This window comes from uncultured Hymenobacter sp., assembly GCF_964243305.1.
GTDB lineage: Bacteria > Bacteroidota > Bacteroidia > Cytophagales > Hymenobacteraceae > Hymenobacter.
Genome location: NZ_CAXTEF010000005.1, coordinates 90,593 through 147,688, shown reverse-complemented (window position 1 = coordinate 147,688; position 57,096 = coordinate 90,593). Strand labels below are relative to the sequence as shown.

Below are 57,096 nucleotides of genomic sequence, written 5' to 3'. Positions count from 1 at the left end.
CGACGGCACTAAGCTGATGCACCCGCTTGCCGCCCTCATACACGTACTCGACGTAGCGAAACTCCTCGCCGGCGCGGTACAGGCTGGTATTGGGCCAGTAGCGGAGCCAGGGCTTGATGCTGTCGCGGGCGGCCAGCTGCTGGGCCAGCGCGCAGAGGTACTGCATGTCCAGCCGCGTGTGCCGCACGTTAAGCCGCGGGCTGAGCTGAATGCAACTTCCGGCACCCCAGCTCAGCAGCGCGCACCCGGCAAAGAGGCCAAAGGGGGTGCTCCGGCTGGTACCGCGGAGGTAGTAGCGGGCGAGTGATTGTAGCAGTCGGTCGGGCCGGGCCTCCTCCCGAATCAGCCCGCGCTGCCATTTGCGGCATTCCTCGTGCAGCACCGGCGAAGCCAGGTAAACCGCCTCCATGAACTCCTCGTCGGCCAGGACGGCGCTGATATGGGTTGCGCTGAGCTGCCCGACAAAGGGCCGGGCGGGGGCCCGCAGCACAAGCTGACTATGAAATGAATACAGGTGCTGCATAAGCATATACACTGTTTTGGCAGGCGGCGGCAGCCAAGCGGCTTTGCAATAGTAATAGCCGGGCCGCTAACAGCCAGTCAGCATCACTTTTTGTATCAAATGACTATTCTTTTTCAAGCAGAGCTAATATGCAACATAAAAATAACCGGCTGGCGAGCACTGCATTTTTAATAAAGCTGCGGCTATATAAACTGTTTAGGAAGTTGAAAGACGTCCTGTCGAAAAAACGTCCTGCTGCGCCCCGCGAAGCAGGACGTTCTGGAATGTTTCGGCCGACTTCCTAAACAGCTTCTTAATTATAATGCGCCGGTGGTTTCGCCGCCGCAAGTGCTTAACGCTAACGTGAGCTTCCTACCCCCTCGAACCAGGGTGAAGCCGACCTGCCAGAACGCTTTTTTCCTCAAAATCGGGGGTTTGTCCCTCGAATAAAGGCGTTGGTGTATTTACTACGCTACCATGCTCGCCAGGCATTTATGTTTGTCACCGCAAGCAGGCAACAAAGAAGCGCTGGCCCAAGAATGCGTAGTGTAACCTGCTTTTAAACTTATCAATTTTCACTTATTGGCTTTCCACTTATCGGCTTTCCATTTATGCATTTCCCTATTTCACGTCCCAACCAGACACTTGTCAGCGTCACCCGAATGCTACTGCGCCGCACCCGCCTTACCGTGGCCGCGCATACTAATCCTAGCAAAGCTCTTGATTCGCAGCATATTAGAGAGAAAAAAGCCTACGCTTTAATTATCGACCACATTTCGTTTCAGCATCCAGACTCGCTTATCACCGGCCGGGAGATTCGGACCCTGAGCAATATGGCAAATACGGCCGAAATCTGGCTGAAAGGCCCCACTCACGGGTCAGACCTGCGAGTTGGAGATGGCGACATAGTGGCGTTGAGTACGGAAAGCGCCGAACGCTTTTTTTCCGTCGCTAAACCTACTGCCAAAAGCTCAGAGGCCTTTTTTTCCTGAAATAGTATGCGAATGGTTGCCCCCGACAAGAGCTTTCCATAGTACAAAGCCAGGATTTACGACGCCCGGCGACCAACTCCCGCTTGAATAGTGCGCCTATCAGGAGGTTATCCCGCCAACAAAATAAAAAGTCTCTTTAATCAGCATCAGTAAGCTCAGCCAGCCCGGCCTGAGTTATAAATTAATTACCAGCTTGTCGTGCATACTTCGCTATTGTTCTCCCGCATCGCGCTACTGAGTTTTTTGCTAACAGGGTTTATCGTTTTTCCCGGTGCGGCGCAGCGTCAGTTTGCTACTGCCGTCATCTCGTCGGCCAATGCCGCCAACCCCTCCCTTGCTGCTGATGGCACTGTTGCCACGGCCGCCCGGCTCTCGCCCCCGTTGGTGTTGGGCACGGCCTGGGTGCGCGTAGGTTTCCCAGCAATAGTGCCTCGGGGCGGCCGGGCGGGGCTTATCGTTCGGCCAACCGGCGCGTTGGACGCGAGCCTGCTTGAAAACATGAGCATTCGCACGTATAAAAATGCCGTCTTTCAGGAAAGCTACGCGCTCACCAGCTTAGTCAGCCTCAGCGTGCTAAGTCCATCTAGCGCTACGTCGGTTGAATTTGTGGCGGGGGCCGACTTCGACCAGGTCGAGCTACGAGCCACGAGCCTGGTGAATGCCAGCGTTGACTTATTCTTGTTTGAAGCCTACGTCTATGTCAACTCCCTACCCCTACCGGTGGAGCTGATGGCTTTTCAGGGCCACCCGACGGCGGCGGGTGTGGTGCTGACCTGGAAAACGGCCTCGGAGGCCAACAGCTCCCATTTCGTGGTTGAGCGCATGACCAGCTCGCAGCCCGCATTCCAGGCCCTCGGCCAGGTGCGGGCGGCGGGCACCAGCACTCAGCCCCGGCCCTACCAGTTTGTGGATGCGGCCCCTGAGTCGTTTAACTACTACCGCCTGCGGCAGCTCGACCGCGACGGCCACGTGGCGTTCAGCCCGGTGGTGACGGTGAGAGCGGCGCCTACCGCTGCCGCTCATCTCCGGGTGTATCCTAACCCAGCCGCTGAAACCCTGACCGTAGCCGGCCCAGTGGGCGCGCGCCTGGAAGTAGTCGACCAGCTGGGCCGGCGAGTGCCGGGCATCAGCCTGGTGGCGCAGCAGCTGGACGTGCGCGACCTGCCGGACGGCATCTATTTCCTGCGAAACGCGGCGACGGGCCAAAACACGAAATTCGTGAAGGCGGCCGGCGTGCAGCCCTAAAAAACCAGCCGGAGTGGCCGCTGCTCCGGCGGCCAGCCCGGCTGGTTGGCTCGTAGGTTGAACGTGAGCCACGCCGGAGCTATTGCAGGCTCGTGACGCGAAACTCGACCCGGCGGTTGCGCCGGCGGGTGGCCTCCTGCGCGTTGCTGGCAATGGGCTGGCTGCCCCCGAAGCCGACCCCGCTTACGCGCGCTTCGGCGACGCCCTGGCCGAGCAGGTAGGCTCTGACGGCGGCCACGCGCCGCTCGCTCAGGGCCATGTTCTCGGCCGCCGAGCCCACGTTGTCGGTGTGGCCGCGCAGCTCAATCATGAGGCGGGGGTTGGCGCGCAGCAGGCCCACGAGCTGGTCCAGGGCCGCCGCCGACTCGGGCCGCAAATCGGCCTGGCCCCGGTCGAACCGGACCTGCTCCAGCGCCACGGTAGTGCCCACGGCCAGCGGGCGCAGCCGCACGTCGGGCCCGGCGGGGCCGGCGCCCGGCGCGGCCGTCCAGACGCTGTCGGCCGGCAGGTAGCCGGGCCGCTCGGCGTGGTAGGGGTAGGCGCGGCCCGCCTGCCCGGCATACGCAAACCGGCCCTGCGCGCTGAGCGGCACCGCCGTGGCGGCCCCTACCCCCCCCTCCACGCGCAGCTGGGCATCGGGCAGGGGCTGGCCCGTGCGCGCGTCGAGCACCTGCCCGCGCCACACGGCGCCTGCTGCCAAAAGTGGGGCCGGGGGGGGTGATGAGGGCGCCGCCGGAGCGCTGGCCGGGGCGCTGAACAGGTTGCAGCCCGCCAGGTCGGTGTAGGTGCCCTGGCGCACGCGGCGGGCCTGGCGGCGGGCCATGTTCACCTCGTAGAGCGCCTTGGGCCCGGCCAGGTACAGGCGACGGCGGCCGGCGGCGTCGTTTTGCAGCAGCACGTCGCTGTAGCCCCCGCGGGCGGGCAGCCCCGTGAGTTGCACCCGCTCGGGCGCGGGCCGCTGGCTGAGGCGGTCCACCTTGAGCAGCGAGCCATCGGTGCTGTAAACGAAGTAGACCGTGGTGGCATCATCGAGGCAGAAATTGCCGTGGGTGCCGGCGGCCGAGAACCCAATCTCGGGGTAGTAGGGCGCCTGGCGCAGCGGGTCGGCCTCCCACACTACGCTCACCTGGCCGTCGGCGGGGCAGACTTTGACGAGCTTGGCACCATCGGAGGTGCCGAAGTACAGGTCGCCCTGCTCGTCGGTGGCCGCCGAAATCCAGTTGGTTTCCGGGCCCTGGGGCGGCAGCAGCCACGCGGTGTAGCGGCCCGTGCGCGTGGCCGGGTCGTAGCGGTACACCAGCTCCGGCGCGTTGCTGGGCGCGTTGGTTACCGCGTACAGGCAGTTGTCGAAGCCCTTAGCCAGGGCGTAGGACTGAAACGGCAGCACCCGCCGGTGCACCACCGGCCGGGCGCTCAGGTCGGCACCGGTAAACTCGTGCAGGGTGCGGCAGTCGTCTTCCCAGTGGCCCTGGTAGTAGCGCTCGGCGGCAATGCCGTAGAGCTTGCCGTCGCAGCGCGGGCCGGCCGCGGGCCGGGCGGGCGGGGCTGCCAGGGCGCTCCCGCTGCTGGCCGGGGGGCGCCGCCTCGTAGGGGGGTGGTCCGGCCACAGTGGTGGTTTCGGGCCGGCCGGCAGCAGCAGCCACCCTGTCAGCAGCAGTGTTCGGAGAAGCGTCACCGAAGGCAGTAGAAAAAAAGCAGAGGATGCCGCCAAAGGTACGCCGCGGCCCGGAGCGAGCGCAACTGAAGCCAGCAGGAATCTGCGGCCAGCTCCTTGAAAACGGTGCTAATCAGCCCTGGTAGTCCCGGCTCCGGCAACTCCCTACCCCCCCTGCCCCACTGACCGCCCAGTAGCAGCCAGCTACTTCCTGATTTGTAAAAATGACCATTGCTCTTCGCTCAGTCTACTTGCGCAGCCACACCGTAAAGGCGGTGGTGGCGCGGATGGTCGGCGCCAGCTCGAAGGCAAAGCCGTGGGCCAGCAGCACGTCGCGCACGAGCGTGAGGCCAATGCCCTGGCCGTCGCGCTTGGTGCTGAAAAACGGGGTGAACAGGCGCTGGCGCACGGCCGGGGTCAGGCCGGGGCCGTCGTTTTCGATGACCACTGCGGGCGGCTCGGCGGTGGTGCGCACCCACACATTGCCGTTCTGGCCGATAGCTTCGAGGGCGTTCTTGGCCACGTTGAGCAGGGCCTGCTCCAGCTGCGGGGCATCGAAGTCAAGCACGAGCGGGGGGGTAGGAAACTCCAGGTGCCAGCGGATGCCGCGCGCCGCGCTCTGGGGCTGGAGCAGCCGGGCAATGCCGCGCAGCAGCGCGTGCAAATCGGTGGGCCGGGGCGCGGGCGGCGGCAGGCGCACCAGGTGGGCGAAGTTCGCGATGAAGTTGGCCAGCTGCGTGTTGCGGGCGATGCTCACCTCCAGGGCCTGGCTGAAGTCGGGCTGGTCGGCGGGCGTCAGCTGCGGGGCGTAGTGCTGAAAGCTGTGCAGGATGGAGTTGATGGCGCCGATGGAGTTGTTGATTTCGTGCGACATCATCCGAATCAGCTGCTCGTAGGCCTGCTTTTCCTGCCTTATCAGCTCGTGGGTCAGCTCCTCCAGCACCAGGAAGCGGCGCGAAAAGCCCCGGTCGAGGAAGTGGGCGGCGGTGGCGCGGTAGGTGTGCAGGCCCGAGAGGCGCAGCGTGGCGGGCTGGCCGGCGGCGAGGGCGGCCAGCGCCGGGCCCCAGGCGCCGGGCAGCGCGGCGGGCGCCTGGCCCAGCAGCGCGGCGGCCGGCTGCGTCAGAAACCGCGCGGCGGCGGCGTTCACGCTCTCGATTTTGCCCTCAAAATTCAGGAGAAGAATGCCGGCCGGCGAGGCCTGAATGAGGCGCTCGAGCAGCACGCTCTTCTCGTGCTGGCTCACCCGCTCGCGCCGCAGCGCGGTTATCATCTCATTATAAACGCCGATGAGCTGGTCCATCTCGCGCTGGCCCACGGGCACGAACTTGAGCGAGAAATCCTGGGCCCGCATGGCCGCGGTGCCCGCCGCAATGAGCTGAAACGGCCGCACGAAGCCCCGGTAAAGCTGCGCCGTGAGCACGATGCTGATGAGCAAGAGTATTTCCGTCGCCACGAATAATACTGGATTCACCGTCCGCAGCTGCGCGGCCAGGGCAATGAGCACGGCGTGGATGAGGACGACGAAGAGCAGGAATTTAAGGCGGAGCGTCATGGGGCTGGCTGGCAAAAAAGCCGGTCATGCTGAGCTTGTCGAAGCATCTCGCTCGGGGCACTAATCCAAGTAATAGAACAACAATTTAAGTTAGTGCGGCACACGAGATGCTTCGCTGCGCTCTGCATGACGGTCTGACTAGCCAGGCGAATCCGCATACGGAATGCCGTGCTTTTCCAAGCGCCGGTACAGCGCCCCGCGGCTCAGGCCCAGCGCTTTAGCCACGCGGCTGATGTTGCCCTCGTAGTGCAGCAGCGCCTGCCGGATAACCTGGGCTTCCAGCTCGTCCAGGGTCAGGGTGCCAGGGGCGGGCAGCTCGCTGGTGGGGTTGGGCAGGCGAGGGGGGGTAGGGAAAGCGTGGGCCTGAAAGTCCTCGGGGCTCAGCTCGTCGTGGCCGCTAACGAGCACGGCGCGCTCGACCAGGTTTTTCAGCTCGCGGATGTTGCCAGGCAAGGCCTGCTCGCTGAGCCAGTGCCGGGCGCGCACGCCGACCTTGAGGGCCGGGCGCTGGTAGGTGGCGCGCAACTGATTGATGAAGTGCTGGGTGAGCAGGCTGATGTCGGCGGGCCGCTCGCGCAGGGGGGGTAGGCGGACGGCAATCAGGTTGATGCGGTAGAAGAGGTCTTCGCGGAAGCGGCCCTGCTGCACCAGCTCGGCCAGGTGGCGGTTGGTGGCGGCGATGACGCGGATGTCGAGGCGGCGCGGCTTCGAGTCGCCGAGCACTTCGTAGGTGCGGTCTTGCAGCACGCGCAGCAGCTTGACCTGCGAGGCCAGCTCCAGCTCGCCGATTTCATCGAGGAAGATGGTGCCGCCGTTGGCCAGCTCGAAGCGGCCCACGCGGTCGGCTTTGGCGTCGGTGAAGGCGCCGCGGCGGTGGCCGAACATCTCACTCTCAAACAAGGAGCTGGCAATGCCGCCCAGATTTACCTTCACGAACGGCCCGCCCCGCCGGGCGCTGTTGCGGTGAATGGCTTCGGCAATCAGCTCCTTGCCCGTGCCGCTTTCGCCCTCGATGAGCACGGCCGCATCGGTGCCCGCCACCTGCCCCACCTGGCGCAGCACGTGCAGCAGCCGCGCGTCGTGGCCGACGATGTTTTGGAAATTAAACTGCTGGTCGAGCTGCCGGCGCTGCCGGGCGGGCGTCTCCTCGGCGGCCGGCGCGGCGTTTTCGAGGGCGTCGCCGGAGTCGGTTACGGGCGCGGCTTCGTGCAGGGCCAGCACCGTGCGCAGAGTTTGGAGCAGCGCCTCATTGTGCCAGGGCTTGGTGACGAACTCGGCGGCCCCGGCCTTCATGCCGGCCACGGCCAGCGCGATGCTGCCCCAGCCGGTGATGAGCACGACCGGCACCGGCGGGGCCAACTGCTTGATTTCGCGCAGCAAGGTCAGCCCATCCTGCCCGCTGGTGTCGAGCGAGAAGTTCATGTCCAGCAGCACCAGCCGCGGCGGCGTTTCCCCTATCAGCTGCAATGCTTCGGCCGGCGTGGCCACAGCCTGCGCCGCGTAGCCGGCCTGCTTGAGCAGCAGGCGCAGCGAGGTGCGAATGGCGAGGTCGTCGTCGACGATGAGAAACATGCAAGAAATGTAGGGAGGGCTTAGCTAAAGCAGACCGTCATGCTGAGCTTGCGAAGCATCTCGCGTGGGGTAGTAATCCAATCGTTATTTATCAGTGATTAGTGACGAGCGAGATGCTTCACTGCGTTCAGCATGACGTTCTACTTTATAACTGCGGGCAGCAGCGCAAATCAGCGGCTGCTAACGTGGCCGCCGCTGCTGGTGCGTTTCGTGACTTGTGGCGAGCCGGTATAGCGCACGCCGCCGCCGCTCGACGCCTCGGCCGTCAGTGTTTTCTCCACGCCTACCGTGATGATACCGCCGCTCGACGCCTCGGCCTGGCAGGTGGCCGCTTGCAGGCCGCTGCCCTTGAAGATGCCGCCGCTGGCGGCGCGCACATCGAGGCGCTGAATCTGGCCGGTGAGCGTGGCGATGCCGCCGCTGCTCAAATGGGCCTGCACGGCCGGGGCCGTGAGGTCGGCGGTAAGGACGGCGCCGGAGGAGAGGTCGATTTCCAGCTTTTCGGGGGAGTAGGAGCCGGCGACGGCGATAGTAGCGCCGCTGCTGGCGCGCAGGGCCGTGAGCGGGGGCGCCGTCACGTTGACGCGCAGGTGGCGGGCAGTTTTCTGCCGACTGCGCTGCTCTTCTCTGGTCTGCTCGAAGCTTACGCGCAACACGCCGCCGCTGACTTCAGTTTTGATGCGGGCTTGCAGCTCGGGCGTGTCGGCGCTCACTTCCACGCGGGGGGTAGGGCCGGCCGTCAGGTGCAGCTCGATGCCGCTGCTGACTTCCAGGGCGCTGAAGGTGTCCACGGGACGAACTTCAAAAGGAGTTTGGGCCAGGGCCGGGGCCGCCAGGGCCAGCAGCCAAAGCAGCGCGAGGGTTAAGAGGTTTTTCATAAATAGAAGGGGGGTAGGGAAAGGGGAAAGGAAGGGGATTTGGCGAGGCAGATGCGCTGGCCGGGCGCCGGGTTGCCCCGGCTACCGGGCCGGGGCGCAGTTCGTTACAGCGGCTGGCAAAAACGAAACGCTCACTCCTCGCGCAAGGCCACGGCCGGCCGGATGCCCGCCGCCAGCTGGCTCGGATAGAGCGCGCAAATGGTGGAGAGCGCATAAATTAGCCCTATCGCCAGCAGCATGGCCGTCAGGTACACGCCGGCTTTCACATCGAAGACGCCCAGCAGCGGAAACTGCGCCGCCACGAGCAAGCCCAGCGCCAATCCAAACGTGGTCACGACCAGAATCTCGCCCACAATCTGCCCACTGATAGTGCCGGCCGTGGCGCCCATTGCCCGGCGCACCCCGATTTCGGCCCGCCGCTGCTGAATGGTTTGCCAAAGCACGCCGAACAAACCTAGCGCTACGTTGATAATTAGGAACCCGCAGACTAGCACCAGCGCCCCGATGGGCACCAGCGTGCGCTTGAGCTGGGCGGCGCGCTGCTCCGTCAGGGCCGTGATGCCCACGTTCCAGCCCTTGGCAATGGCCAGGATTTCGGTGTTCATCTGTCGTTCCAAGACGGCGCCGGCGCCCGGCCGCACCCGCAGCAGCATGGCCGACGCCTCGCCCCAGGCCGTGTCTTGCGGACTTACCCGCATCAGGATGGCGGGGCGGGTCGCGGCCAGGTCGCCGTCGCCCCGAAACCGCTCGATGACGCCCACCACGCGAAATTCGTCGCCGTGCCGGTCCACGACCTGCCCCAGCGCGGACTGCTGCGGGAAGAGCTGCTCGGCGAGGTCGCGGGTGAGCACGGCCGGCGGAATAGACGCGGCATCGTCGCGCTTATCGAACCAGCGGCCCGCCACCAAGGGCAGTTGAAACACGTCGCGCAAGTCGTCTTCAACAAAAAAGCCGCTGGTCGCCGTCGCGCCCTTGGCCTCTTTGCCGGCGCCCACATCGGTAGAATTCGTGCTACCTGAAAACGGGGTGTTCGAGGAGGTGCGGCCCACGGCTACGACTTCCGGCATGGCCCGCAGGCGTGCCATCACCTGGCGCACCGTGGCCAGGCGGCCGGCCTGGGGCAGGGCGCCGGGGTCGAGGTTCACGCGCCACACCTGCTCGTAGGCGAAGCCCAGCGGCGTGCGATAGTTGCGCTGGTTATAAACCAGCAGACTGCCGACCACGAACAAGACCACGAAAGCCAGAAAAATTTCGGTAATGAGCAGCAGGTTGGCCCGGCGGCGATTCCAAATCAAGGTAAATAAGTGCCGTATCATGCGGGGTTGCTTTCGCCTTTAAGGGCCTTCACGGCCTGGAGTTTCGACATTTTGTAGGCCGGGTACACGCCCGAGAGGATTCCGAAAAACAGGACGACCACCAGTGCCGCCCCGAACACCCGGCCATTAAGCCCGAACTCGGTGTAGGCCACCAAGCCGCTGGTATTAAGCAGGTGCAGCGCGCCCGCGGCCAGCCCCAGGCCCAGCACCCCGCCAAGCAATGTCAGAAAGACGTTCTCAATCAAGAACTGCCGGATAAGCGCGCCGCTCGTGGCCCCAAACGCCTTGCGCACCCCAATCTCGGAGCTGCGGTCGCGGATGCGGCTTACGTTGATATTGACCAGGTTCAGGGCCGGCAGCAGCATAAACAAGAGCAGCAGCCCCGTACCCAGCCGCCGGAACCGCCCTACCCCATCGTCGGGGCCGTACTCGTCCAGCTCTTCGCGCACGGTTGTGGCCAGCAGCGAGCCGGCGTAGAGGCGCACCTCAGTGCACCACTTATATACGTCCGTGGGCAGAGGCGCGCGGGCCACGGCCTGCCCAAATTCCTGCTGAATGGCCGGAATATCCTCGGCGCGCCGGGCCAGCAAAATAGCCATGCACGAGCCCATGTAGTCGGTGCCGTGAATGTCCTCGGAGCTGGTCGTGATGGGCATCCACACCTCGGCGTAAGTGTAATTGCGGGCGGCGGGCACGTCGCGCACCACGCCCACGACGCGGTAGCTGAGGTTGTCGTCGGTGACGAGGGCGCGACCCACCACGCCGCGCGCGGTCCCGAAATAGTTGCGGGCCGTGCTCTCGTTGATGACTACCACGCGGGCCGCGTCGCGCACTTCGGCCAGGGAGTAGGGCCGACCTTCCAAAAACTCAAAATCCAGCACCTGCCAGAATTCGGCGTCGGTGTATTTCTGGTCGAGCTTGAGCTTGGTGTTGCCCACGTAAGTCACCACCGTGCCGTGTCCGGTGCTGATGGACACCTTTTCCGGCGTGCGCAGCGGCCGGATGTAGCGCTCCAGAAAGGCGTAGCTCGGGCTGGAGACATTGCTCGTATTCGGTGCCCAAATAGATAAGGGACTGCTAAAGAGCAGCCGGTCCACGCGCTGCTCCGGCATCTGCGGCCCCACCGTGAAGTCATAGAACGCATACACGACCAGCAGAATCATGAGCGTGAAGCTGATGCCGAACAGGGAGATGAAGGTGAAGAACTTGCGGCGCAGCAAGACCTTCCAGGCGATTTTGAGGTAGGAAAGGAGCATAGGGGGTAGGGAATAATCAATTAAAAATCGTTCGTCATGCTGAGCTTGCGAAGCATCCTATCACCGGCGAACGAGCCTAGGACGATTGAATACTGCATCGTTCAGCGGAGATAAGATGCTTCGCAGGGCTCAGCATGACAGATGAGGGCAGTTACGCCACCTGGCTGCCGTCGAAAAGCCGCACCAGGCGCTGGGTCTTGAGGGCTTGCTGCTCGTCGTGGGTCACCATGACGATGGTCGTGCCTTCCTGCTGATTCAGCCCCAGCAGGAGGCCCATGATTTCCTCGCCCATCACCGAATCGAGGTTGCCGGTCGGCTCGTCGGCGAGGATGATTTCCGGGGCGCCGGCCAGCGCCCGCGCAATGGCCACGCGCTGGCGCTGCCCGCCCGAAAGCTGACTGGGAAAGTGCCCGGTGCGGGCGCTCAGTCCAACTTTATCGAGGGCGGCCAGCGCCCGCTGTCGCCGCTCGCGCCCGCCCAGGCCACGGCGGTAGAGCAGCGGCAGCTCCACGTTGTCGGCCACCGTGAGGTCGTTTATCAGGTGGTAGCTCTGGAAGACGAAGCCAATTTTCAGGTTGCGCAGCCCGGCCAGCTCTTTATCGGAATACGACTGCACGGGCCGCCCATCCACGGCGATGGTGCCGCTGGTCGGCTCATCGAGCAGGCCCATCAGGCTGAGCAAGGTCGATTTGCCGCAGCCGCTGGGCCCCATAATCGAGACGAACTCGCCCCGGTTGATGGTCAGGTTCACCCGGTTCAGGGCCACTGTTTCAATGGTTTTGGTCTGGTACACCTTCTCGATGTCGGTGAGCTGGAGGACGGGCGGGGTTGCGGTAGGCATGGGGGGTAGGGAATTTTAAGAATTGGTATGGGACAAGTGGGCTCAGCGCGTTAATTCGGCTTGAAGCCAGGTCCGGGTAGCTGGGCCAGCGGTTTGCTCTACTACCTCCAAAAAAGCGGCGGTAGTACTTATTTTTCGGGCGGCCGTCGTCGCGAGCAGCGCGTAAAACTTCTCGGTTCCCACCCGCGCGTGCAGGGCCGCCAGCACCACGGTTCCCTTGTTATAGACGACGCGGCGGTACATGGAGCGCTCGTACTTATCGCGGTCGAAGCCCAATATGGCCGGGGTGTTAGCCGTGGTTTGGGCCCGTTTCGCGTATTCCTGCTGGTAGCCGGCCGTGTCCCCGATGGCTTGCAGGTAGAGCAGGCTCGAATAGGTCGCGAAAGCTTCGTTAAGCCAGTCGTTATAATCGTGGAATGAACCGTAGCTCCACCACTTATGGCTGATTTCATGGGCCAGAATCAGCACGTATTCCCGCTCCGCCACATCGAATCCAGGGTAGGTGATGACCGTGGCGTTATCCAGCAGGCCGAAGGCGTCCCGGTTAGTACCGGGCAGGAAAATGGTGAACCGTGCAATGGAATCCTGACGACCGATGGTGCGATTGTAGAAGCCAATAATGGCGGCGGCTTGGTGCAGCAGAGCCGTATCCTGACGCACAAGGGCTGCCCCGGCTTTAACCACGGTGATTAGCGGCGCAGTAGCCGATACTACCTGATGAAACTGCTTGGCTACCAGCGCTGTAATCTCAATATTGCTGGTGCGACCACTAAAAAGCCACCGCCCACGCCGCTGCCGAAGCGCTGGCGTCGTGCTGCGAACCTGGTAGGCAGCAGGCGCCCGCACGGCGAGCGTATACTTTACAATCTCATACTCTTGATTAGAACGGAAGGGCACCCAGTTGGAGTGACCGCTAAGCTCCATCACCTGCGCGGTGGAAGTGCTCTTATCAAGTGTTCCGGCGTAGGTGAGGGTAAGTTGCCGGGCTTTGTGGTTGTGGGGGGCATACTGCACTTCCACCCGCTGCATCGTGTCGGCAAAGAAGGAATAGTAAGTGCGGCTAATGCGCCGCCGCAGCGCCCCAGGGCTGGACAGGCGTTGCAGCGGAAAGTGCCGGTTCAGGTTAAGCTGAATAGTGGAGGTGGTATCAGAAGCGGGCAGGGTGAAGGTGTAGCGGCAAGTGAAAGAGCCTGTAGCAGGCGCGAGCTGTAATTGCACTCGCACGATTGGGGTGGCCTGGAGAAGTGGCGGGCTCCCCAGGAGCATAAGAAGCAGCGCAACAAATCTCATCTGAATAGAAAAAGGATTATGCAGTAGCAGGCGGCTCCCGTGTTGGTAGTCAGGAGGTGGGGTGCTCATTTGGCGGCTAGCGGCACTTGCCGTTCAAAATCATACAGCGTGAGCGCCCGCAGCCGGAAGTAAGCGACCCAGCCGGCGCGCAGGGCGAAGATGTAGCCGCGCCGGGCGCCGTCCTTGGCCACGGAGGCCAGGGTTAAATCAGTCAGGGAGAGGCGGCCCAGCTCGTAGGTGGCGCGGGCAATAGCGTAGCGGCGCTGGGCCAGCGAGTCGGCGCGGCCGGCGCGGCGCAGCTGCTGGGCCAGGGCGGGCAGCTGGCGGGCCTGCGTGAGCACCGTTTGCTCGAAGCTGCGCGCCTCCTGCGTCACGGCGAGCTGGGTTTGGGCGCGGCTTAGCTCGGCGGTTTTGATGATGGCGCGCTGCCGGCCCCAGTCCAGGAGCGGCATACTAAAGGCCAGGCGCAGCTGCTGCTGGTTTTGCAGGTTGAGGTAGGTAGCGCCCAGGTCGGCAGCCTGGTTCACGTAGCCGAGGTTGGCGGTGAGGCTGGCTTGCAGGCCGGTCGTGCCGCGGGCCTGGGCCACGGCGCGCTCGGCTTCGAGCTGCCGGCGCTGGAAAGCCAGCGGCGCGGCGCGGTGCTGCTGGGCCAGGGCTAATGCCTGGGCGGGTGGCACTGCCGGCTGGGGCGCCGGGTCGGGCACGGCCAGGGCCGGCGCTTCGGCGCCGGCGCCGGGTAGGCCGGTGTAGGCTTGCAGGTCCACGGCGGCGTTCTCGGCGTCGAGCTGGGCCTGGGTCTGGGCCTGCTGCGCGTCGAGCAGGTTCAGCTCGAGTTGGAGTAAGTCGCTTTGCGAGAGCCGGCCCAGGCGGTAGCGCGCCTGGCCCACGCGCAGCAGCTCGGCGGTGGCCTGGGCATTCTGACTGGCTACGGCGGCGTTCACTTGTTGCAGCAGTACGTCGAAATACAGCTCCGTGACCTGCCGGGCCACGGTTTCGCGCTCCTCGGCGTACTGGCGCTGGCTTTCCTGGTAGCGCAGCGGCTCGATGCGCCGGGCCCAGCGCAGGGCATTAAACTGGCCCAGCGGCTGGGTGAAGCCCAGCGTGAAGGGCTGGTTATTGTAGCGCCGCAAGTTGCCGTTGAAATCATCGAAGCGCTGCACCACCGAGCCCAGGTACACCTGCCCGCCGGTCAGGCCGAGGTTCTGGCTCAGGGTCAATCCGATGTCCGAGTTATTGATGCGCACGGCCCGGAAATCAGTCGTGCCGTCGGGCTGCACGACGGGCGTAATCACGCGGCTGAAATTGGGCAAGGTGCCCTGCAAAGCCAGCTGCGGGCGGTAGTTGGCCTGGTAGCCGCGCCAGGCCCAGTAGCTGGTTTCGCGGTCGGTGAGCGTCTGCCGGCCGGCGGCGGAGTGGTCGAGGGCCTGGGCAATGACGGCCTGGAGCGTCAGCGGGGGGGTAGGGATTTGCTGCGCGGCGGCGGGCCGCGGCAAGGCTCCCAGCAGCAGCGTTAGTCCGAGAAAGAGGGGGTAGGGATGCATCGTCGCGGGGCCTTAGTCGTGGAGGGTCAGCTCCGGCGTGTCCAGGTGGTCTTTCATGTCCGACACCACCACCTGCTCGCCCGCCCGCAAGCCGCTCAGGATTTGCACGAAATCGAAGTTGCTGTCGCCGAAGCGCACGGTGCGGCGCACGGCCCGCCCGCCGCTCAGCACGAATACGGGCTGCTCTTTGCCACCCTGGTAGAAGGGGCCGTTTCGGAGGCGTAGCACGCCGCGGTGGGCGCGCGTGACCACGAACACGTCGGCCCGCAGGTTGGCGCGCAGGGCCGGATGGTGCGGGTTGTCGAGCTGGGCGTAGAAGGTGACTACCCCCTTGTCGACGGCCGGACTGATGCTGGCCACGGCGCCGCGCACGTCGGTGCCGTTGATGCGCACCACCACCGGGTCGCCGGCGTGCAGGGCCTCGGCGTAGGCATCGGAGATGGTGGCCCGGACCCGGAAGCTGCTCAAATCGGCCACCCGCGCCAGGGCGTCGCCGGCCTGCACGGTGGTGCCCAGGTTTTCATTGACCCAGGTCAGCACGCCGGGCTGCTGGCTGCTGATGTCGGCCTGCCGCAGCTTGCTGGCCAGCTCAGTGATGCTGCGCTGCTGCATCGATACGGTGTAGCCCAGCTCGCGCACGTCGGCGGCGTTGGCCTGCCGCTGGGTTTGAATCTGGCGCGCCAGGCGCTCATTTTCCAGTTGCGCCACGCGCAGGTTCAGCTCGGCCTGGCGCACGGTTTCGGCCGTGCCGCCCCCAATTTCCAGCAGCCGCTGCTCGTCGCGCAGGGCCGATTGCAGGCTGCGCACCTTCACGGCCTGCACGCTCGCCTGGGCCCGCAAATCGGTGAGGTTGCCTTCCAGGCTGAGCTGGATCTGGGAATTCTTGTTCTGGTTGCGGCGCTGCTCATCATCAAGCTTGGCCAGAGCCGAGTTGGCCAGCTCCTTGTCCAGCTCCAGGATGGTCTGGCCGGGCGCCACCCGCGCGCCCACGGCCACAGCCACGCGGCGGATGGTGCTCTGTATCGGACTGGTAATCACCGCCTCGCGGCCCGGAATGATGACGCCCGCCGCCGTGAGCGCAGCCTCCACGTCACCGGTTTCGACAGCGGCCGTCAGCACGTCGGCGCGGCGCAGGCTGGGCTTGAGCACCGAGCGGAAGGCCAGCACGCCCGCCAGCAGCAAAACCAGGAAACCTGTCCCCAGCAGCCAGCGGCGGCGCTGGCGTTGGTTTTGAGTGGCGGGGGCAATGGCTCTGTCCATTTTTGAGTAGAAACCTTATAGTTCTCCTACTCTTAGCCAATGACCGTACCAGCTCGTTATGTTGTTAAAATACAGTTAGTTATAAGCAAGCGAATCACCAACCCACTTCCTAAAATCGTTCGGAAGCGGACAAGCTGTCCGAGAATGGACAGGTGCCTACCCATAAACCCGGCGCAACCTTGAAAAGCTAGTGCTACTCCAGGAAAGGTCACGCTTGACGGTGGCGGAGTTCTGCAAACATCCCAACCCTGTTCCCGCTCGCTGATTTAATCGTCATCGTCGTCGCGGCGGGGCTCCAGGCGCAAAAAGGCGCCGCGGCGCGGAGCCGGCATCACGGCGTCTTCGCCCTTCACCGACTTCCAGACGACCTCGTTCAGGTCCAGGTCGGGGGCGGCGTCTTCGCTGGCCAAGTCGAAGTGCTCGGAGCGCTCGGCGCTCCGGTTCCAGACCACATTGCGCTCATCTAGGCTAACCTGCGCGGGCCGGGCCTGGTAGGGCGCCAGCGAGGGGGTAGGGCGAAAGCAGGCGAAGAGCGGGCGGGCGGCGGCATCGTACTGGCTCATGGGCGGCAGGCCCAGAATCAGCTCCATCGTGCGCAGCACGCCCGACGTGGAGTACATGGTGTGGTTGAGGCTGCCGCCGCGGGTGTAGGGGCTGATGACCAGGGCCGGCGAGCGGTGAGCGTCGACGTGGTCGGGGCCGTTCTGGGCGTCGTCTTCGAGCACGAAAATGGCCGTTTCCTTCCAAATGGCGCTTTGCGAGAGATGCTCGACCAGCTGACCCAGGGCCAGGTCGTTGTCGGCCACGGCGGCCGTGGGCGTAATTTTGCCCCGGCGCTGCCCGCTGGTGTGGTCGTTGCTGAGGCGGATGGTGCTGAACCGCGGCACGGCCCCGCGGGCGAGCAGCGAGTCAAAGTCCTGGCGCCAGATGCGCACGCGCTCCACGTCCTTCACGTCCATGTCGAAGCCCGGCGACTTCGGGCTGATGTGACCTTCCAGAGCCTTGAGTGGCGTTTTGCCACGCTCCGCAAATTCGCCGTAGGAGCGGTAGCTCAGGCCCGCGCGCTGGCAGTAATCCCAGATGAAGCCGTCGCGGGGGTAGGCAATTTTGCGGGTGCCCTCGTAGTCGTAGGTGCCGCCGCGGCCACCGTAGCTCGTGGGCCAGGTTTTCTCCACGTAGTCGGTGGCGTAGGCGGCCGTGCTCCAGTTGTGGCCGTCGGCGCTGACTTCGGCATCGACGTAGAAATTATCCAGCAAGCCAAACTCGCGGGCCAGGGCGTGGTGGTTGGGCGTCACTTTTTCGGGGAATAGGCACAAGCTCGCCTCGCCGTTGCCTTCCTTCACGTCGCCAAAAACCTGGTCGTAGGTGCGGTTTTCCTTGATGACGTAGAACACGTACTTGATGGGCGACTGCTCCCCGGCCCGGCGCGGCACGGGGTTGCCGGCCGCGCCCAGGGCCTGCTTTTCCGCCTCGGGCGTGAAGGGGCAGTTGGCGTAGACCTGCGCCGAGTAGGCCTTGAGCTGCGCCGCCGTGGGCTGGTCGATAAACGAGAGCGTACCCTTGAACAGCCCGCCGATGTACTGCACCTCGGCCTTGCCGCTCGTGCCCAGGTGCGAGCCGCTGTCGTCGGTTTTCTTCAGCGGCTGCGGCCCGTTGGGGTTGGCCAGCGACGAGAAGCCCTTGCCGTTGGCGACCAGAATCCGGCGGCCCAGGGTCTTGACGCTGGTTGGGTACCAGCCGGTCGGGATGAAGCCGCGCGCGGCACTTCTGCCAGGCGTGGCCACGTCGAACACGGCCAGACAGTTGTTGTCGGCGTTGGCGATGTAGAGGGTTTTCTCGTCCGACGAGAGGGCCAGCGCGTTGGGCGTTGAGCCGGTCAGCTTGGTGGGGTAGAGCGTCGTGGAGATGACTTCCAGCACTTTGCGGGTTTTGGGGTCCAGCACCGAAACCGAGTTGTCGTTGGCGTTGGCCACGAAGAGGTACTTGCCATTGCGGGTCTGAAGCAGCTCGTTGGGGTGGCTTTCGGTGGCGATTTCGCCCGTGATTCGGCCGGTTTGGGTGTCGTAGAGCGCGATTTTGTCGCCGCCCCAAAGCGAGATGTAGAGCGTCTTGCGGTCGGGCGAGAGCAGGCAGGCGTAGGCTTCGTGGCTTAAATCAAGCTTGCTGAGCGTGGCTTTGGTCTTCAAGTCAAGCACGTAGAGCCGGCTGTCCTCTTTCGTGACCACGTAGAGCCGTTGGCGGGCGTCGTCCACTTCCAGGCCGGTAGGGCCAATTTTCTCCTTCGGCCAGGCCGCGCCCAGCCGCAGCGTGTCGGCCCGGCCGAGTTTCTGATTCAGGAGGGGGTAGGCCAGAATCACGTTGTCGTTGCCACCCGAGGCGTAGAGCCGCCGGCCGTCGGCGCTGAATTTCAGGCCGTACCAGGACTTGCGAATGGGCTGCTCGTCGAGCAGCCGGCCGGCCCGCGGGTCAATCAGCTGGATGGTTTGCTTGCTCTGCCCGTTGTTGGTGACGGCCAGCAGCTTGCCGGAGCGGCTGAGCTGCATGTTCAGGGGCAAATCGCCCAGCGGCAGGGCCACGCCGGTGCCGGCCGGGCTCAAGGACCAGCCGTTGGGCAGCAGGATGCGGCCGGCCGGCGCAGTCGCGGTGGCAGCAGCCGCTGGGTTGGTGGGCTGTTGCGCCGCGGCGGGGGGTAGGGAAATGGTCAGTATCCCCAGGCAGGCAGCGGCGGCTTTTACAGAGTTTTTCATCGCGCGACTAACTAAAGTTTGTTTTCTGGCGGCGGGCCGCAAATTGGGATAATCCGCGGTGGGATTGAATTTTCAGGCTTACGGGGCAAGTACGGAAACTACGTTTTTGAAGAGATGCATCTGAAAAAAAGGATAAGACCATCATGCTTCGGCTTCGCCCGGCACGATGGTCTTTTTTCATTTTGAGATGGCGAATAACATCCCTACCCCCTCCTTATATCCTGAAGCCAGCCACTTACTTAAAGCGGTTCGTGTACGTAGGGTGCGGGGCTTGCCCCCGCCCGGCGTTGAACAGCGGCGCTGCTTTGGCACGAATAGCGGGCGGGGGCAAGCCCCGCACCCTACGTGTACGTCCAGGTTCTACGAATTCCCTAAAACGCGTACCGGGCGCCGAGCTGAATCTGATAGGGCGTGCCGTTCTTCTGGATTACCCCGGCGTTGGTGTTCACGGAGTAGCGGTACTGCTTGGTGGCCTGGTCGAAGCCGGTCACGTTCAGCAGGTTCTGATTGCCTAGGTTGTAATTGCCGCCCCAGTCCTTGTTGAGCAGGTTGGCGAAGTTGAACACGTCGACCGACAGCTCCAGGGCCTGGGTTCTGAACGTCTTGATGGTTTTGAGCAGCCGCACGTCCACCACGCCCACCAGCTGCTTGTTTTCGCCGCCGTTGCGGTCGGCGATGCTGCCCAGGCTCTCGCGGATATAGTCCTTGGCGCGGCTGTTGCTCTCGTTGAGCAGGCGGTTGAGGTCGTTGCGCAGGGTTTCGGGCGTGCTCGGATTGTTAGGATCGAACACGAAGGCCAGGTCATTGCGCGTGCCGGTCTGGCCCACGAAGTCGCCGTTGATGTCGCCGGCGACCAGCAGTGAGTAGCGCGTACCGCTCAGGCCGCTGAAGCGGGCGTTCAGGCTGAAGCCTTTCCACACCGGCGACACGCCGTAGAGCACCAGCTTGTGGCGAAACTGATTGTCGGAATAGTTCATCTCCGCGAGGCTGCGCGGGTCGCTCTTGATGGGCCGGAACGTGGAGGTGTTGGCCACGTTGCCGTTGTAGGAGGTGTTGTCGCGGGCCTCGTTCCAGGTGTAGCTGACGTTGAAGGCGCCGATTTTGGGCAGCTCCACCTGCGCATCCACGATGGCGGTGGCCGTACGCAGCTTGGCGCCGTTGGTCAGAATCAGGGTGCGCCCGACGGCTTGGGAGCGGCGGCTGAGCACGTTGTTAGTTTGGCCGCGGGTCGAGATGGAGCCGGCCGGCACGAACACGCCCCGGTTGTCCTCGTTGGTCAGCCGGAAGTCCGGCTCGTCGCGCAGGTTGCCGTCCAGATACACGTAGTTGTTGTCGGTGCGCGAGGCCAGCAGGTTCACGCCCACCCGCAGCCACTCGTTCACGATGCGGTTATAGCTCAGGTTGGCCTTGTACACGGTCGGCACCTCAAAGTTGGGGTCGGTCAGGTTGATGGTCGCCACGGGCGTGGCGCCCGCCGGCAGGCCCGGCACCGTAGAGGGGTCGCGGCGGTAAGCTAGAAAGTCGGGGGTAGGGACCGGGTTAGGCGCGCTGGCGCTGTTGGGCCGGGTCAGGTCGACGGCCCCGATTTGCAGGCCGTCGTTCTGGATATTGTTGAGCTGCGCGTAGTTGATGACGTAGGCTGAGAACACGCCCCCGCCCAGCCGGAAGATGTTCCGGCTTTTGCCCCCCATGTCCCAGGTCAGCTGCAAGCGGGGCTGCACGTTGTTCCAGTCGGTAATCTGGGCGTCGGTGCGCAGGCCCAGCTCGCGCTCAACCAGCGGGTTGTAGGCGGCGGGTGTGAGGTAGCTCGTTACATCGTAGCGCACGCCGAGCTGGGCCGTCAGGTCGGGGTGCGGGTTGTAGGCGGCCTGGGCAAACACCGAGGCGTCCAGCACCGCGTGCTTCACGTCCGGAATGCCGTTCAGGGGCACCTCGCGGGCGTAGCGGGCGGGATTCAGGTTATTGAAATCGCGCAGACTATTGAAAATGAAGCGGCCGTTCTGCTCATTGGAAACGTAGTTGTACAAGGACGTGAGCATATTATCCGTGCCGAAGGTGAAGTTGAACCGGCCCGCCGTGAGGTAGCTCGTATTCACCAATTGAACCTGATGAACCCGCTGGGTTTCGGGCGTGAAGCGCTGCCCGCCAAACTGCACGTCGGTGCGGCCCGCACGCCCATCGGGCAGCACCGAACTCACCGTCACGATGGCCCGCGGAATGTTGCCGGCCGGCAGCTGCGGGTTGGGCGTGATGCCGTTGCGCGAGTACACGTACTGCACTTTCAGCTCATTGAGCAGCTTCGATGAAAAGGCCGAGCGCAGGGCCAGCGCCGTGCTGTTTTCGCGGGAGCTGAACCCCGACCAGGTTTCGTAGAGGTTGATGGCCGAGTTGTCGTTGGTGTTGGCGGGCTCGTCGGTGTCGCTGTAGTTGTTGCGCAAGGTGAGGCGGTGCTTGTCATTAAGCTGCCAGTCGAAGCGCGCTAAGATGCTGTTAGCCACGCTTTTGCGGTCAAACGAGCCGGTTTGCGGCCCAGTGCCCAGGCCGTATTTCGCGCGGCCGATGGTAATCACGCTGTCCAGCACGGCGCGGCTGATGCCCAGGGCCTGCTCGTCGGATGGGCGCTGAATGTCGGCAATGAAGAGCGGCGCGGCCTGCTGCTGCCGGTCCAGGGCCGCGAAGAAGTGCAGCTTGTCTTTAATAATCGGGCCGCCCAGGCTGAAGCCGTACTGCGTGGTGCTGAAATCCGTCGTGCGCTTGTTGCCCCGGATGTCGCGCGGGTTGGCCAGCCAGTCGGCGCGCTGATAGGCGAAGGCCGAGCCCGTGAAGGTGTTAGTGCCTGACTTCGTGACCGCGCTGACCGTGCCGCCGCCCTGCCGGCCCTGCGTCACGTCGTACACGTTATAGGCCACTTCAAACTCGCGGATGGCTTCCAGCGACAAGGTGAACGTACCGCGCCCTACCGGCCCGCTGGTGAGCATGTTGCGCGCGCTCAGGCCATCAATCAGGTAGTTGGTCGACGACGCCAGCTGGCTGCCGATGCTGGTGCCGTTGGAGGTCGGGGCTAGGTTGGCCAAGCTGGTGAAGTCGCGGTTGAGGGCGGGCAGGCGACTGATGGATTGGGCCGTGATGGCGGTGCTGCTGCCCAGGCGGTCCACCCGGCTGGTCAGCGGATTGGCCGTTACCACCACTTCCTGGAGCTGCGCGGTCGATTCGCTGAGCTGCAAGTTCACCGTCACCCGGTCGCCCTGGTTCAGGGTGTAGCCCATGCGCTGCTGGGGCGCGTAGCCCACGAAGCTGACGTTAACCTCGTAGGGCCCGCCCAGGGGCAGCTGCCGGAACGCGTAGCGCCCATCGGTGCCCGTGGCGGCGCCAGTCTGAAAGCCGGTGGAGTTATTGCGGACCACAACCGTTGCGCCGGGGATGGCCGCGCCCTGGGCATCGGCTACCAGGCCCGCGATGGAAGCGTCCGTGGATTGGGCCCGCAGCGGCTGGCTGAGCGGCGCCGCCAGCAGCACCCAGCATAAGGCCGCCAGGGCCCAGGAACGCCGCCGGAGAAAGAGAAATAGTAGAGCAGTTGGCATCAGAAAGAAGATGGTTAGGGTGAATGGGCGCCCAAAAGTATCTTGCTTTCGTATGGTTTTATCTAGTAAATTTCACAGTTCATATAACATTAACCCTAACGTAATACCGCACTCTGGCTGCTGCGGGGCAGATTATGTTTAGGTTAATTATCACCATCTTATTTGTTTTATCCTGTTCTTGAGCGGGTAGACAGCAGCCATGTTGCTGGCTGTTTCATCTTTAAAAGAATCATGCAGCGCGCAGCGAAGCATAACGGCCTTTCTTGCTCACTGTCCGACGCGACCACATGCGCCTGGGCGTGGCCGGTAAAGACCTGACGGGCGCGCGCTACATCATCTCGCGCCGCTCGCAAGGCATCCGCATGAGCACGTTGTGCCTGCTCACGGCAGGGGTAGATGTGACGTTTTAGTTAAGTTAGAATACGGATTGGGATAAAGCTGAAAGCGCCGCGTCCAGAGGCACTTTGGTGCTGGCTAGGGCCGCACCCGTTTTCAATCTGTTCGCTGGCTCTTCATAACACCCCTACCCCCATTCGCCTTCCTGGATGAGCTACCCTAACTTTTATCTCGGCCTACTCGCGGGGAGTCTGGCCTGGAGCACCGGCGCCTGCACAGCCCCCACCTCGGCCGCCACTTCCGGGTCCAGCCAAAGCGCAGCGCCTCGCATGGTCACTGCTGCCCCTGGGGCGGTCCCGCGGCTGGTCAGCCGCCAGTTCAAATTCACCGAAGGCCCGGCCGTGGATAAGGCGGGCAACGTATTCTTCACCGACCAGCCCAACGACAAAATCTGGCAGTACGCCACCGACGGCACGCTCAGCGTGTTTCTGGAAAAGGCCGGCCGCGCCAACGGCTTGTACTTCGACCGCCGGGGCAACCTGCTGGCCTGCGCCGACGAGCACAACCAGCTCTGGTCCATTGACCCCGATGGCCGGGCAACCGTGCTGGTGCGCGACGTGCAGGGCCACCGCCTCAACGGCCCCAACGACCTGTGGGTGCACCCGCGCACCGGCGGTATCTACTTCACCGACCCCTACTACCCGCGCCCCTACTGGACCCGCACCGCGCCCGACCCCGCCCTGGGCGGCCAGAAAGTTTACTACCTGGCCCCTGGCCAGGCACAGCCCGTCGTGGCCGACGACCAGCTGCAACAGCCCAACGGCATTGTCGGCACGCCCGACGGCCGGCAGCTCTATGTGGCCGACATTGGGGCCAATAAGACCTACCGCTACCAGATTGGAGCCGACGGCCGGCTGGGCGACCGCCAGCTGTTCGTCGAGCAGGGTTCCGACGGCATGACCATCGACGAGCAGGGCAACGTGTACCTGACTGGCCAGGGCGTCACGGTGTACTCGCCTGCCGGGCAGCTTATCCAGCACATCGCCGTGCCCGCCGCGTGGACCGGCAACGTCTGCTTCGCGGGCAAAAACCGCCAAACCCTGTTCATCACCGCCTCCGACGCGGTGTTTACGGTGCCCATGCGGGTGAGAGGCGGAAGGTAAGTCAGGCAGTTGGCCCTGAGCTGTTTCAACGGAATGGGAAGCGGGCATCGGCCGCCGGATAACCTGACTTGCGGCCTTTCGGCGCGCAACGCAGCCCGCCAGCGCGGGGGGGGGTAGCGTCGCTCGCCGATTAGGCTCTTGGCAGAGGAGCATTTATGGCCGCTCTACTGAACTGCCTCTACAAGCAAAAACCCCGTTTGCAGGTGCAAACGGGGTTTTTGCTTGTAGAGAGCGAGGGATTCGAACCCCCGGAGGTTTGACCCTCAACGGTTTTCAAGACCGCCGCAATCGACCACTCTGCCAGCTCTCTGGGAGAGTTATGAGTTAAAAATTATGAGTTAAATGAACGGCAACTCGTAACTCATAATTTTTAACTCATAATTCAAAAAGGTAGAGAAGGGGGGATTCGAACCCCCGATACCGTTGCCGGTATAACGGTTTTCGAAACCGTCGCATTCGACCACTCTGCCACCTCTCTAACAGATTCCCCGGAGTGATTCGGGGACGCAAAAGTAACCAGCAATGAACAATGGGCAATGAGCGATGAGCAATTTTCGGTAGAAAACTATTCCCTACCCCCCTGCTCTGACTAAGGCCAACTTCTCCCTTACTCATTGTTCATTACTCATTAGCAGTTGATTTCAGCCGGCCCGTTACCGCATCCACGCTCACGTTCACCTCGAAGCCAATGATGAGGGTCATGCACACGAACTCCAGCCACACCATAAAGCCCACGAGCGCCCCGATGGAGCCGTAGAAGTGGTTGTAGGAGTCGAAGATGCGCACGTAGAGCGTAAAGAGAAACGAGACCAGGAAGATGAGCAGCGTGGCCACCACGGCCCCAATGGATACGAACGGCCACTTGTCGTGCACGGGCGGCACGAAGTAGAAAATCACGCAGGTAATGGACAGAAAAAGCCCGCCCAGCGAGCCGTAGCGCAAGACCAGAATCATTAGCTCGGTGAGCTTCTCGGGCACGATTTCGTAGAACACGAGCGCATCAATGATGTAGGTGCCGAAGAAGATGCCCGCAATGGCCAGCACCAGAATGAAGGCCAGCAAAAAAGTCAACGCCGTGGCGATGACTCGCTTGCGCAGGTAGCTGCGGTGCTTAAACCAGGGGTATTTCTTCTCGAACGCGTCGAGCAAAGCCATGATGCCATTGCTGGACAGGAACAGCGCCGCCCCGAAACCGAACGAGAGCAGCCCGCCGTGCGGGATGTTCACGATGTCCTCGATGGTACTCGCCGTCGCGGCGTATAGCTCCTTGGGCATGATGTCGCCCAGAAATTGCAGAATGTCCACGTTGAGTTGCGGAACCGGGATGTAGGGGATGAGTGTGAAGAGGAAGATAATGGTCGGAAACAAAGCCAGCGTGAGGTTGAAGGCCATGTAGGAGGCGCGCTTTTCGAGCGAGTCGAGCCGCAGCTCAAACAGGGCCCGGTCGAGCACGTCATACAAAGAGGCCCGCCCCTGCCGCAGTCGAAACCGCTTGAGCCACACGATGGCCCGGCGGTAGGGCCGCTGCCGGCGCACATCGGGCAGCCGCGCCCGGCGAATCACAGGAGCCTTCATGGAGTGGAGGGGGGGTAGGGAAAAGGCGGTCAATGCTGAGCTTGCCGAAGCATCTCTACCGCTGACTAACTTAATCGTTGCTTTGACTGGATTAGTCAGCGGTAGAGATGCTTTGGCAAGCTCAGCATGACGTTCTTTTTTAACTTATAATTCCTGTTTAGACCTTCCCAAACGTCGGGGGAGCGGGCGCGTCCCTGGGCAGCTCCGGCCCCGCGCCGAGCGGACCGAGCGTGTCATCCTCCGTAAAGTACGGCGCGAGCTTGGCCTGAATGCCGGCCGGCAGCGGCACGGGCCGGCCGGTGCTCGTGCTCACGAACACCATCAGCGTGTGGCCCTCAGTGAGCAGCTCACCGGCCTCGTTGTAAATCTCATACTCGAACAGCACCCGCGAGCCTTCAGGCGGCTGCCGCAGCAAGAGGCGCACCGTGAGCAGGTCATCGTAGCGGGCGGGGCGGCGGAAGCGGGTGCGCAGCTCCCCGACCGGCATCCCTACCCCCTCCGCTTCCAGCGCCTTGTAGCTCAGGCCCAGCTGCCGGAACGCCTCGGCGCGCGCGACCTCAAAATACGCCGCGTAGTTGCCGTGATAGACGTAGCCCATCTGGTCGGTTTCGGCGTAGCGCACGCGAATTTGGGTGTCGGATTGGAACAAGGGAAAGTAGCTAAAAGGCGGTCATGCTGAGCGCAGCGAAGCACCTCGCATGGTGGACTAATTCAATCGTGTGGGTAAGCAGATTACTTCCCCTGGCGAGATGCTTCGCTCTGCTCAGCATGACCGCCTTTTATAACGCAGTTTTTACACCTCAACCCTTCACCGGATTCCCGCCCGGCTCAAGGCCGCCTGATAGCGCCGCGCGTTCAGCAGATGGTCGCGCTCGTTGGCGGCGAAGGCGTGGTAGCCGCTGAAATCTTCTTTGGCGCAGAAATACAGGTAGCCGTTCGGCTCGGGTTTGAGCACGGCGTCGATGCTGGCGATGCTGGGCAGGTTGATGGGGCCGGGCGGCAGGCCGCCATACTTATAGGTGTTGTAGGGCGAGTCTTTTTGCAGGTGCACGTTGAGCACACGCTTGATGCCGAAGTCGCCGTTGGCGTACACGACCGTGGGGTCGGCTTGCAGCTTCATACCGCGCTTGAGGCGATTGAGGTAGACGCCCGCGATGCGGGGGCGCTCGTCGGCGTGCTGCTGCTGCTCGGCCTCCACGATGCTGGCCAGGGTGCTGACCTGGGCGCGGCTGAGCTTGAGCCGGGCGCGCTCGGCGTCGCGGGCGGGCGTCCAGAACCGCTCGTACTCCTTCTTCATGCGCTGCATAAGGTTGTCGGCCGAGGTGTTCCAGTACAGCTCGTAGGTGTTGGGGATGAACATGCTCAGCACGGTCGTGGTGTCGAAGCCCAGCTTTTTGGTGTAGGCGGGGCTGCTGAGCAGCGAATCGATTTGGGCGGGCCGCGCGTCAATCTGCCGCGAGAGCTTGGCGGCCAACTCCTGGCGCAGGCGCACGTTGGTAAACGTCAGCTTCAGCGGCGACTGCCGGCCCGACTTGAGCAGATTTATTAGCTCGCGGTTCGTAGCCTGGTCTTTTAGCTCGTAGCGGCCGGGCTTCACGGCCCCTGGCTTGTCGTACTTCATCAGCCGGGCCACGAAGCGCAGCGAGAGCCGGTCCACGACCGCGCCCGTGGCTTCGACGGAGTCAAGGGCCGTTTTCCAGGTCGCGCCGCGGCGGATGAGCACGTAGGCCGGCTTGCCCTTGGTCTCGATGTTGGCCGTGAAAAAAACTTGGTAGAAGTAGTAGGAAAAGCAAATCAGCGTGAGGCTGAAAATCACGCTCAGCGTGGCGTAGCGGTTGCGGCGCCGGATGGCGCGGGCCTTGTAGTCGGGGGGCGACGTTTTGGCAGGTTCGGGCAGCATGAAGCGGGAGCCGGCGGCTTGGGCCAGCGTGAGGGGGGTAGGGAATTGAAAAGTCAAAAGTAAAGTACGGTCTCCGGCGAGCCGTCAGCCGGCGCAGGAAGGGCGCCGGCTGGGTTGTTAACTCGAAAAAAGACCGTTAAAATCCATTTGCCGTAGTACCTTGTCCGCCCCTACCCCCCTTCTTTCACCCCAAGCCCTACCCTGTTCATGGCCGCTACCCTCCTCCGCATCCATCCCGAAAACCCGCCCGCCAACCGCATCCAGCAAGCCGTGGATGTGTTGCGCCGCGGCGGCATCATCATCTACCCGACGGATACGGTGTACGGCATCGGCTGCGATATTCACAACCAGAAGGCGGTCGAGAAGCTCTGCCGCATCAAGGGCCTGCAGCCCGACAAGGCCAACCTGAGCTTTATCTGCCACGACCTCTCTCACATCAGCGACTACGCCCACGGCATCACCACGCCCGCCTATAAAGTCCTGAAAAAAGCTTTGCCTGGCCCGTTCACCTTCATTTTCGAGGCCAGCGCCAAGGCCCCGCGCATTGGCGGCCGGCAGCGCAAAACGGTCGGCATCCGGGTGCCCGACAATCAGATTATCCTCCAACTCGTGCGCGAGCTGGGCAACCCCATCATCAGTACGTCGGTGCGTGAGGATGAAAACACGCTCGAAGAATACGTCACCGACCCCGACCTCATCCACGAGAAATACCGCACGATGGTCGACCTCGTCATCGACGGCGGTTTCGGCGGCAACGTGCCCAGCACCATCATCGACTGCACAAATGATGACTTCGAGCTGGTCCGCCAGGGCGCGGGGGATATTGAGCAGTATTTATAAATTAAGATTATTGCCCCAAATCGTCTGTCATGCTGAGCCCCGCGAAGCATCTTAATTTCCGCTGAACGACGCAGTACTCAATCGTTCTAGGCTCGTCCTAGCGTGATAGGATGCTTTGCAAGCTCAGCATGACAGCTGATTTATTCACCGCTTATACTTCCAGCGCCGGTGCGTCCACAAATACTGCTCCGGCGCGGCCTGAATATCACGCTCCAGTTGCCGGGCGAAGGCTTCGGCAATGGGAAACTCACCAGTTTCGGCGGCTCCTTTGGCAGCCTTCCCGTCGGGCATTTTGGTAAACGTAATTTCATAAAAACCTTTTCCTACCCGCCGAATGCCCACATACACCACGGCGCAGTCAAATTGCGCGGCCAACCGGTCGGCGCCAGTATAAAAGCCGGTTTCCTGGTGCAAAAACGTGGTCCAGTAGGGCTGGTCACGGGGGCCGGCGGCCTGATCTGACAACAGGCTGAGCGTGTGGCCCTGGCCGCGGCGCTCGACCAGGTAGCGCAGCGTGGCGCGCATGGGCACGGCCGCGGCGCCGAGCCGGGTGCGCAGCCGGCGCATGAATTGCTCGAAAAACGGGTTGGTCAGCGGCTTGTAAACCCCCGCTGCCCGGCCCGGAAACTGCCCCGCCGCCGCGCTCAGAATCCACTCCCAGTTGCCCATGTGCGAGCCCAGCGAAAGCACCAGCTGGTTTTGGGCAAACGGGTTGCCTAGCAGCTCAGGGTTGGTGAAACGCACCCGCCGCGCCAGCTCAGCGGCCGGCATCCGGGCCAGCATCAGGATTTCGACTATTACCTGGGAAAAATGCCGGTAGAACGCCCGCCCCAGGCGCTGCCGCTCAGCCTCCGTCTTCTCGGGAAAGCTGTGGCGCAGGTTTTCCTGCACCACGCGCCAGCGGTAGCGCACGACGTAAGCCAGCAGCAGATAAAACCCCTCCGCCAGCCCGTAAAGCAGTGGACGCGGCAAACTTGCGACCCCCAGCAGCAGCCCCGAGAGCAGCCGGTGAAGAGCCGGCTCGGTGGCGTTCGGGCCGGACGGGGGGGGTAGGGATTCATTCATCGCGGCACGGCGGCGCCAGCGGGGGCATAGGTAGCGGCGTCGCGCCGGCCGCGCGCGGTCTGGGTCGTAAGCAGTTTCTTGTTGGCGCCGTACACTTCAATCGTCAGCGCGAACTCGCCATCGGGCAGCGGGCCGAACGGTAGCTGCCCGGCCACGGAGGTCGGGCGGCCGGCCTGCGGCGTCAGCGGCGCGTCAGCGTCGGCGGCGAATCCCTCGGGGTTTTCCAGGTGATAGTGCAAACGCACAGCCTGGCCGGCGGGCGCCTGGTTTAGCTCGGTGTAGAAATAAAGATTACTGGCGCCGCGGGCGTAGAGGCCGCTTGGCGCCCGCGTCAGCAGGTAGCCGCCGCGAATAAACGTTTCGCTGCCCGTAGTTTTCACGGCGGGCTTGGCCAGCAGCACGATATCACTCAGGAAAGCAGCCGGCGACGGCGCTTTTACTTCCAGCGGCTGCTCGACGGTCGTCTCGCCGTTGGCGGCGCGGTACTGGTCGCGCACCCGGCCGCGCAGGGTGTAGCGGCCAGCGGGCAGACTCACGCGCTTCAGAAAGCTGACCGGATTTTTAATAGCAATGAGCGTATCATTGAGCGTGGGTGGGCGCAGCGTCACGGTTTCCTGAAATGCAAGCTGGCCGTTGGCTTTGAGGATTTGCAGCGTGACCGTAGCAGCGGACTGGAACTGCTTGGGCGCCCGCTGCCGGTAGGTCAGCGGCTGGGTCGGCACCGAGACGTAGATTTCGACTTCGGCACCGCCTTCTACTTTATCAAGGCCGCGAAACTGGGCTACGTCGAAGTGAATTTGGGGCGGGCCGGCGTGGGCAGTCAGGCGCAATAAGGTGCTTAAACTGAAGAGCAAAAGGCTTTTTAGCATGACGAGCAAAGTTAGATGTTGGATTCCCTACCCCCCCTTGGCGGCACGGAGCCGGGTTACCGCAGAGGGCGCTGAGGTAGGCGCTGAGGTTCGCCGAGTTGTTCAACGAGCCTGGCAAGTTTTAACCCAAAGCCGGCCCGCCGCCCAAGTGAAATTCGTGTCATTCGTAAAAATTCGTGTCAACCGTGATTCTGGTCAGCGAGCTTCCATACAATCCGCCCATTGCGTTCTTCGCGGCGCTGCTGCCAGCCAAAAAGCTCCTGCTTGAAGCCCAGGAGAACTACCGCAAGCAAACCTACCGCAACCGCTGCCTCATCCTCACGGCGCAGGGCGTGCAGCCGCTGACCGTGCCGGTGCTCGATGGCAACCGCTCGGAGAAAGTAAAAACGAGCGAAATCCAAGTAGATTATCGCCAGAACTGGGTGCACCGCCACTGGCGCACGCTGCAAACCGCCTACGGCAGCTCGCCGTATTTTGAGTATTACGCCGATTACTTTCGGGATATCTACGCTCAGAAACCCGCCTGCCTCTTCGACCTGAACCTGGCCTTGCTGCACCTGCTGCTGCGCTGCCTGCGGCTGCCAACTCCCGTGGAGCTGACTGCCACCTACGAGCCCGCCTACCCCCCTGCCACGGTGCAAGACCGGCGCGATTGGCTGAGCCCGAAAGCCGGCCGGCCCGCCGGTCAGGCTGACAGTGCGGCAGACAGCCTGACGCCCCGGCCTTACCAGCAAGCGTTTGGCGCGCGTTTTGTGCCCGGACTAAGCCTGCTGGACCTGCTCTTTATGCAAGGCCCGGCCGCGGGGGATTTTTTACTGCCCGCCGTTCCGCAAGTCCGTACTGAAGGTTGAGTTTGGCAGAATTAGCTTAATTGCTTTGCCAACGCTGGCAGGAGCCGCCAAAAATTGTCGAAGAATTAGGCCTTGGAAGCGTTATCCCCAATCCAGATACTGCGTACTAGTACGACGGTCAGCCCCCGAACCTTCGCCCGCACCGGCTTGTTTTCAAGCCAATCCGGCCCCTACCCCCCGACGCGCCATTTGCTATTCTTATCTCCGATTTGACCTGACGCGGGGTCCTTGTTTTTTGTCATCTGTAACTATTCCGCATGGAAGCTAAATTCTCAAACCGCGTCAAGGAGGTTATTTCCCTGAGCCGGGAAGAGGCCATCCGGCTCGGGCACGACTACATCGGCACCGAACACCTGCTGCTGGGCATGATCCGCGAAGGCGAGGGCACGGCCCTGGGCCTGCTGCGCAAGCTCGGCGTGTCGGTGGACGAGTTGAAGTTTGCCTTAGAGCAGGCCACCCGCAACACGGCCACCCAGGGCACGAGCATCACTGGCTCGATTCCGCTCACCAAGCAAACGGAGAAAGTGCTGAAAATCACTTATCTGGAGGCCAAGATTTTCAAGTCCGAGATTATCGGCACCGAACACCTGCTGCTCTCCATCCTGCGGGATGAGGACAATATCTCTTCTCAAATCCTCAGCAAATTCAGCGTGAACTACGAATCAGTGCGCGACTCGCTCGACTACCACGGTACGGCCGGCGCCAGCGCGAACACCCCGCAGGGCCGCAAGCCCGACACCGACGACGATGACGATAAGCTGTTTGGCGGCGGACAGGGCTCCGGCCGCGGCGGCGCTGGTGGTGCGGCGGCCTCGAAGAAGCCCGGCGAGAAGTCGCGCACGCCGGTGCTTGACAACTTCGGCCGCGACCTCACCAAGCTGGCCGAGGACGACCGCCTCGACCCCATCGTGGGCCGCGAGAAAGAAATTGAGCGCGTGGCCCAAATCCTGAGCCGCCGCAAGAAGAACAACCCCATCCTCATCGGCGAGCCGGGGGTAGGCAAAACGGCCATTGCCGAGGGTCTCGCCCTGCGTATCATCCAGAAGAAAGTCTCGCGGGTGCTGTTCGGCAAGCGCGTGGTGACGCTGGATTTGGCTTCGCTCGTGGCCGGCACCAAGTACCGCGGTCAGTTTGAGGAGCGCATGAAGGCCGTGATGAACGAGCTGGAAAAGTCCCCCGACGTGATTCTATTCATCGATGAGCTGCACACCATCGTGGGTGCTGGCGGCGCTTCGGGCTCGCTCGATGCCTCGAACATGTTCAAGCCGGCCCTGGCCCGCGGCGAGATTCAGTGCATCGGCGCCACGACGCTGGACGAGTACCGGCAGTACATCGAGAAGGACGGCGCCTTGGCCCGTCGTTTCCAGATGGTGATGGTGGACCCGACCACGCCGGAGGAGACCATCGAAATCCTGCACAACATCAAGGACAAGTATCAGGACCACCACCACGTGGTGTACACCGACAAGGCCATCGAGCAGTGCGTCAAGCTCTCGGACCGCTACATGTCGGACCGCTTTCTGCCGGACAAAGCCATCGACATCCTCGATGAGGCCGGCGCCCGCGTGCACATCAACAACATTGTGGTGCCCGAGGATATTCTCAAGCTCGAAGAGCAGATTGAGAATATCAAGGGCGAGAAAAACGCCGTGGTGAAATCGCAGAAATACGAGGAAGCTGCCCGCCTGCGCGACACTGAGAAGAAGCTGCTGGAGCAACTCGACACGGCCAAGAAGTCGTGGGAGGATGAGACCAAGAAGAAGCGCTACACGGTGAAGGAGGAGAACGTGGCTGAGGTTATCGCCATGATGACCGGCATCCCCGTTAACCGCGTCGCTCAGAACGAAAGCCAGAAGCTGCTCAACATGGGTGAGGAGCTGCAAGGCAAAGTAATCGGGCAGGAAAAGGCGATTTCGCAGCTCGTCAAAGCCATTCAGCGCACCCGTGTGGGCCTGAAAGACCCGAAAAAGCCCATCGGCTCGTTCGTGTTCCTCGGCCCGACGGGGGTAGGAAAAACCGAGTTGGCCAAAGTGCTGGCAACCTATCTCTTCGATAAGGAAGATGCGCTGGTGCGCGTCGACATGTCGGAGTACATGGAGAAGTTCAGCGTGTCGCGCCTCGTGGGCGCGCCTCCCGGCTACGTAGGCTACGAAGAAGGCGGTCAGCTGACGGAGAAAATCCGCCGCAAGCCGTACTCGGTCATCCTGCTCGACGAGATTGAAAAGGCGCACCCGGACGTGTACAACCTGTTGCTCCAGGTGCTGGATGATGGTATTCTGACCGACGGCCTTGGCCGCAAAGTGGACTTCCGCAACACCATCATCATCATGACCTCGAACATCGGGGCGCGCGACTTGCAGGACTTCGGCGCCGGCATCGGCTTTGGCACCAAGGCCCGGCAGGACAACATGGACGAGCTGACCAAGGGCACCATTACCAACGCCCTGCGCAAGACCTTCTCGCCCGAGTTCCTCAACCGCTTGGATGACGTTATCGTCTTCAACTCGCTAGCCAAGACCGATATTCACAAGATTATCGACATCAGCCTGAGCAAGCTCCTGAACCGCATCCAGACCCTGGGCTACCGCGTCGAGCTGACCGAGAAAGCCAAGGACTTCGTAGCTGAAAAAGGTTACGACCCCAAATACGGCGCCCGTCCGCTCAACCGCGCGATTCAGAAGTACATCGAAGACCCGATTGCCGAAGAAATCTTGAAAGCCGAGGTGTTGCACGGCGACGTTATCACCGCCGACTTCGAGGACGGCAAGGAGGAGCTGACTTTCGCGGTAAGCAAGTCAGGCGAGGCCACCAACCTGCCTAGCGACGAGCGCCCTGCCGAGACGCCCGAAGCGCCGGATGCAGATGCGAAGAAGTAAATTGGTTTTGAATAGAAAGGCCGGCTTCGTAATACGGGGCCGGCCTTTTTTGTTCCATGAAAGGCTGCTCTGTTTTTTCTAAATCTAGTATTTTCTTTTTCTAATCTCCATTTAGAGGACTATAATATAAAATCTACCGTTAAAGTGAACAGTCCTTTCGCATCGTGAAAGTTTACCGCATGGAACAAAAACCATCCTTTCCTAGCTATATCTGGCCCATGACCATCAATGCTTTGCTAGTGCTCAACATCGTTTTGGCGATGGTCTCAGCCAATGCACATCAACACGACGGCTACATGGGCGGGCTGGGATACGTGGTCTACGCGGGGTTGTCCATTTTGATAAGCACGGTCATCAATCTCATCGCCTTCGACCAAGCTCAAACGAAGGGGAACGCCTAGGCCAAAGTTATTTACGGGGTAGCGGCGCTTGGTTTCTTTGTGCTGAGTGCGGTGATTCTATACTCCTTCGCGCACATGGGAAACCCGAAGCCTGGGGGATGATATCCCTACTGGCACAAGTTACGCCACGCTAAACTCGCGCCAGCAGGGGGTAGCAGTAAGAGAAAAAGCTGGTTGCCGCAATGCGGCCGGCTTCTTCGTATTTTTGGCCACAACCCTACCTGCTTATGTCTGCTGCTCAACCACTCGCTTGGCCCAGCCCGTCGCAGCCCGGCCGCCGCTACACCGAAGCCGAATACCTCGCCTTCGATGAACGGGCAGCCGGCCGCTGGGAGTTTTTCGATGGCCGGATTACGCCCGTGGGCCGTCCGGACCTGATGAATCAGCTTGACCCCAGCTTTATGGCCGGCGCTACGCCTACGCACGTCAGGCTTTCCCGCAAGTTGGCGGGCCTGCTCTTTCAACGTTTACCGCTTGGCTGCGAGGCGCTGCAAAGCGACCTGCGGGTTCATATTCCGCTCACCGGCGGCTACACCTATCCCGATACGGTTATCGTCTGCGGCGACCTGGAATTTGCCGACCCTGAAGCGGCTGTACCCTCGCTAACCAACCCGGTCGTCGTCGTAGAAATTCTCTCCGAAAGCACCGCCGAACACGACCGGTTCGGCAAGTTCGCCCGCTACCGCAGCATCCCGGCGCTTCGGCAGTACATCATGCTGGACTCGCGCCGCCCGCAGGTAGAAGTGTTGAACCGGCAGGCAGACGACTCCTGGACCTACGAAGCCCTGACCCAGCCGGCCGAAGTTATCCGGTTTGCCAGCGGCGATTGCAGCATCAGCTTGGCCGAGCTGTATGAGGGCCTGCTGCACTTCACGGCCGAAGAGGTGATTTAACTTATCTGACAGCAAATTTCTATAAATAAAAAACGAGGAGTTGAGCTTCACGGTGAGCGAGTTGGGCGAGGCCACGAACCTGCCCAGCGACGAGCGCCCCGCCGAGACGCCCGAAGCGCCGGATGCGGACGCGAAGAAGTAAGTTGGTATTTAGCTGAAAAGGCCGGCTCCGTGATACGGAGCCGGCCTTTTTGATTTTAGGACGGGCTGTTGTAACTCTTCTGAATCAAATACTCTTGTTTGATTTTCGTTTAATGAGTTATCTATATAATATACTGTTTGGCTAAACGGAATTTCTTCTGACTCTCACCCGACGAAATACTATACTTAACACGAAGGATATCAAACCAAGGAAGCCGAAATACTTGAAGGGTAGCGAGACAACATCATTATCTGTTTTTGCTGGTTGCCCTAATAGTGAAATGCCGGGCAGGGCATTAATAAAATCCCAAGCAGAGGTTCCCAATTGGCTAAAAGTTAGAACATCAAACAAGACATACAACTCAGTGAAAATAAAGCCTAGGGCGAAGACGGAAAGGCCGATGCGAAAAGAGGTCGAATCAATTCCCCTAAACAGGTAGACGTAAAACCCGAACAATACACACAGGATGCCAAGGGGAATCAGCCCATATATCCACAGAATGACTTCCATAGCTTCTCTTTTTAGTGGATTTACAATAGTTCGCTCTTCCTTCTAAACTGCCTGCTGCTCTTTCGGAGTTGCACTCCGAAAGAGCAGCATTACCCCCTGCTGGCACGAGTTACGCTACGCCAATCTCGCGCCAGCAGGGGGTAGTGCTTATGGGCGCGCAAGCTAACGCCTGTGCTACTTACCTTTGAACCCCACTCTCCCATCCCGCCGAATGCCTGACGCTACTGCCGTAATCCCTACCCCCCCCCTACTGGACGAACTCGCTCGTAGAAACGCCGAAGCCCTGCTCGGTGGCGGGCAGGACCGCATCGACGCGCAGCACAAAAAGGGCAAGCTCACGGCCCGCGAGCGGCTGGACTTGTTCCTGGATGAGGGCTCGTTTGAGGAAATCGGCAAGTTTGTCATGCACCGCAGCAAAGACTTCGGGCTGGATAAGGAGTACTACCTTGGCGATGGCGTGGTGACGGGCTACGGCACGGTGAATGGGCGGCTGGTGTACGTTTTCTCGCAGGATTTCACGGTGTTCGGCGGTTCGCTGAGCGAGACGCACGCCGAGAAAATCGTGAAAATCATGGACCTGGCGATGAAGAACGGCGCGCCGGTTGTGGGGTTGAATGATTCGGGCGGGGCGCGGATTCAGGAGGGGGTAGTAAGCCTGGGCGGCTACGCCGACATCTTTTATAAGAATACGCTGGCCTCGGGCGTGGTGCCGCAGATTTCGGCTATTATGGGGCCGTGCGCGGGCGGCGCGGTGTACTCGCCCGCCATCACGGACTTCGTGCTGATGGTCGAGAATACGAGCTACATGTTCGTGACCGGCCCGAACGTGGTCAAGACCGTGACGCACGAGAACGTGACAAGCGAGGAGTTGGGCGGCGCCTCGACCCACTCGGCCAAGAGCGGCGTCACGCACTTCAGCTGCGCCAATGAGGTACAATGCCTGACCTACATCAAGCAGCTGCTGAGCTATTTGCCGCAGAACTGCGAGGAAACAGCGCCCGCTGTGGCGTATGAAGCTGGCGCCGACGAGGCGCGCCCGGCGCTGAATAAAATTATCCCCGATAACCCTAATCAGCCTTACGACATTCGGGAGGTGATTGAAGGCATTATTGACGAGGGCTCGTTTCTGGAAGTGCACCAGAATTTTGCGGAGAATATCGTGGTTGGCTTCGCCCGGTTGGGCGGACGCAGCATTGGCATCGTGGGCAACCAGCCGGCCGTGCTCGCGGGGGTGCTCGACATCAACGCCAGTACCAAAGCCGCCCGCTTCGTGCGCTGCTGCGACTCGTTCAACGTGCCGCTCTTGGTGCTCGAAGACGTGCCCGGCTTCCTGCCCGGCACCGACCAGGAATGGCGCGGCATCATCACTAACGGCGCCAAGCTGCTCTACGCCTTCTGCGAGGCCACGGTGCCGCGCGTCACGGTTATCACCCGCAAGGCCTACGGCGGGGCCTACGACGTGATGAACTCCAAGCACATCGGCGCCGATATGAACTTTGCCTGGCCCACGGCCGAAATTGCCGTGATGGGCGCCAAGGGCGCGGCCGAAATCATCTTCAAGCGCGAAATCGCCCAAGCCAACGACCCCGAAGCCAAGCTTCAGGAAAAAGTGGACGAGTATCAGCAAAAATTCGCTACCCCCTACCGCGCCGCGCACCGCGGCTTCGTGGATGAGGTAATTCTGCCCTCGCAGACGCGGCAGAAGTTGCTGCGCGCGTTCAAGATGCTGGAGAATAAAGTGGACGTGCTGCCCCGTAAAAAGCACGGTAACATTCCGCTGTAGTTTTTTAACGCGAAGTTAAAAAGAAATTAAGAAGAAGTTTCGCAAAACAGGCGACTTCCAAACTTTGACTTCGCTAAACTTATTTTTAACTTCTCTTTGACTTCGCGTTAAATCTTACAAGAATCATGCGCCCCGAATCTTTTGAATTTCTCCAGAAATATCTCAACAATCCTTCGCCCACTGGCTTCGAGAAAGAAGGCCAGAAACTGTGGCTGGACTACATCAGGCCCTACATCGACACGTATTTTGTGGATACTTACGGCACGGTCGTGGGCGTAATTAATCCCGACGCGAAATATAAAGTCGTAATCGAAGCGCACGCCGACGAAATCTCTTATTTCGTTAATTATATCACCAAAGAAGGCTACATCTACCTGCGCAAAAACGGCGGCTCTGACCCCTTAGTGGCGCCGAGCAAGCGGGTAAATATCTTCGGCGAGAAAGGGATAGTAAAAGCCGTATTTGGCTGGCCCGCCATTCACGTGCGCAAGGTGGAGCAGGACAAGGCGCCCACCATTGAAACCGTATTTTTGGACTGCGGCGCGAGCAGCGCGGAGGAGGTGGAGGAGATGGGCGTGTACGTGGGCTCCGTGGTCACGTTTGAGGACGAGTTTACGGTGCTCAATGATAAGTTTTACGTGGGCCGGGCGCTGGACAATCGGGTTGGCGGCTTCATGATTGCCGAGGTGGCGCGACTGCTCAGGGAGAACGGCAACACGCTGCCTTTTGGGCTCTATATTGTGAATGCGGTGCAGGAGGAAATCGGGTTGCGCGGCGCGGAAATGGTGGCGCACCGCATTAGTCCCGACGTGGCGATAATTACGGACGTGACCCACGACACGCAGTCGCCGATGTACGAAAAGAAAATAAGCGGCGATATTTTCTGCGGCAAAGGCCCGGTAATTACCTACGGTCCGGCGGTGCAAAATAATTTGCGCGACTTAATTATTAAAACGGCGCAGGAAAAGGAAATACTGTTTCAGCGGGCCTCCGCTACCCGCGCGACGGGCACTGATACGGACGCATTCGCGTATTCCGGCGCGGGCGTGGCCTCGGCGCTGATTTCCCTACCCCTCAAATACATGCACACCACCGTGGAGACTGTGCATCAGGATGATGTGGAAGCGGTGACGCGGCTGATATATGAGACGCTGCTGCGCATTGAGGATGGCCACGATTTCCGGTATTTCTCGTAATTCAACTTATATCTTGTTCAGAAAACGCCGGCATCACCGGCGTTTTCTGATTTATAGCCTATGAGTTATAAGCCTTTGCAACGCCCGCTTACTGTTGTGGACCAACTGGGCCGGCGAGTAGTAGTCCCCTTCCCGCCGCAGCGTATTGTATCGCTGGTGCCTTCGCAAACCGAGTTGTTATTTGATTTGGGTTTGGCTGAAAAAGTAGTTGGCGTAACCAAATTCTGTATTCACCCGGCTGAGGCGCGGCAAAAAGCAGCCATAATGGGGGGTACCAAGAATTTTAATTTCGAGAGAATAGCGGAGTTGAAACCGGATTTAATTATTGGCAATAAGGAGGAAAATCACCAGGCCGGAATTGAGCAGCTAGCCGCCAGCTACCCGGTCTGGCTCAGCGATATTGCCACACTGAATGAGGCCTTGCGCATGATGAGGGGGGTAGGGGTTATCACCAGCCGCCGGGAAGCGGCGGAAATGCTGGCGGCCGAGACGGCCGCCGCGTTTGCGGCGCTGGCTCCGCCGCCTACCCCCCTCCCGGCAGCCTATTTCATCTGGCGGCAGCCCTACATGGTAGCGGCCGGCGGCACCTTTATCGACGACATGCTCCGCCGGGCGGGCTTCGCCAACGTGTTTGCCAGCCGCGGACGCTACCCCGAAATCACGGCGGCGGAGCTGGCGGCGGCAGCTCCCGCGCGCATTCTGCTTTCCTCGGAGCCTTATCCTTTCGCCGAAAAGCATGTGGCCGAGTTTCAGGCTATCTGCCCGGCCGCGCGCATTGACATTGTGGATGGTGAATTGTTCAGCTGGTACGGCAGCCGGCTGCGGCAGTCGGCGGCTTATTTCAGAACGCTGCGCTGAAGCCGACCTGGCGCAGCTCGTGCCAGAACTGGGGGTAGGATTTGCGCACCACGTCGGGCACCTCGATTTGGAGCGGGCCGCGTAGGGCCAGCGGCGCGAAGGCCATCGCCATGCGGTGGTCGTGGTAGGTGGCGACGGTTTGGGCCTGCACGGGCCGCGTAGCCGGCTGCACGGCAAACACGCCACCAGCCTGCTCCACTAGGTCGGCGCCAAACTTAGCCAGCTCGGTTTGCAGGGCCGCGATGCGGTCGGTTTCCTTGATGCGCAGGCTTTCAAGGCCCGTCAGCCGCGCGGGCACTTGCCGGGCCGCAGCTACCACGGCGATGGTCTGGGCCAGGTCGGGGCAATGCGTGAAGTCGAGCGGCGCGGCGGGCAGCGGCGCGGCGGGCACTTGCGTTAGCCGCACACCTTGCGCCAGATACGTTGTGGCGACGCCGAAATACGTCATCAGCTCCACAATGGCCTGGTCGCCCTGCCAGGAGTGGCGGCGCAGGCCGGGTAAAACGAGTTCGGCGGCCGGCGCCGCCAGGGCGACCATCGCGTACCAGTAGCTGGCCGCCGACCAGTCGGCTTCAATCGTGTAGTTGGCCGACTGATACGTGCCCGGCGTTACGGTCAGCAAGCTGCTGGCTTCGGCTTCCGCCACTGCAACGCCGAACTGCCGTAGCAGCGCCAGCGTCATCCCGATGTAGGGCCGCGAGCCGACGGTGCCGGTCAGGCGCAGGCGCAAGCCGCGCGGCAAGCGGGCGCCCACCAGCAGCAGGGCCGAGATGTACTGGCTGCTGATATCGCCGCGCACGGCTACTTCGGGCGTTTCAGCGGCGGCGGGCTCAAAGCCCCCGAAGCGCAGCGGCGGAAAGCCCCCTACCCCCTCATACTCAACTAAAGCCCCCAACTGCCGCAGCGCGTCGACCAGCACGCCGATGGGCCGCTGCTGTGCCCGCGCGGTGCCGGTCAGGCGGCCCTGCCAGCCGGTTACGGCCAAGTAGGCGGTCAGGAAGCGCATCACGGTGCCGGCATCTTCGGCGTCAAGCACTTGCGTTGTGGGCGCGGCGGCCAGCAGCCGGCGCATGAGCTGCGTGTCGTTGGCGTCGGATAGGTTGTCGAGTTGCCCGCCGCCGGCCAGCGCATGCAAAATCAGCGCGCGGTTGCTTTCACTTTTGGAAGCCGGCAGCTGCGCCGTGCCCCGCAAAGGCCCGCCAGGCCAGGATAAGTGCATCATAGTCAATTAGAACGTTCTGCGCCCTCTGCGCTTTTCTTCTGCGCCCTCTGCGGGCTAAAAACGGTCGAACGACCCGCTCACAGCCGATGATAGTACCGCAGCGCGGCGCTGATGTCCCCCACGGTCACGGCTTGGTCGAAGACGCCATTGCCGATGCCTTGCAGCAGCGTACAGTTGATGGTGCCGCCGGCGTTTTTCTTGTCCTGCGTGGCATATTCGGCGATGATGTCCATTTCCATCAGTACGAAACTAACTTTATCAAACACTGAAAACACGAAAGTTTCAATCTTATCCAGCTCTGCTTCGCTGAGCAGGCCGCGCTGCACTGAAAGCCAGCTTTCACAAATCAGGCCCGCCGCCACGGCCTCGCCGTGCAGGATTTCGCGGCCGGGCTGGGTCAGCAGGTAGCTTTCCAGCGCGTGGCCCACGGTGTGGCCGAAGTTGAGCAGCTTGCGCGGGCCAGTTTCGTAAGGGTCCTGGGCCACGATGCGCTGCTTGAGGGCCACGGCGTGGGCAATGGTCGGCGTCCAGTCGTCGACCACGATGCCCGTGCGGCGCTGCTCGTGAAAGGCGTCGGCGTCGGCCACCAGGTTGTGCTTGATGACTTCGGCGTAGCCAGATTTAAGCTGCCGCACGTCCAGCGTTTCCAGAAACCGCGGCTCGATGAACACACCGGCCGGCGTCTGAAACACGCCGAGTTGATTTTTGAAGCCCTGAAAGTCAATACCGGTTTTGCCGCCCACGGCCGCATCGACCTGGGCCAGCAGCGTGGTCGGCACCTGCATGAAGCGCAGGCCACGCTTATAAATAGCGGCGCAGAAGCCCCCCAAATCCGTGACGACGCCTCCGCCCAGGTTAACCAGCACGGCGTAGCGGTCGGCCCGCTGCTCGGTAAGCTGGCACCAGACGGTGCTGTCGCAGGTGCGCAGGGTTTTGAATTCCTCGCCGGCTTCTATTTCTATCAGGTGATGATTTTCCGGCAAATGAGGCCGCAGGCGCGGGTAGCAAAGGGTGGCCGTGTGGGTGTCGGCCAGCACAAACACCCGGCTGATGGCTGGCTGCCGCAGCAGCGCGGCCAGGGCGGGCAGCGCGTTGGGGCCGATGGTGACGTCAGTATCCAAGGTTCGGGTAGCTAGAGGGGGGTAGGGACCGGAGCAGCACAAGCAGCGGCAGCGGAATTGTTGGCGCCCGCGCAACCTTGTGCGGCCCGCAAAGGTCATCGCCGCGAACGACAATCACACATTTTTCTGCCTATCCTGCCTATCCCATGAAATCCTCCCTTTTATATCTGCTGCTCGGCCTGGGCCTGACGGGCTGCAAGGAAGACACTGATTCTGCAACTGGCCTGGCCGGCACCTGGCAGCTTACCAGCCGCGTGTGCTTCTGCCCGGAGCCGCTACCTAATCAAGCTGTGACGTTTACGGACACCAGCTTTTCCTTCTATGAGAACGGCCAACTGACCAGACAAGGTACTTATGCGGCCGGCATGGGCACGTTCTGCGGCGGCACCACAGAATACCCGGTCACTAAACTTACGTATTCGCTAAACCCGTCGCCTGAATTAATCAATGCCAGAATCACGCTGACTGATAATGAATTGACGCTGGACTTTGGCAAAGAGTGCGACGCTCCCTTTAACACATACCGGCGCCTGCCTTCCTCAACGTCCGGCGGATTATAGGCCCGGCCCGAGGTGCTGAATGCCGTCCACGGGGCGGCCGTTCAGCACCTCGGTTTGCTTGCGGATGCTCTCGATGTGAATGAGCTTGTACAGCTCGGCCACGAACGTCTCGTTGACGTGCAGCTTCTCGGCCCACTCCGGGCGGGTGTGGAAGATTTCCTTCCAGCGGTCGAGCTGCAAAATCTTGACGTTGTTTTCCTTTTTATACTCGGCCAGCTCCTCGACCAGCGCCATGCGGCGAGCCAACGCTTCCACAATTTCGCGGTCGGCGACGTCCATTTTCTGGCGCAGCTCCTCGGCTTTGTTGAGGTAGTCGGCATTGTCGGACGAGCGGTAGCGGTACTTTAATTCTTGTAGGATTTCGCCCAGCCGCGCAGGGGTCACCTGCTGCTCGGCGTCGCTCAGGGCGCGGTCGGGGTCGGGGTGGGTTTCCAGCATCAGGCCGTCGTAGTCCAGGTCCAGCGCTTTCTGGGCGATGGGCAACAGCAAGTCGCGCCGGCCGCCGATGTGGCTGGGGTCGCAGAAGAGCGGCACGTGCGGAAACCGCGTCTTCAGCTCAATCGGCAGCATCCAGGTGGGCGCGTTGCGGTACTTGCTGGGCGCAAACGTGCTGAAGCCGCGGTGCACGGCCGCCAAATCGCGCAGGCCGGCCCGCTCCAGCCGCTCCAGGGCGCCGGCCCACAGGGCCACGTCGGGGTTGACCGGGTTTTTTACCATCACCGGCACACCGGTGCCGGCCAGCGCGTCGGCCAGCTCCTGCACCGCGAAGGGGTTGACGGTGGTGCGGGCCCCAATCCAGAACACGTCGATGCCCGCTTTCAGCGCGTCTTCGACGTGACGCGGCGTAGCCACCTCGATGGTGACGGGCAGGCCGGTTTCGGCCTTCACTTGTTGCAGCCAGGGCAAGGCGGCGGTCCCTACCCCCTCGAACGCGCCGGGCCGGGTGCGGGGCTTCCACACGCCGGCCCGAAACAGGTCTATCTTGCCCAGCGCCCGCAGGCCGCGGGCCGTGGCCAGCACCTGCGCCTCCGTTTCGGCCGAGCACGGGCCGGCGATGAGGAGCGGCGCGCTTTTGACGGCCAGGCGGCGGGTGAAATACGTGTCCGGAGTAGCGGTGGTAGTCATGGGTTGGGCGGCGGGCAGGGGGGTAGGAAATTAAACTCCCGAAGGTAACCCGGCCCGCGAAAACGGGGTTTACCGGCTACCTTAGCCTCGCTGAAAATGCGCCGCTTTTCGTTAATTCCCTACCCCCTCTCCCACCCCGATTCCCTTTAAGTCCGCTCATGTCGCCCCTGCCGCCCCCCGCTCCCGCTACTGCCGCCCCAGTCTCTTTCGACGACACCAAAGTGGCGTTTGCCTCCAAGTCGGACGCCGATTTGCGCCGCATGTACGCCCTGTTCGCGACCATGAACAGCGGCGGCCTCGTCAAGGCCGGCGGCGGGCTCATGAAGTCGGCCCTGAAATGGGGCCTGCCGGGCACCAAGTTTCTGATTAAGAATTCCATCTTCGCCCAATTTTGCGGCGGCGAAACCATTGCCGAATGCCGGGCAGTGGTTGAGGAGCTGGGCAAGTATAACGTGGGCACCATCCTCGACTACTCGGTGGAGGGCGAGGGCCACGACCGCAGCTTCAACCGCACCCGCGACGAGATTCTGGCCACCATCGAAGAGGCGCGCCAGTCCCGGCACATTCCCTTTTCCGTGTTCAAAGTAACGGGCCTGGCCGACGTGAAAATCCTGGAAAAGCTGCAAGCCGGCCAGCACCTGACCTTGGATGAGGTGGCCCGGCACGAGCGCGCCGTAGCCCGGCTCGATGCCATCTGCGCCCGCGCCCACCAGCACAGCGTGCGCGTGTTCGTCGATGCCGAGGAAAGCTGGTTTCAGCACACTATCGATGAGCTGGCCTACCAGATGATGGCCAGGTACAACCGCGAGTCGGCCATCGTCTGGAACACCTACCAGCTCTACCGCCACGACCGTCTGGAGGCGCTGCAAGCCGCCCACCGCGAGGCAGCGCGGGGAAATTACTACCTCGGCGTGAAGCTGGTACGCGGCGCCTACATGGAAAAGGAAAGCCGCGTAGCCCAGCAGCGCGGCCACCAGAATCCTATCAACCCTACTAAACAGGCCACCGACGACCTTTATAACGAGTCGCTGCGCTACTGCGTCGGGCACGTCGACCGCATCAGCACCTGCGCCGGCACCCACAACGAAGCCAGCTCGCTGCACCTCACCGAGCTGATGCAGCAGCACGGCCTCGCCCCCCAGGACCCGCGCATCTGGTTTGCCCAGCTCTACGGCATGAGCGACAACCTGAGCTACAACCTGGCCCACGCCGGCTATAACACTGCCAAGTACGTGCCCTATGGCCCCGTCGAGGCCGTGATGCCCTACCTGCTGCGCCGCGCCGACGAAAACACGGCCATCGCCGGCCAGAGCAGCCGCGAGTTTCTGCTCATCCGGCGCGAAATCCGGCGGCGCCAGGGTCGGCGCTGATCAAGTTTGGCAAAAAGCAAGGGGGGTAGGGATGACGCAACAGGGCCAGTTTGCTTCCGCTGTGCAATCCCTACCCCCCTGCTTTTTGCCAAACCTGCCAAACCCTTGGCCTGAAATATGCTGAGCCCGGTCAATTTTCGGTACTTTTCCGGTCCGAAATATTACGCTCACCACTTTTCCCTGCCATGATTGGCCGTATTCGCAGCTATCTGATTCGCTACGCCCGCCAGCAGCCCGGCACCGTGAGCTACCTCACGCTGGTGCAGGAAGCCGAACTAGGCCTGAATCTGGAGATTTCACACGAAAAGTCGCGCCTCAACGAGATGCTGGCCGAAATCTCCCAGGCTGAGTTCGCCGCCGGCCGGCCCCTACTCAGCAGCCTGGTGAAGGTGCAGGGCAGCAAAGGCCAGGGCGACAACTTCTACAAACTCTGCGAAAAGCTGGGCCTGGGCGAGTGGCGCGCGCTCAAGGGGCAGGAGGAGTTTTTAAAAACCCTGATTCGGGACTGCCGCACGTTCTGGCTCGATGAGCAGAATTTTCGGCAGTTTGGGGGCGGTGGCGAGTAGCGTCCGGTAGTCGAATCAGCCTCCCAAAGCCGCTGGCGGCTGGTTGGTGTTCAGGTTTTAGGCAGAAGAAGGGCAGGAAATAAACTGGTAAGCTCAACCGCTGGGGCGTAACCTCAGCCGCACTTGCCCCGTTAAGTCGCTCAGTTGCCCATCAGGGTAGCAATAGCTGAGTTTCCCTTCTTTTCTTTTTCACCTTCTCAACACCAGGTCATGAACACCAACGATTCGAACAATCCCCAGAACACCGGCACGGGCTCCGGCGCCAACTACGGCTCTGCTAACACCGGCACTGGCATGGGCAACAGCTCGGGCCTGAGCAACGAAGGCACCAGCTACAACGCCGGCACTGGTGTGAATGTAAACAATAGCACTGGCAACACCGGCGCTCCCGATGATTTCAGCGCTACTCAGAAAGGTGCTGCTCTGGGCGGCACTGCTGGCGCCGTGGTAGGCCGCGGCATTGATGCCGTGCAGAATACTGCCCGCGACGCAGGTCAGGCTGTAAGCAACACCTTCTCGGACTCAGACTATCGCGAAGGCAGCACCACGAGCGCGGTGTTCAAGGACCGCAACAGCGCCGAGCGTGCTTACAGCGCCTTGCACCAGCGTGGCTATAGCAAAGATGACGTGAACCTGCTCATGTCGGACGAAACCCGTAAAACGCACTTCGGCGACAACGCTCCCGACACTGAGCTGGGCGACAAGGCTATGGAAGGCGCGGGCGTAGGCTCGGCCATCGGTGGTACGGCTGGTGCTGTCATTGGCGCCATCGCCGCCATCGGCACGTCGGTCGCGCTGCCCGGCCTGGGCCTGATTATCGCTGGTCCGCTAGCCGCTGCGCTGGCCGGTGCTGGTGCTGGTGGTCTCACGGGTGGTCTGGTAGGCGCCCTGGTAGGCTCGGGCATCCCGGAGGAGCACGCTGCCGAATACGAACAAGGCATCAAAAATGGCGGCATCGTGATGGGCGTGAAGCCCCGCAACGCTGAGGACGCTCGTTATTTCGACGAGCAGTTCCGCGCCAGCAACGCCGACAAAGTACACCGCTACTAAGCTTCCAGCTTTGTTGCAGTTGAAAGCCTCTCCCAGCCGGGAGAGGCTTTTTTGTGGGTTGTAGCGTCGTTATTATCTCTCACTCACTGGCAATTCCGGCATCCCTACCCCCCGCTGCGCAGCCAAGGCCAGGTCGGATTTTGCCAACCTGAACCCTGCCCTGAGCACTTGGTTTTTAGCGGGCACTTATTTAGTCCGCCGCCGCGTTTGCTGCGTACATAGTGAAACCGGGCGATTCGGCCTTTGCGGCCCGGCCCCTACATTTGACTTTCCGCTTTTAAGCCATTATTCTAATGTCAGCACCCCGTTTGAAGCTCAGCCTGTACGCCTTTCTGGTGGTGGCTATTTTCGGTTTGGCCTCCTACCGGCTCTACAAGCGCAGCGATGCGGCCGGCCCCTCAAAAGACGAGATTCTCATTTCCACTATTATGCAGGGGCTGAGCGCGGCGCACTACCAGCCCGAGCGCATCGACGACGCCTTCTCCAAGCGGGTGTTCGATCTGACCATCAAGCGACTAGACCAGAGCAAGAAGTTTCTGCTGCAATCTGACATCGAACAGTTGCGCCGCTACCAAACCTCGATTGATGACCAAGTGAAGGCCCACACCCATGAGTTTGCCGACCTTTCGCGCAGCCTCATCGTGCAGCGCACCAAGGATGCGCAGGCCCTTTACCGGGAATTGCTGGCTCAGCCTTTCGATTTCACGACTGAAGAAACCTTCGAGACCGACTTCGACAAGGCCATCTTCCCCACCGACAAGACGGTTCAGCGCGAGCAGTGGCGCAAGCTGCTGAAGTATCAGACTCTGACGCGCGTATCGGAGATGATGGACGCGCAGGAAAAGCGGACCAGCAAGCCTGTTGCCGCCATTGCCAAGCCAACCCTCAAAATGCCTGCTACGGCCCCAAACAGCGCGTCTCCGTCTCCGATTATGAGGGTGCCGGCGCCAGCCAACAGCGCCGCTCCTACTGAGGTAGAGCCTATCCGCACTTCTGCTCAGATGGAGATTGAAGCCCGCAAGCGCGTGCTCAAGTACTGGGACGAGCAGTTTGAAGATATGATGGATGTGGATGCCAACGGGTGGATAGCCTCGTACGCTAACACCATCGCCAACACTTATGACCCCCACACCGAATATTTCGCGCCCAAGATGAAGGACGACTTCGATTACGAGCTGACCGGCCGTTTCGAAGGCATCGGGGCTACGCTGCGCGAGAAGGATAACTTGATTTACGTGGAAGATATTATTCCCGGCTCCGCTTCGGCGCGGCAGGGGCAGTTGGGCAAAGGCGACGCGCTGCTGCGCGTGGCGCAGGGCGCGGCTGAGCCGGTGAGCATTGAAGGCTGGCGGACGGCCAAAGCTGTGACGCTCATTAAAGGTAAAAAGGGCACGGAGGTGCGCCTGACGGTGCGCAAGCCCGATGGTACAACCAAGATTATTCCCATTATCCGCGATGTGGTAGTGGTCGAGGAAAAATTCGCCCAATCGTCCATCATCACCGATAAGGGGCAGAAAATTGGTTACCTGCGCTTACCCGGCTTCTACGCTGACTTCAACGACGACGGTGGCCGCAGCTCGGCCGAAGACGTGAAGAAAGAGCTGGCCAAGCTGCAAGCCGAAGGCGCGAAAGGCATTGTATTCGACTTGCGCAACAACGGCGGCGGCTCGCTGACCGATGCCGTAGAGATGGCGGGCTTGTTTATGGAAAGTGGCCCGATGGTACAGGTACGCTCCGGCCAGGGCCAGACGCAGGTGATGAACGACCGCGACCCGCGGGTGCAGTTCAGCGGGCCGCTGGTGGTCTTGGTGAACAAGTACAGCGCCTCAGCCTCGGAGATTCTGGCTGCGGCCATTCAGGACTACAAGCGCGGCGTCGTGATGGGCTCCGCCAGCACCTACGGCAAGGGCACGGTGCAACGCGTCATCAACCTCGACGATGCCTTGCCGGCCGAGCTGAACGCGCTCAAGCCCTTTGGCGCGCTCAAGCTCACGACCCAGAAGTTTTACCGGGTCAATGGCGGTTCGACGCAGTTCAAGGGAGTAGTGCCAGATATTATTCTGCCCGATGCCTACAGCTACCTGGAGCAGGGCGAAAAGGAATCGGACTACCCCCTGAAATGGGATGAAATTGCCCCGGCCCGCTACCGGCCCTGGGATGCCTCGCCGAACTTCGACAAGCTGCGCGCCGCCAGTCGGACTCGGGTAGCAGCCAGCGCCAGCTTCCAAGTGCTCGACGGCATCGCACAGCGCATGAAAAAGCGCAAGGACGACACTGTGCAGTCGCTGAAGCTGACGACCTACCGCACCGAGCAGGCCGAAGCCAAGGTCGAAGCTGATAAGTACGAGGCCGCTCAGAAAACCACTTTGCCGCTGGCCTTTTCGCCTCTCGCGGCTGATGTGCGCGCCAAAGGGGGCGACACAACGCAGGTGAATCGCGCTTTCCGCTTCACCCGCACCCTGAAAAAGGACATTACTGTGGGCGAGGCTGTCGCCGTGATTGAAGACCAACTCAAATAACCTTGCCTGACTGCTCTTGAAAAGTCAGGCCCTAAAAACAGCTCCCCAAATGGGGAGCTGTTTTTGTTTCAGGGGGGTAGGGAATCGGCTAGAAAACTACGGTTAAATTACTGGCAACAGGCAAGCGCAGCTTCTAAGTAAAGGAACGCTGTAAGCGCCATAAATCCCGATTTCAGCCAACCAAATTCTTTAGTAAATAGACTAAATATTTACAGCTGCCTCGTTTTCTTTATTCGCACATAAACAGCTGTCTATCAGACCAATATTTTTAGCGACTACCCCTTACTTTATTAGCAAACAAGCAACTAAAACCAGCCTTTCTAACGTTTATCTGGCATGACGACGAACCAGGAAACCCGCATCATTCCGCTCATTCCGCAGGTCGAGGCTCCTGAGCCGCTGACTGCCGACGTAGAGCAGCAAAAAGTAGCCGACGAGACGTGGCGCAAGTCCATCCCGGCGCAGGTCTTCCTAAACTACTTCTTTGCTATCAACTATCACATTCAAGAAAACGACGACCAGTTGAGCGGCTTGCAGCACCTGCCCTTTTTCCGGGCGCACCAGGCTGAGCTAACCGACACTGACGTGGCGGCCGTGACCAAGCTACTGCACACCTGCTGGAGCACCGAGTACGCCCTGCGCGCCACGGCCGAGCTGGGCGACGACAACTTCCTGCGCAACGCGCTGCACTGGACGTTCCCGCAAGCCTATCATACCATTCTGTCGGGCTTGCAGGCGTTTCTGTACACGACCGGCGTGCGCAGCAACAATAGCTCGCTCATCCGCCGCGAGGTGGGCCGGCTGGTGGTGAAAAACGCTTACCCCCGTCCGGTCTCGTTCTACGCGGCCGGCGCCTACGGCGACTTCAGCATTCACCGCCTGCCGCTGGCCGGCTACAAGGCCGGGCTGCACATTGCCTCCAAGGAGATTGACGCGCAAGCTCAGATTGGACAGATGCTGCGCACCACCCGCCGCATGAAAGCGCAGTGGACCCGCGCGCAGGTGCAGGCCAACCCCAACACGGCCATTCGCAGCCAGAAAACCGGCAAGCCGCTGGACAAGTGGACCGCCGCGCACTGGCAACAGATTACCTGGCGCCTGGGCTATACCACTATCTTCGATTTGCTCGGCCGCCTGCGCATCTCGCAGAGCAGCCGCGAGATTGAGCGCTACGTGGAGGCTGACATTGATTTCCGCCTCTTCCACTCCTCGCTGCTCAACATCGTGAGCTACCTCAACGGTATCCACGAGACCTACATCGCCAAGGCGCTGGGTGTGGAGCGCTACCGGCAGTTGGTGGCCGAGCTGCCCGCTCACTTGCAGGGCGGCTTCGTGCAGGAGCGCCTGCGCACCCGCGTCGAGCCGGTGCTGGCCCCTACCCCCCCCGCCGCGCCCGCTCTGGCCGAAGCGCCCGTGTACCGCCTGGCTGCCTAAATCACGGATTAAATGGATTAGTTGAATTTTATAGATGACAAAAAGCCGCTCTCATTTCGGGGCGGCTTTTTTCATGGCCTACTTTTGCGCAGCAATTGTTTACAATTTCTGTTTACCAGTCTGCTCCGCGAGTAATTCCGGTTCGGCGTCCGCCAACGCCAGCGCGCTTACTTCTGAGCGCGGGCCCCCAACTAATCCGTTTAATCCGTTAAAATCCGTTAAATCTGTGGTCCATCACCTAACCGACCAAGAACAGCAGCGTCGCCACAAGCTCGATGAGCTGCACAAGCTGGGCATCAATCCCTACCCCTCCGAATTATTCGAGGTCACGTTCTACAGTCAGGAAATCCTGGACAACTACCACCCGGAGCTAAACAACTTCCAGGAGGTGAGCCTGGCCGGGCGCCTGATGTCGCAGCGCGTGATGGGCAAGGCCTCCTTTGCCGAGCTGATGGACACCACGGGCCGCATTCAGCTCTACGTGAACCGCGACGAAATCTGCCCCGGCGAGGACAAAGAACTGTACAACACGGTGTTTAAGAAGCTGCTCGACCTGGGCGACTTTATCGGCGTGAAGGGCCGCGTGTTCAAGACGCAGGTGGGTGAAACGTCCATTCACGTCACCGAATTGAAGCTGCTAAGCAAGGCGTTGCGCCCGCTGCCGGTGGTGAAGGAAAAGCTGGATGAGGCCACGGGCGAGAAAATTACCTACGACGCCTTCACTGACCCCGAGCAGCGCTACCGGATGCGCTACGTTGATATGGTGGTCAATCCGGCGGTGCGCGACACGTTCATCAAGCGCAGCCAGCTGGTGCAGAGTATGCGCAACTATTTGAACGACAAAGGCTACCTGGAAGTCGAAACGCCCATCTTGCAGCCGCTCTACGGCGGCGCGGCGGCGCGGCCTTTCAAGACCTTCCACAACACGCTGGACATGACGCTATATCTGCGCATTGCCAACGAGCTGTACCTCAAGCGCCTTATCGTTGGCGGCTTCGACGGCGTGTACGAGTTCAGCAAGGACTTCCGCAACGAGGGCATGAGCCGGTTCCATAACCCGGAGTTCACCCAGATGGAGCTGTACGTGGCCTACAAGGACTACGCCTGGATGATGGATTTGGTAGAGGAGATGGTGGAAACCGTAGCGCTGGCCCTACACGGCCAAACCGAAGTGCAAGTGGGCAACAACGTCATCAACTTCCAGCGGCCCTGGCAGCGCTACACCATGTTCGAGGCCATAGCGAAATACACCGGCGTCCACATCGCCGACCTCGACGAGGCTGGCCTGCGCGAGGCGGCGCAGAAGCTGCACGTGCACCTGGAGCCTAGCATGGGCAAGGCCAAAATCATCGATGAGATTTTCGGTGAGCACGTCGAGCCCAAGCTCATCCAGCCCACCTTCATCACCGACTACCCTGTGGAAATGTCGCCGCTGGCCAAGAAGCACCGCGACCAGCCTGGCTTAGTCGAGCGGTTCGAGGCCATCTGCAACGGCAAGGAAATCTGCAACGCCTTCTCCGAGCTGAACGACCCCATCGACCAGCGCCAGCGCTTCGAGGAGCAGCTGGAGTTGGGCCGCCGCGGCGACACTGAAGCGATGGTGCTGGACGACGACTTCCTACGCGCCCTCGAATACGGAATGCCGCCCACGGCGGGTCTGGGCATCGGCATCGACCGCCTGAGCATGATTATGACCAACTCGCACTCCATCCAGGATGTGCTGTTTTTCCCGCAGATGCGTCCTGAAGGACCACAGATTTAACGGAAAGGCCCGGCGCTGTGACAGCGTCGGGCCTTTCTTTTACAAACCGCCTACCCTTCGAACCGGGGCCTTTGGCAGAAGCTTGCGATGAACTCGTCTGATTTTACTCCTGAAGTTGTTTAACCATCTCCAGCAGAAGCTCCTACGGTCGGCAATTTTACTTCCAACGCCGTTCGGTCTTCTTTCAAGCGGCTTGTGAGATCTTTAACGCAAGACCTGATTGCGGGTTACGCGGCGGCAGCGGCTTTTCGGCTAAATCAGGGCGGATACCAGCTAAGTTGTTGACTTTCAGAGCCAAATCTTGGATTGACAACGTCTGCCTAAAGGCCGGCCGTGGTGGCATTGTCGCCCTGCGCGCCGACGGCGCTGGCGTTGGAGTCGCTCATCGAGTTGAACAGGTTGTCGGCTGCGGCGCGGTCTTCGCTCACGGCGGCTTCGCCGTTGGGGCCGCTGCCGGTGGTAGCACCGCCAAATTTGCTGAGCGTATCCTGAAGGAACTTGCCGAGGTCATCGCCAAAATCAGTGGCAGCATTTTTTAAGTTGCCGCGGGTTGCTTCGCCAGTTTCAGGAGCTAAAAGCAAACCGGCGACGACGCCGGCCGTGGCGCCGGCCAGCAGCGAGAGAATAACTTTTCCGTTGGTGTTAGACATAACAAGGAAGGTGTTAAAGGAGAGGTGAGTTGCAGGGTACGCAAATGCGGGCCTGGTGTTTGGGGCAAAGGAGTTAAAAACAAAGACCCCGCACCAGCTGGTACGGGGTCTTTAGTGGTTTTCGTGGCCTAAGCCAAAGCAACTACATATCGTTCAGCATCTTGGTAATGTCTGACTTGCCTTTGCCAAGCTTGTCTTGCAGGCGGCCTACTAGCTCGTCACCCTTGCCATCAGCATACTCCAGGTCTTCGTCGGTGAGGTGAGCATACTCCTGCTTGAGCTTGCCTTTGATGGTGTTCCAGTCGCCTTTCATGTTGAGGCTGCTGCCGGCGCCGGTGAGGCCCATGTCCTCGAGCTTGCCGGCGTACTCTTTAAATTTAGCTTCGAGGTCGGCACCGAGCTTGGAGGCCTGCTCGCCAAGCGAGCCGCTGTACTTGGTAGCAGCGCCTTTCCAGCTTTCAAGGGTAGCAGAGCCTTTATCGGGAGCTATTAGCATTCCGGCGATGATACCGGCGCCGGCGCCAGCGAGAGCAGCGAGGAGAATCTTGCCCGAATTGTCTTCTTTGTAGTACGACATGGTGAAGAGTAATAAGAAATGAAGGGTAGGCGACCAGCAACGCGGCGGGCACTGCGCCGAAAGCCGGCTGCTAACGCCTGTTTTGGCTTTCTCATACGCACACCTGCGGCTGAGGTTGGCACGGGGGGCAATAAATTCAAAACGCTACCTCATTTCCCCTATGGCGTAGTACTTTCACCGGCCCGGACCCGCTTTTTTCGGGTTTGAAATCTAATCTGATTGTCGGACCCATGACGAGCGAGAAAAACTACTTCCGCCAGCAAGCACCGTTCCGGGTGCCCACCACCGATGGCAAGCTGATTGAGGAGCACCTCGGCCTGGCCACCACCGGTACTAATGAGTACAGCGTAGCCCATATGGTGGCGCCGCCGGCCTGGAGCGAGCCGCACCAGCGGCCGGAGTTCGATGAAATTACTATCGTCATCCGCGGGCGCAAGCGCTTCGAGATTGACGGCGAAACAGTCGAGCTGGGTGCCGGCGAGTCGCTGCTGATTCGGGCCGGCGCACGGGTGCGCTATTCCAATCCGTTCGACCAGGAGTGCGAGTACTGGTCGGTGTGCGTGCCGGCGTTCAGTCCGGCTACGGCGCACCGGGAAGAGTAGGGTGCGGGGCTTGCCCCCGCCCGGCGTCAGAACGATAATTGTCATACGTTAGTAACCACACGGCGTGAAAGCCGGGCGGGGGCCAGCCCTGCACCCTACCTCCCTACCCCCCTCCCATCTCATGGACCAGCGCATTATCAACCTCTTCGACGAATACACCCACAAGCCGCTCAGCCGCAAGGAGTTCATGGAGCAGCTCGTGAGGCTGGCCGGCGGCACCGCCCTGGCCGCCGCCGCGCTGGCCGTGCTGGAGCCGGGCTACGCGGCTGCTGCTACCGTGGCGCCCGACGCCGACGACTTGGTGAGTGAAGAGGTGACTTGGATTGGCGACGGCGCGGCCGTGCGTGGCTACCTGGTGCATCCGAAGGGCCGCCAGAAGCGCGGCGCGGTGGTGGTGATTCACGAAAACCGGGGCCTGACGCCCCACATCAAGGACGTAACGCGGCGCGTGGCGCAGGCCGGCTACCTGGCGCTGGGCGTCGATGCGCTGTCGGTGTTCGGCGGCACGCCCACCGATGAAGACGAGGGCCGCAAACTCATCGGGCAGCTCGACCCGGCCAAAAACCTCAACAACTACCTGCGCGCCCTCGATTACCTGCGCGCCCGCCCCGACGCCAACGGCCGCACCGGCTGCGTGGGCTTCTGCTGGGGCGGCGCGATGGCCAACCGCCTCGCCGTGGCCGACCCCAAGCTGAACGCGGCCGTCTCCTACTACGGCACCCAGCCCCCGGCCGAAGACGTGCCTAAAATCAAGGCGGCCCTGATGCTGCACTACGCCGGCCTCGATGAGCGGGTAAATGCCGGCCTGGCGGCCTACGAAGCCGCTCTTAAAGCCAACAACATCAAGTTTGAGCAGTACGTGTACGAGGGCGTGAACCACGCTTTCAACAATGACTCCTCGCCCGCCCGCTACAACGCGGAGGCGGCTAAGCTGGCTTGGGAGCGCACGCTGCGGCTGTTCAAGGAAAAGCTGGGGTAGGAATTTTCTTTAGCTCAAGTAAGCCGGCATGGATTTGCTCACGGTATCGGGCGTCAGCCTGCTCGAAAACGGCCACGCCGCGTTGCAGCCGCTCAGCTTCGCGCAGCGCCAAGGGCAGAAGCTGGCCCTGGCCGGCGAGAGCGGCGCCGGCAAAAGCACCTTGCTGCAAATCATTGCCGGCCTTACTCAGCCCAGCACCGGCGAGGTGCGCATCGGCGGCGAGCGGGTGCGCGGCCCCCACGAAACCTTGGTGCCGGGCCATCCGGGCGTGGCGTACCTGTCGCAAAAGTCGGATTTGCCGCGCTCGCTGCGCGTCGAGCAGGTGTTGCGCTACGCCAGCAAGCGCTCTGAGGCGGAGGCCCAAACGCTTTACGAGCTGTGCCACATCAGCCACTTGCTGGCCCGCCGCACCGACCAGCTTTCCGGCGGCGAGCAGCAGCGCGTGGCCCTGGCGCGCTTGCTGCTCGGCGCGCCCAAGCTCTTGCTGCTGGATGAGCCGTTCTCCAACCTCGACCGGCCCCACAAGCGCGTACTGCAAACCATCATTGAGGAGCTAAGTGAGCAACTGGGCATCACCTGCCTGCTGGTTTCGCACGATGGCCCCGACCTGCTAGCCTGGGCCGACGACATCCTGGTGCTGCACCGCGGCCAGCTGGTGCAGCAAGGCCCGCCCGCGCAGATTTACCGGCAGCCGGTGAGCGAGTACGCGGCCGGTTTGTTTGGCGATTACAGCCTCGTGCAAGGTGTTAATCCTGAGATGCTGGTGCCCAGCCCTACCCCCCTGCCCGCCGGCGAAGTGCAGCTGGTGCGGCCGGAAGAGTTTCGGCTGGGGCCGGCCGGGAGCGGCGGCGTGGCTGGCACGGTGCGGGCGGTGCGGTTTTTCGGCAGCTATTGTGAACTGGCCGTAAAGCTGCCCGAAAGCATCATCCGAGTCCGAACAGATTTCCCTACCCCCCTTGCTGTCGACGATGTGGTTCAGGTTGCGGTAGTAGCGAACGGGGGCTGGCGCCTGCCCACGGCCACCACCTGATTTGGCACTAAGCAATTGTCGATGGCAGGTAAGCTGATGCAAAAGCCCGGTCCAAACCGGACCAGGCTTTTATTTTCCGGCAACCAGGACAAAACAGCTACTCGCTCTTCACCTCCAGTGCCTTGGTCATCATCTCCACGACTTCGGCCGAGATGCCCGTGGTGCTGAAGCCGCCGTCGTGCATCAGGTTCTGCATGGTCACGTACCGCGTCAGGTCCGAGAACAGGCTGATGCAGTAGTCGGCGCAGGCTTCGGCGGGCGCGTTGCCGAGCGGCGACATCTGGTTGGCAAACTCATAGAACGCGTCGAAGCCGCCGATGCCGGTACCGGCCGTGGTCTTGGTTGGCGACTGCGAAATCGTGTTCACCCGCACCTTCTTGAGCTTGCCCAGGCGCTGCCCGTAGCTGCGGGCGATGCTTTCGAGCATGGCTTTGGCCTGGGTCATGTCGGTGTAGTCCAGAAAGGCGCGCTGGGCGGCGATGTAGCTCAGGGCCACGACGCTGGCCCACTCATTCAGGGCGTCCTGCTTTTCGGCCACGGCCAGCATCTTATGAAATGAGAGCGCCGAAATGTCCAGCGTCTGCTGGAACCACTGGTAGTTCAGCTCGCCATAGTGCTTGCCCTTGCGGATGTTGGGGCTCATGCCGATGGAGTGCAGCACGAAATCCAGCTTGCCGCCCAGCTGCTCCTGCGCCCCCGCAAACAGCTTTTCCAGCTCCTCGACCGACGTGGCATCGGCCGGAATAATCGGCGCGCCGCACTCCTCGCTGAGCCGGTTGATTTCGCCCATGCGCATGGCCAGCGGCGCGTTGGTCAGCACGAAGCGGGCGCCCTCGGCGTGGGCGCGCTGGGCCACTTTCCAGGCAATGGACTTGTCGTTGAGGGCGCCGGAGATAATGCCGACTTTGCCGGCGAGCAGGTGGTGGGACATGCGGTGAGATGGTGAGATAGTGAGATGGTGCGCGGAATTCAACCAGACCGCGCGAGCTGATGCGTCGGCCTGAATGCGCGGCAAGTTAGCGCATCGCCGTAGCTCCTACCCCC

Annotated in this window: 47 protein-coding genes and 2 tRNA genes (1 of these 49 running past the window's edge); 22 read left to right on the top strand and 27 right to left on the bottom strand. The window is 61.6% G+C overall.

The window, feature by feature from the left end; all coding sequences use genetic code 11:
- On the bottom strand, nucleotides 1–523 hold the 5' end (the start) of the coding sequence (locus tag ACFE70_RS05305) for a lantibiotic dehydratase (RefSeq protein WP_375416681.1). The gene continues 2,585 nt to the left of window position 1, outside the view; the window shows 523 of its 3,108 coding nt (coding positions 1–523); the start codon lies at nucleotides 521–523; its stop codon lies beyond the left edge, outside the window.
- A gap of 590 nt (nucleotides 524–1,113) precedes the next feature.
- Here ACFE70_RS05305 and ACFE70_RS05300 point away from each other — a divergent pair.
- Entirely contained in the window at nucleotides 1,114–1,494 is a 381-nt protein-coding gene (locus tag ACFE70_RS05300; RefSeq protein ID WP_375416680.1) for a multiubiquitin domain-containing protein, read from the top strand.
- Between the two features lie 198 nt (nucleotides 1,495–1,692).
- Nucleotides 1,693–2,739, top strand: a complete 1,047-nt coding sequence (locus ACFE70_RS05295) for a T9SS type A sorting domain-containing protein (protein WP_375416679.1) — start codon at nucleotides 1,693–1,695, stop codon at nucleotides 2,737–2,739.
- A 79-nt stretch (nucleotides 2,740–2,818) separates the two neighbouring features.
- On the opposite strand, the gene ACFE70_RS05290 is transcribed toward ACFE70_RS05295, so the two are convergent.
- The 12 genes from ACFE70_RS05290 to ACFE70_RS05235 form a co-directional block, all read right to left on the bottom strand.
- Nucleotides 2,819–4,414, bottom strand: coding sequence for an OmpA family protein (locus tag ACFE70_RS05290; protein ID WP_375416678.1), 1,596 nt, complete (start codon nucleotides 4,412–4,414; stop codon nucleotides 2,819–2,821).
- Between the two features lie 226 nt (nucleotides 4,415–4,640).
- Nucleotides 4,641–5,945, bottom strand: coding sequence for a PAS domain-containing sensor histidine kinase (locus tag ACFE70_RS05285; protein ID WP_375416677.1), 1,305 nt, complete (start codon nucleotides 5,943–5,945; stop codon nucleotides 4,641–4,643).
- Between the two features lie 138 nt (nucleotides 5,946–6,083).
- On the bottom strand, nucleotides 6,084–7,517 hold the full coding sequence (locus ACFE70_RS05280; RefSeq protein WP_375416676.1) for a sigma-54-dependent transcriptional regulator: 1,434 nt from the start codon (nucleotides 7,515–7,517) through the stop codon (nucleotides 6,084–6,086).
- Between the two features lie 170 nt (nucleotides 7,518–7,687).
- Nucleotides 7,688–8,395: a head GIN domain-containing protein gene (locus ACFE70_RS05275; protein ID WP_375416675.1), complete on the bottom strand. Its 708-nt coding sequence runs from the start codon at nucleotides 8,393–8,395 to the stop codon at nucleotides 7,688–7,690.
- A 131-nt stretch (nucleotides 8,396–8,526) separates the two neighbouring features.
- Nucleotides 8,527–9,711: an ABC transporter permease gene (locus ACFE70_RS05270; protein ID WP_375416674.1), complete on the bottom strand. Its 1,185-nt coding sequence runs from the start codon at nucleotides 9,709–9,711 to the stop codon at nucleotides 8,527–8,529.
- Nucleotides 9,708–10,967 carry an ABC transporter permease gene (locus tag ACFE70_RS05265; protein WP_375416673.1) on the bottom strand — a complete coding sequence of 420 codons (1,260 nt, stop codon included), beginning with the start codon at nucleotides 10,965–10,967 and terminating at the stop codon, nucleotides 9,708–9,710. Before ACFE70_RS05265 ends, ACFE70_RS05270 begins: the two co-directional genes overlap by 4 nt.
- A gap of 151 nt (nucleotides 10,968–11,118) precedes the next feature.
- Complete coding sequence (locus tag ACFE70_RS05260; RefSeq protein WP_375416672.1) at nucleotides 11,119–11,808, bottom strand: ABC transporter ATP-binding protein; 690 nt, start codon at nucleotides 11,806–11,808, stop codon at nucleotides 11,119–11,121.
- A 42-nt stretch (nucleotides 11,809–11,850) separates the two neighbouring features.
- Nucleotides 11,851–13,032 carry a M1 family aminopeptidase gene (locus ACFE70_RS05255; protein ID WP_375416671.1) on the bottom strand — a complete coding sequence of 394 codons (1,182 nt, stop codon included), beginning with the start codon at nucleotides 13,030–13,032 and terminating at the stop codon, nucleotides 11,851–11,853.
- A 131-nt stretch (nucleotides 13,033–13,163) separates the two neighbouring features.
- A complete protein-coding gene (locus ACFE70_RS05250; RefSeq protein WP_375416670.1) occupies nucleotides 13,164–14,639 on the bottom strand; it encodes a TolC family protein in 1,476 nt (491 codons plus the stop codon).
- Between the two features lie 12 nt (nucleotides 14,640–14,651).
- Nucleotides 14,652–15,899, bottom strand: a complete 1,248-nt coding sequence (locus ACFE70_RS05245; protein WP_375416669.1) for an efflux RND transporter periplasmic adaptor subunit — start codon at nucleotides 15,897–15,899, stop codon at nucleotides 14,652–14,654.
- A gap of 266 nt (nucleotides 15,900–16,165) precedes the next feature.
- The gene (locus tag ACFE70_RS05240) at nucleotides 16,166–18,646 is read right to left on the bottom strand and encodes a bifunctional YncE family protein/alkaline phosphatase family protein (protein WP_375416668.1); all 2,481 of its coding nucleotides are present in this window, start codon (nucleotides 18,644–18,646) and stop codon (nucleotides 16,166–16,168) included.
- A 371-nt stretch (nucleotides 18,647–19,017) separates the two neighbouring features.
- Nucleotides 19,018–22,227 (bottom strand): carboxypeptidase regulatory-like domain-containing protein, encoded by a 3,210-nt coding sequence (locus ACFE70_RS05235; protein WP_375416667.1) that lies wholly within the window; start codon nucleotides 22,225–22,227, stop codon nucleotides 19,018–19,020.
- A gap of 263 nt (nucleotides 22,228–22,490) precedes the next feature.
- Between ACFE70_RS05235 and ACFE70_RS05230 the strand changes: the two genes are divergently transcribed.
- Nucleotides 22,491–22,637: a hypothetical protein gene (locus tag ACFE70_RS05230; protein ID WP_375416666.1), complete on the top strand. Its 147-nt coding sequence runs from the start codon at nucleotides 22,491–22,493 to the stop codon at nucleotides 22,635–22,637.
- 255 nt (nucleotides 22,638–22,892) lie between these two features.
- A complete protein-coding gene (locus ACFE70_RS05225) occupies nucleotides 22,893–23,726 on the top strand; it encodes an SMP-30/gluconolactonase/LRE family protein (RefSeq protein WP_375416665.1) in 834 nt (277 codons plus the stop codon).
- Between the two features lie 225 nt (nucleotides 23,727–23,951).
- On the opposite strand, the gene ACFE70_RS05220 is transcribed toward ACFE70_RS05225, so the two are convergent.
- The 5 genes from ACFE70_RS05220 to mltG form a co-directional block, all read right to left on the bottom strand.
- A tRNA-Ser gene (locus tag ACFE70_RS05220) sits at nucleotides 23,952–24,036 on the bottom strand.
- An 81-nt stretch (nucleotides 24,037–24,117) separates the two neighbouring features.
- Nucleotides 24,118–24,204 (bottom strand) — tRNA-Ser (locus ACFE70_RS05215).
- A 143-nt stretch (nucleotides 24,205–24,347) separates the two neighbouring features.
- A complete protein-coding gene (locus ACFE70_RS05210) occupies nucleotides 24,348–25,301 on the bottom strand; it encodes a YihY/virulence factor BrkB family protein (protein WP_375416664.1) in 954 nt (317 codons plus the stop codon).
- 157 nt (nucleotides 25,302–25,458) lie between these two features.
- Entirely contained in the window at nucleotides 25,459–25,950 is a 492-nt protein-coding gene (locus ACFE70_RS05205) for an acyl-CoA thioesterase (protein WP_375416663.1), read from the bottom strand.
- 159 nt (nucleotides 25,951–26,109) lie between these two features.
- Nucleotides 26,110–27,258: an endolytic transglycosylase MltG gene (gene mltG / locus ACFE70_RS05200; RefSeq protein ID WP_375416662.1), complete on the bottom strand. Its 1,149-nt coding sequence runs from the start codon at nucleotides 27,256–27,258 to the stop codon at nucleotides 26,110–26,112.
- A gap of 150 nt (nucleotides 27,259–27,408) precedes the next feature.
- On the opposite strand from mltG, the gene ACFE70_RS05195 reads away from it, so the two are divergent.
- A complete protein-coding gene (locus ACFE70_RS05195; protein WP_375416661.1) occupies nucleotides 27,409–28,041 on the top strand; it encodes an L-threonylcarbamoyladenylate synthase in 633 nt (210 codons plus the stop codon).
- A 144-nt stretch (nucleotides 28,042–28,185) separates the two neighbouring features.
- Here the strand turns inward: ACFE70_RS05195 and ACFE70_RS05190 are convergent, their stop codons facing one another.
- Together ACFE70_RS05190 and ACFE70_RS05185 are read right to left on the bottom strand one after the other, a co-directional pair.
- Nucleotides 28,186–29,106, bottom strand: coding sequence for a lysophospholipid acyltransferase family protein (locus ACFE70_RS05190; RefSeq protein ID WP_375416660.1), 921 nt, complete (start codon nucleotides 29,104–29,106; stop codon nucleotides 28,186–28,188).
- A complete protein-coding gene (locus ACFE70_RS05185) occupies nucleotides 29,103–29,975 on the bottom strand; it encodes a hypothetical protein (RefSeq protein WP_375416659.1) in 873 nt (290 codons plus the stop codon). Before ACFE70_RS05185 ends, ACFE70_RS05190 begins: the two co-directional genes overlap by 4 nt.
- Before the next feature lie 176 nt (nucleotides 29,976–30,151).
- Here ACFE70_RS05185 and ACFE70_RS05180 point away from each other — a divergent pair, with 176 nt between their 5' ends.
- The 4 genes from ACFE70_RS05180 (at nucleotide 30,152) to ACFE70_RS05165 (ending at nucleotide 34,996) form a co-directional block, all read left to right on the top strand.
- A complete protein-coding gene (locus ACFE70_RS05180; protein WP_375416658.1) occupies nucleotides 30,152–30,826 on the top strand; it encodes a WbqC family protein in 675 nt (224 codons plus the stop codon).
- Between the two features lie 257 nt (nucleotides 30,827–31,083).
- A complete protein-coding gene (locus ACFE70_RS05175) occupies nucleotides 31,084–33,702 on the top strand; it encodes an ATP-dependent Clp protease ATP-binding subunit (RefSeq protein WP_375416657.1) in 2,619 nt (872 codons plus the stop codon).
- A 164-nt stretch (nucleotides 33,703–33,866) separates the two neighbouring features.
- Complete coding sequence (locus ACFE70_RS05170; RefSeq protein ID WP_375416656.1) at nucleotides 33,867–34,103, top strand: hypothetical protein; 237 nt, start codon at nucleotides 33,867–33,869, stop codon at nucleotides 34,101–34,103.
- A gap of 227 nt (nucleotides 34,104–34,330) precedes the next feature.
- A complete protein-coding gene (locus tag ACFE70_RS05165; RefSeq protein WP_375416655.1) occupies nucleotides 34,331–34,996 on the top strand; it encodes a Uma2 family endonuclease in 666 nt (221 codons plus the stop codon).
- Between the two features lie 283 nt (nucleotides 34,997–35,279).
- On the opposite strand, the gene ACFE70_RS05160 is transcribed toward ACFE70_RS05165, so the two are convergent.
- Entirely contained in the window at nucleotides 35,280–35,648 is a 369-nt protein-coding gene (locus ACFE70_RS05160; protein WP_375416654.1) for a hypothetical protein, read from the bottom strand.
- A gap of 211 nt (nucleotides 35,649–35,859) precedes the next feature.
- Between ACFE70_RS05160 and ACFE70_RS05155 the strand changes: the two genes are divergently transcribed.
- The 3 genes from ACFE70_RS05155 (at nucleotide 35,860) to ACFE70_RS05145 (ending at nucleotide 39,485) form a co-directional block, all read left to right on the top strand.
- Entirely contained in the window at nucleotides 35,860–37,431 is a 1,572-nt protein-coding gene (locus tag ACFE70_RS05155; RefSeq protein ID WP_375416653.1) for an acyl-CoA carboxylase subunit beta, read from the top strand.
- Nucleotides 37,432–37,556: 125 nt separating this feature from the next.
- Nucleotides 37,557–38,627 (top strand): M42 family metallopeptidase, encoded by a 1,071-nt coding sequence (locus ACFE70_RS05150; protein WP_375416652.1) that lies wholly within the window; start codon nucleotides 37,557–37,559, stop codon nucleotides 38,625–38,627.
- Nucleotides 38,628–38,687: 60 nt separating this feature from the next.
- Nucleotides 38,688–39,485, top strand: coding sequence for a helical backbone metal receptor (locus tag ACFE70_RS05145; RefSeq protein ID WP_375416651.1), 798 nt, complete (start codon nucleotides 38,688–38,690; stop codon nucleotides 39,483–39,485).
- Here ACFE70_RS05145 and ACFE70_RS05140 read toward each other — a convergent pair.
- A complete protein-coding gene (locus tag ACFE70_RS05140; protein WP_375416650.1) occupies nucleotides 39,469–40,707 on the bottom strand; it encodes a 3-phosphoshikimate 1-carboxyvinyltransferase in 1,239 nt (412 codons plus the stop codon). The genes ACFE70_RS05145 and ACFE70_RS05140 overlap by 17 nt on opposite strands.
- Nucleotides 40,708–40,784: 77 nt before the next feature.
- Nucleotides 40,785–41,828, bottom strand: coding sequence for a 3-dehydroquinate synthase (gene aroB, locus ACFE70_RS05135; RefSeq protein ID WP_375416649.1), 1,044 nt, complete (start codon nucleotides 41,826–41,828; stop codon nucleotides 40,785–40,787).
- A 146-nt stretch (nucleotides 41,829–41,974) separates the two neighbouring features.
- Here aroB and ACFE70_RS05130 point away from each other — a divergent pair, with 146 nt between their 5' ends.
- The gene (locus ACFE70_RS05130) at nucleotides 41,975–42,388 is read left to right on the top strand and encodes a hypothetical protein (protein ID WP_375416648.1); all 414 of its coding nucleotides are present in this window, start codon (nucleotides 41,975–41,977) and stop codon (nucleotides 42,386–42,388) included.
- Here the strand turns inward: ACFE70_RS05130 and ACFE70_RS05125 are convergent.
- The gene (locus ACFE70_RS05125) at nucleotides 42,383–43,513 is read right to left on the bottom strand and encodes a chorismate mutase (RefSeq protein WP_375416647.1); all 1,131 of its coding nucleotides are present in this window, start codon (nucleotides 43,511–43,513) and stop codon (nucleotides 42,383–42,385) included. The two genes, ACFE70_RS05130 and ACFE70_RS05125, sit on opposite strands and share 6 nt — an antisense overlap.
- A gap of 158 nt (nucleotides 43,514–43,671) precedes the next feature.
- Between ACFE70_RS05125 and ACFE70_RS05120 the strand changes: the two genes are divergently transcribed.
- The 6 genes from ACFE70_RS05120 to lysS all read left to right on the top strand — a co-directional run bounded on the left by ACFE70_RS05120 (nucleotide 43,672) and on the right by lysS (nucleotide 52,214).
- Nucleotides 43,672–44,883: a proline dehydrogenase family protein gene (locus tag ACFE70_RS05120; RefSeq protein ID WP_375416646.1), complete on the top strand. Its 1,212-nt coding sequence runs from the start codon at nucleotides 43,672–43,674 to the stop codon at nucleotides 44,881–44,883.
- 185 nt (nucleotides 44,884–45,068) lie between these two features.
- Complete coding sequence (locus ACFE70_RS05115; RefSeq protein ID WP_375416645.1) at nucleotides 45,069–45,449, top strand: hypothetical protein; 381 nt, start codon at nucleotides 45,069–45,071, stop codon at nucleotides 45,447–45,449.
- A 210-nt stretch (nucleotides 45,450–45,659) separates the two neighbouring features.
- The gene (locus ACFE70_RS05110) at nucleotides 45,660–46,499 is read left to right on the top strand and encodes a hypothetical protein (protein WP_375416644.1); all 840 of its coding nucleotides are present in this window, start codon (nucleotides 45,660–45,662) and stop codon (nucleotides 46,497–46,499) included.
- Between the two features lie 293 nt (nucleotides 46,500–46,792).
- Complete coding sequence (locus ACFE70_RS05105) at nucleotides 46,793–49,018, top strand: carboxy terminal-processing peptidase (protein ID WP_375416643.1); 2,226 nt, start codon at nucleotides 46,793–46,795, stop codon at nucleotides 49,016–49,018.
- A 336-nt stretch (nucleotides 49,019–49,354) separates the two neighbouring features.
- Complete coding sequence (locus ACFE70_RS05100; RefSeq protein ID WP_375416642.1) at nucleotides 49,355–50,452, top strand: hypothetical protein; 1,098 nt, start codon at nucleotides 49,355–49,357, stop codon at nucleotides 50,450–50,452.
- Nucleotides 50,453–50,678: 226 nt separating this feature from the next.
- On the top strand, nucleotides 50,679–52,214 hold the full coding sequence (gene lysS, locus ACFE70_RS05095) for a lysine--tRNA ligase (RefSeq protein ID WP_375416641.1): 1,536 nt from the start codon (nucleotides 50,679–50,681) through the stop codon (nucleotides 52,212–52,214).
- A 320-nt stretch (nucleotides 52,215–52,534) separates the two neighbouring features.
- Here the strand turns inward: lysS and ACFE70_RS05090 are convergent, their stop codons facing one another.
- On the bottom strand, nucleotides 52,535–52,864 hold the full coding sequence (locus tag ACFE70_RS05090) for a YtxH domain-containing protein (protein ID WP_375416640.1): 330 nt from the start codon (nucleotides 52,862–52,864) through the stop codon (nucleotides 52,535–52,537).
- A gap of 142 nt (nucleotides 52,865–53,006) precedes the next feature.
- Nucleotides 53,007–53,441, bottom strand: a complete 435-nt coding sequence (locus tag ACFE70_RS05085) for a CsbD family protein (protein WP_375416639.1) — start codon at nucleotides 53,439–53,441, stop codon at nucleotides 53,007–53,009.
- A gap of 230 nt (nucleotides 53,442–53,671) precedes the next feature.
- On the opposite strand from ACFE70_RS05085, the gene ACFE70_RS05080 reads away from it, so the two are divergent.
- The 3 genes from ACFE70_RS05080 to ACFE70_RS05070 all read left to right on the top strand — a co-directional run bounded on the left by ACFE70_RS05080 (nucleotide 53,672) and on the right by ACFE70_RS05070 (nucleotide 56,052).
- On the top strand, nucleotides 53,672–54,043 hold the full coding sequence (locus tag ACFE70_RS05080) for a cupin domain-containing protein (protein WP_375416638.1): 372 nt from the start codon (nucleotides 53,672–53,674) through the stop codon (nucleotides 54,041–54,043).
- Between the two features lie 121 nt (nucleotides 54,044–54,164).
- Nucleotides 54,165–55,022 carry a dienelactone hydrolase family protein gene (locus ACFE70_RS05075; RefSeq protein WP_375416637.1) on the top strand — a complete coding sequence of 286 codons (858 nt, stop codon included), beginning with the start codon at nucleotides 54,165–54,167 and terminating at the stop codon, nucleotides 55,020–55,022.
- A 28-nt stretch (nucleotides 55,023–55,050) separates the two neighbouring features.
- Nucleotides 55,051–56,052, top strand: a complete 1,002-nt coding sequence (locus ACFE70_RS05070; protein ID WP_375416636.1) for an ABC transporter ATP-binding protein — start codon at nucleotides 55,051–55,053, stop codon at nucleotides 56,050–56,052.
- 97 nt (nucleotides 56,053–56,149) lie between these two features.
- On the opposite strand, the gene ACFE70_RS05065 is transcribed toward ACFE70_RS05070, so the two are convergent.
- A complete protein-coding gene (locus tag ACFE70_RS05065; protein WP_375416635.1) occupies nucleotides 56,150–56,983 on the bottom strand; it encodes an enoyl-ACP reductase in 834 nt (277 codons plus the stop codon).
- Nucleotides 56,984–57,096: the final 113 nt, after the last annotated feature.

What these genes read in the sequence shown, in the direction of transcription:
- ACFE70_RS05300 (WP_375416680.1), top strand. Translation starts at nt 1,114, where the DNA reads ATGCATTTCCCTATTTCACGTCCCAACCAGACACTTGTCAGCGTCACC.
- ACFE70_RS05285 (WP_375416677.1), bottom strand. Translation starts at nt 5,945, where the DNA reads ATGACGCTCCGCCTTAAATTCCTGCTCTTCGTCGTCCTCATCCACGCC.
- ACFE70_RS05280 (WP_375416676.1), bottom strand. Translation starts at nt 7,517, where the DNA reads ATGTTTCTCATCGTCGACGACGACCTCGCCATTCGCACCTCGCTGCGC.
- ACFE70_RS05275 (WP_375416675.1), bottom strand. Translation starts at nt 8,395, where the DNA reads ATGAAAAACCTCTTAACCCTCGCGCTGCTTTGGCTGCTGGCCCTGGCG.
- ACFE70_RS05270 (WP_375416674.1), bottom strand. Translation starts at nt 9,711, where the DNA reads ATGATACGGCACTTATTTACCTTGATTTGGAATCGCCGCCGGGCCAAC.
- ACFE70_RS05265 (WP_375416673.1), bottom strand. Translation starts at nt 10,967, where the DNA reads ATGCTCCTTTCCTACCTCAAAATCGCCTGGAAGGTCTTGCTGCGCCGC.
- ACFE70_RS05260 (WP_375416672.1), bottom strand. Translation starts at nt 11,808, where the DNA reads ATGCCTACCGCAACCCCGCCCGTCCTCCAGCTCACCGACATCGAGAAG.
- ACFE70_RS05250 (WP_375416670.1), bottom strand. Translation starts at nt 14,639, where the DNA reads ATGCATCCCTACCCCCTCTTTCTCGGACTAACGCTGCTGCTGGGAGCC.
- ACFE70_RS05245 (WP_375416669.1), bottom strand. Translation starts at nt 15,899, where the DNA reads ATGGACAGAGCCATTGCCCCCGCCACTCAAAACCAACGCCAGCGCCGC.
- ACFE70_RS05240 (WP_375416668.1), bottom strand. Translation starts at nt 18,646, where the DNA reads ATGAAAAACTCTGTAAAAGCCGCCGCTGCCTGCCTGGGGATACTGACC.
- ACFE70_RS05235 (WP_375416667.1), bottom strand. Translation starts at nt 22,227, where the DNA reads ATGCCAACTGCTCTACTATTTCTCTTTCTCCGGCGGCGTTCCTGGGCC.
- ACFE70_RS05225 (WP_375416665.1), top strand. Translation starts at nt 22,893, where the DNA reads ATGGTCACTGCTGCCCCTGGGGCGGTCCCGCGGCTGGTCAGCCGCCAG.
- ACFE70_RS05210 (WP_375416664.1), bottom strand. Translation starts at nt 25,301, where the DNA reads ATGAAGGCTCCTGTGATTCGCCGGGCGCGGCTGCCCGATGTGCGCCGG.
- ACFE70_RS05195 (WP_375416661.1), top strand. Translation starts at nt 27,409, where the DNA reads ATGGCCGCTACCCTCCTCCGCATCCATCCCGAAAACCCGCCCGCCAAC.
- ACFE70_RS05190 (WP_375416660.1), bottom strand. Translation starts at nt 29,106, where the DNA reads ATGAATGAATCCCTACCCCCCCCGTCCGGCCCGAACGCCACCGAGCCG.
- ACFE70_RS05185 (WP_375416659.1), bottom strand. Translation starts at nt 29,975, where the DNA reads ATGCTAAAAAGCCTTTTGCTCTTCAGTTTAAGCACCTTATTGCGCCTG.
- ACFE70_RS05175 (WP_375416657.1), top strand. Translation starts at nt 31,084, where the DNA reads ATGGAAGCTAAATTCTCAAACCGCGTCAAGGAGGTTATTTCCCTGAGC.
- ACFE70_RS05165 (WP_375416655.1), top strand. Translation starts at nt 34,331, where the DNA reads ATGTCTGCTGCTCAACCACTCGCTTGGCCCAGCCCGTCGCAGCCCGGC.
- ACFE70_RS05160 (WP_375416654.1), bottom strand. Translation starts at nt 35,648, where the DNA reads ATGGAAGTCATTCTGTGGATATATGGGCTGATTCCCCTTGGCATCCTG.
- ACFE70_RS05155 (WP_375416653.1), top strand. Translation starts at nt 35,860, where the DNA reads ATGCCTGACGCTACTGCCGTAATCCCTACCCCCCCCCTACTGGACGAA.
- ACFE70_RS05150 (WP_375416652.1), top strand. Translation starts at nt 37,557, where the DNA reads ATGCGCCCCGAATCTTTTGAATTTCTCCAGAAATATCTCAACAATCCT.
- ACFE70_RS05145 (WP_375416651.1), top strand. Translation starts at nt 38,688, where the DNA reads ATGAGTTATAAGCCTTTGCAACGCCCGCTTACTGTTGTGGACCAACTG.
- ACFE70_RS05140 (WP_375416650.1), bottom strand. Translation starts at nt 40,707, where the DNA reads ATGATGCACTTATCCTGGCCTGGCGGGCCTTTGCGGGGCACGGCGCAG.
- ACFE70_RS05130 (WP_375416648.1), top strand. Translation starts at nt 41,975, where the DNA reads ATGAAATCCTCCCTTTTATATCTGCTGCTCGGCCTGGGCCTGACGGGC.
- ACFE70_RS05125 (WP_375416647.1), bottom strand. Translation starts at nt 43,513, where the DNA reads ATGACTACCACCGCTACTCCGGACACGTATTTCACCCGCCGCCTGGCC.
- ACFE70_RS05120 (WP_375416646.1), top strand. Translation starts at nt 43,672, where the DNA reads ATGTCGCCCCTGCCGCCCCCCGCTCCCGCTACTGCCGCCCCAGTCTCT.
- ACFE70_RS05115 (WP_375416645.1), top strand. Translation starts at nt 45,069, where the DNA reads ATGATTGGCCGTATTCGCAGCTATCTGATTCGCTACGCCCGCCAGCAG.
- ACFE70_RS05110 (WP_375416644.1), top strand. Translation starts at nt 45,660, where the DNA reads ATGAACACCAACGATTCGAACAATCCCCAGAACACCGGCACGGGCTCC.
- ACFE70_RS05105 (WP_375416643.1), top strand. Translation starts at nt 46,793, where the DNA reads ATGTCAGCACCCCGTTTGAAGCTCAGCCTGTACGCCTTTCTGGTGGTG.
- ACFE70_RS05100 (WP_375416642.1), top strand. Translation starts at nt 49,355, where the DNA reads ATGACGACGAACCAGGAAACCCGCATCATTCCGCTCATTCCGCAGGTC.
- ACFE70_RS05090 (WP_375416640.1), bottom strand. Translation starts at nt 52,864, where the DNA reads ATGTCTAACACCAACGGAAAAGTTATTCTCTCGCTGCTGGCCGGCGCC.
- ACFE70_RS05085 (WP_375416639.1), bottom strand. Translation starts at nt 53,441, where the DNA reads ATGTCGTACTACAAAGAAGACAATTCGGGCAAGATTCTCCTCGCTGCT.
- ACFE70_RS05080 (WP_375416638.1), top strand. Translation starts at nt 53,672, where the DNA reads ATGACGAGCGAGAAAAACTACTTCCGCCAGCAAGCACCGTTCCGGGTG.
- ACFE70_RS05075 (WP_375416637.1), top strand. Translation starts at nt 54,165, where the DNA reads ATGGACCAGCGCATTATCAACCTCTTCGACGAATACACCCACAAGCCG.
- ACFE70_RS05070 (WP_375416636.1), top strand. Translation starts at nt 55,051, where the DNA reads ATGGATTTGCTCACGGTATCGGGCGTCAGCCTGCTCGAAAACGGCCAC.
- ACFE70_RS05065 (WP_375416635.1), bottom strand. Translation starts at nt 56,983, where the DNA reads ATGTCCCACCACCTGCTCGCCGGCAAAGTCGGCATTATCTCCGGCGCC.